The organism is Thermomonas sp. (assembly GCF_041919455.1).
Lineage (GTDB): Bacteria > Pseudomonadota > Gammaproteobacteria > Xanthomonadales > Xanthomonadaceae > Thermomonas.
In genome coordinates this window covers 1-55,681 of sequence record NZ_JAYRTQ010000008.1, presented here as the reverse complement: position 1 = coordinate 55,681, position 55,681 = coordinate 1, and the positions used below count along the sequence as shown (strand labels likewise).

The 55,681-nt window shown below is 67.3% G+C and carries 53 protein-coding genes (1 of these 53 cut by a window edge); 24 read left to right on the top strand and 29 right to left on the bottom strand.

Annotated features, from left to right (window positions below):
- Positions 1-1,119, top strand: the 3' portion of a protein-coding gene (gene hutH, locus ACE3T8_RS07390; protein WP_374608089.1) for a histidine ammonia-lyase. 774 nt of this gene lie to the left of the window's left edge; the window shows 1,119 of its 1,893 coding nt (coding positions 775-1,893); the start codon falls outside the window, past its left edge; it ends in the stop codon at positions 1,117-1,119.
- Positions 1,120-1,126: 7 nt separating this feature from the next.
- Here hutH and ACE3T8_RS07385 read toward each other — a convergent pair whose 3' ends face one another.
- On the bottom strand, positions 1,127-2,035 hold the full coding sequence (locus ACE3T8_RS07385; protein ID WP_374608087.1) for a hypothetical protein: 909 nt from the start codon (positions 2,033-2,035) through the stop codon (positions 1,127-1,129).
- Between the two features lie 83 nt (positions 2,036-2,118).
- Here ACE3T8_RS07385 and ACE3T8_RS07380 point away from each other — a divergent pair, with 83 nt between their 5' ends.
- From ACE3T8_RS07380 to hisIE, 9 genes are read left to right on the top strand one after another with little or no spacing between them, the layout of a single operon-like run.
- Complete coding sequence (locus tag ACE3T8_RS07380; protein WP_374608086.1) at positions 2,119-2,442, top strand: YerC/YecD family TrpR-related protein; 324 nt, start codon at positions 2,119-2,121, stop codon at positions 2,440-2,442.
- Between the two features lie 10 nt (positions 2,443-2,452).
- Positions 2,453-3,367, top strand: coding sequence for an ATP phosphoribosyltransferase (gene hisG, locus ACE3T8_RS07375; RefSeq protein WP_374608084.1), 915 nt, complete (start codon positions 2,453-2,455; stop codon positions 3,365-3,367).
- Positions 3,364-4,662: a histidinol dehydrogenase gene (gene hisD / locus ACE3T8_RS07370; RefSeq protein ID WP_374608083.1), complete on the top strand. Its 1,299-nt coding sequence runs from the start codon at positions 3,364-3,366 to the stop codon at positions 4,660-4,662. The genes hisG and hisD overlap by 4 nt, the downstream gene beginning before the upstream one ends.
- Positions 4,659-5,750 (top strand): histidinol-phosphate transaminase, encoded by a 1,092-nt coding sequence (gene hisC / locus ACE3T8_RS07365; RefSeq protein ID WP_374608082.1) that lies wholly within the window; start codon positions 4,659-4,661, stop codon positions 5,748-5,750. The genes hisD and hisC overlap by 4 nt, the downstream gene beginning before the upstream one ends.
- The gene (gene hisB / locus ACE3T8_RS07360) at positions 5,747-6,826 is read left to right on the top strand and encodes a bifunctional histidinol-phosphatase/imidazoleglycerol-phosphate dehydratase HisB (protein WP_374608081.1); all 1,080 of its coding nucleotides are present in this window, start codon (positions 5,747-5,749) and stop codon (positions 6,824-6,826) included. Before hisC ends, hisB begins: the two co-directional genes overlap by 4 nt.
- Entirely contained in the window at positions 6,823-7,425 is a 603-nt protein-coding gene (gene hisH, locus ACE3T8_RS07355) for an imidazole glycerol phosphate synthase subunit HisH (protein WP_374608079.1), read from the top strand. The genes hisB and hisH overlap by 4 nt, the downstream gene beginning before the upstream one ends.
- The gene (gene hisA, locus ACE3T8_RS07350; RefSeq protein ID WP_374608078.1) at positions 7,422-8,156 is read left to right on the top strand and encodes a 1-(5-phosphoribosyl)-5-[(5-phosphoribosylamino)methylideneamino]imidazole-4-carboxamide isomerase; all 735 of its coding nucleotides are present in this window, start codon (positions 7,422-7,424) and stop codon (positions 8,154-8,156) included. Before hisH ends, hisA begins: the two co-directional genes overlap by 4 nt.
- Positions 8,150-8,920, top strand: coding sequence for an imidazole glycerol phosphate synthase subunit HisF (gene hisF / locus ACE3T8_RS07345; protein ID WP_374608076.1), 771 nt, complete (start codon positions 8,150-8,152; stop codon positions 8,918-8,920). Before hisA ends, hisF begins: the two co-directional genes overlap by 7 nt.
- Positions 8,917-9,534 (top strand): bifunctional phosphoribosyl-AMP cyclohydrolase/phosphoribosyl-ATP diphosphatase HisIE, encoded by a 618-nt coding sequence (gene hisIE / locus ACE3T8_RS07340; protein ID WP_374608075.1) that lies wholly within the window; start codon positions 8,917-8,919, stop codon positions 9,532-9,534. The genes hisF and hisIE overlap by 4 nt, the downstream gene beginning before the upstream one ends.
- Before the next feature lie 55 nt (positions 9,535-9,589).
- Here hisIE and ACE3T8_RS07335 read toward each other — a convergent pair whose 3' ends face one another.
- The gene (locus ACE3T8_RS07335; RefSeq protein ID WP_374608073.1) at positions 9,590-11,398 is read right to left on the bottom strand and encodes a 7TM diverse intracellular signaling domain-containing protein; all 1,809 of its coding nucleotides are present in this window, start codon (positions 11,396-11,398) and stop codon (positions 9,590-9,592) included.
- Between the two features lie 93 nt (positions 11,399-11,491).
- Here ACE3T8_RS07335 and ACE3T8_RS07330 point away from each other — a divergent pair, with 93 nt between their 5' ends.
- On the top strand, positions 11,492-12,847 hold the full coding sequence (locus ACE3T8_RS07330; RefSeq protein WP_374608072.1) for a calcineurin-like phosphoesterase C-terminal domain-containing protein: 1,356 nt from the start codon (positions 11,492-11,494) through the stop codon (positions 12,845-12,847).
- Positions 12,848-12,877: 30 nt separating this feature from the next.
- Here ACE3T8_RS07330 and ACE3T8_RS07325 read toward each other — a convergent pair whose 3' ends face one another.
- From ACE3T8_RS07325 to ACE3T8_RS07305, 5 genes are all read right to left on the bottom strand, one after another.
- Complete coding sequence (locus ACE3T8_RS07325; RefSeq protein WP_374608070.1) at positions 12,878-13,789, bottom strand: C13 family peptidase; 912 nt, start codon at positions 13,787-13,789, stop codon at positions 12,878-12,880.
- Positions 13,786-14,487 (bottom strand): acireductone synthase, encoded by a 702-nt coding sequence (gene mtnC, locus ACE3T8_RS07320; protein WP_374608068.1) that lies wholly within the window; start codon positions 14,485-14,487, stop codon positions 13,786-13,788. The genes ACE3T8_RS07325 and mtnC overlap by 4 nt, the downstream gene beginning before the upstream one ends.
- Positions 14,488-14,618: 131 nt before the next feature.
- The gene (locus ACE3T8_RS07315) at positions 14,619-15,176 is read right to left on the bottom strand and encodes an acireductone dioxygenase (RefSeq protein ID WP_374608066.1); all 558 of its coding nucleotides are present in this window, start codon (positions 15,174-15,176) and stop codon (positions 14,619-14,621) included.
- The gene (locus ACE3T8_RS07310; protein ID WP_374608064.1) at positions 15,173-15,808 is read right to left on the bottom strand and encodes a methylthioribulose 1-phosphate dehydratase; all 636 of its coding nucleotides are present in this window, start codon (positions 15,806-15,808) and stop codon (positions 15,173-15,175) included. The genes ACE3T8_RS07315 and ACE3T8_RS07310 overlap by 4 nt, the downstream gene beginning before the upstream one ends.
- A 113-nt stretch (positions 15,809-15,921) precedes the next feature.
- Complete coding sequence (locus ACE3T8_RS07305; RefSeq protein ID WP_374608217.1) at positions 15,922-17,463, bottom strand: amino acid permease; 1,542 nt, start codon at positions 17,461-17,463, stop codon at positions 15,922-15,924.
- Between the two features lie 149 nt (positions 17,464-17,612).
- Here ACE3T8_RS07305 and ACE3T8_RS07300 point away from each other — a divergent pair, with 149 nt between their 5' ends.
- Positions 17,613-18,176, top strand: coding sequence for an NUDIX hydrolase (locus ACE3T8_RS07300; protein WP_374608062.1), 564 nt, complete (start codon positions 17,613-17,615; stop codon positions 18,174-18,176).
- A gap of 101 nt (positions 18,177-18,277) precedes the next feature.
- Here the strand turns inward: ACE3T8_RS07300 and serA are convergent, their stop codons facing one another.
- Positions 18,278-19,519: a phosphoglycerate dehydrogenase gene (serA, locus tag ACE3T8_RS07295; RefSeq protein WP_374608060.1), complete on the bottom strand. Its 1,242-nt coding sequence runs from the start codon at positions 19,517-19,519 to the stop codon at positions 18,278-18,280.
- A 212-nt stretch (positions 19,520-19,731) separates the two neighbouring features.
- Between serA and ACE3T8_RS07290 the strand changes: the two genes are divergently transcribed.
- Complete coding sequence (locus ACE3T8_RS07290) at positions 19,732-21,117, top strand: FAD-binding oxidoreductase (RefSeq protein WP_374608058.1); 1,386 nt, start codon at positions 19,732-19,734, stop codon at positions 21,115-21,117.
- 109 nt (positions 21,118-21,226) lie between these two features.
- Here the strand turns inward: ACE3T8_RS07290 and ACE3T8_RS07285 are convergent, their stop codons facing one another.
- The 10 genes from ACE3T8_RS07285 to ACE3T8_RS07240 all read right to left on the bottom strand — a co-directional run bounded on the left by ACE3T8_RS07285 (position 21,227) and on the right by ACE3T8_RS07240 (position 31,123).
- On the bottom strand, positions 21,227-21,820 hold the full coding sequence (locus ACE3T8_RS07285; protein ID WP_374608056.1) for a GNAT family N-acetyltransferase: 594 nt from the start codon (positions 21,818-21,820) through the stop codon (positions 21,227-21,229).
- A 127-nt stretch (positions 21,821-21,947) separates the two neighbouring features.
- Positions 21,948-22,514 carry an elongation factor P-like protein YeiP gene (yeiP, locus tag ACE3T8_RS07280; RefSeq protein ID WP_374608054.1) on the bottom strand — a complete coding sequence of 189 codons (567 nt, stop codon included), beginning with the start codon at positions 22,512-22,514 and terminating at the stop codon, positions 21,948-21,950.
- 10 nt (positions 22,515-22,524) lie between these two features.
- Complete coding sequence (locus tag ACE3T8_RS07275; protein WP_374608053.1) at positions 22,525-22,815, bottom strand: hypothetical protein; 291 nt, start codon at positions 22,813-22,815, stop codon at positions 22,525-22,527.
- The gene (locus tag ACE3T8_RS07270; RefSeq protein ID WP_374608051.1) at positions 22,812-23,582 is read right to left on the bottom strand and encodes an SDR family NAD(P)-dependent oxidoreductase; all 771 of its coding nucleotides are present in this window, start codon (positions 23,580-23,582) and stop codon (positions 22,812-22,814) included. The genes ACE3T8_RS07275 and ACE3T8_RS07270 overlap by 4 nt, the downstream gene beginning before the upstream one ends.
- A 160-nt stretch (positions 23,583-23,742) precedes the next feature.
- On the bottom strand, positions 23,743-24,237 hold the full coding sequence (locus ACE3T8_RS07265; RefSeq protein WP_374608049.1) for a GNAT family N-acetyltransferase: 495 nt from the start codon (positions 24,235-24,237) through the stop codon (positions 23,743-23,745).
- A gap of 3 nt (positions 24,238-24,240) precedes the next feature.
- Positions 24,241-26,808, bottom strand: a complete 2,568-nt coding sequence (locus ACE3T8_RS07260; protein WP_374608047.1) for an EAL domain-containing protein — start codon at positions 26,806-26,808, stop codon at positions 24,241-24,243.
- Complete coding sequence (locus ACE3T8_RS07255; protein ID WP_374608045.1) at positions 26,808-27,704, bottom strand: hydroxymethylglutaryl-CoA lyase; 897 nt, start codon at positions 27,702-27,704, stop codon at positions 26,808-26,810. Before ACE3T8_RS07255 ends, ACE3T8_RS07260 begins: the two co-directional genes overlap by 1 nt.
- A 1-nt stretch (position 27,705) precedes the next feature.
- A complete protein-coding gene (locus ACE3T8_RS07250; protein WP_374608044.1) occupies positions 27,706-28,341 on the bottom strand; it encodes a hypothetical protein in 636 nt (211 codons plus the stop codon).
- Positions 28,342-28,343: 2 nt separating this feature from the next.
- On the bottom strand, positions 28,344-30,338 hold the full coding sequence (locus ACE3T8_RS07245; RefSeq protein WP_374608043.1) for a biotin carboxylase N-terminal domain-containing protein: 1,995 nt from the start codon (positions 30,336-30,338) through the stop codon (positions 28,344-28,346).
- Positions 30,338-31,123: an enoyl-CoA hydratase-related protein gene (locus ACE3T8_RS07240; protein WP_374608042.1), complete on the bottom strand. Its 786-nt coding sequence runs from the start codon at positions 31,121-31,123 to the stop codon at positions 30,338-30,340. The genes ACE3T8_RS07245 and ACE3T8_RS07240 overlap by 1 nt, the downstream gene beginning before the upstream one ends.
- A gap of 125 nt (positions 31,124-31,248) precedes the next feature.
- Here ACE3T8_RS07240 and ACE3T8_RS07235 point away from each other — a divergent pair, with 125 nt between their 5' ends.
- From ACE3T8_RS07235 to ACE3T8_RS07225, 3 genes are read left to right on the top strand one after another with little or no spacing between them, the layout of a single operon-like run.
- Entirely contained in the window at positions 31,249-31,497 is a 249-nt protein-coding gene (locus ACE3T8_RS07235; RefSeq protein ID WP_374608040.1) for a ferrous iron transport protein A, read from the top strand.
- Positions 31,494-33,353 (top strand): ferrous iron transporter B, encoded by a 1,860-nt coding sequence (locus tag ACE3T8_RS07230; RefSeq protein ID WP_374608038.1) that lies wholly within the window; start codon positions 31,494-31,496, stop codon positions 33,351-33,353. Before ACE3T8_RS07235 ends, ACE3T8_RS07230 begins: the two co-directional genes overlap by 4 nt.
- 3 nt (positions 33,354-33,356) lie before the next feature.
- Complete coding sequence (locus tag ACE3T8_RS07225) at positions 33,357-33,590, top strand: DUF6587 family protein (protein ID WP_374608036.1); 234 nt, start codon at positions 33,357-33,359, stop codon at positions 33,588-33,590.
- 48 nt (positions 33,591-33,638) lie between these two features.
- Here ACE3T8_RS07225 and ACE3T8_RS07220 read toward each other — a convergent pair whose 3' ends face one another.
- The 6 genes from ACE3T8_RS07220 to ACE3T8_RS07195 all read right to left on the bottom strand — a co-directional run bounded on the left by ACE3T8_RS07220 (position 33,639) and on the right by ACE3T8_RS07195 (position 38,677).
- A complete protein-coding gene (locus ACE3T8_RS07220) occupies positions 33,639-33,995 on the bottom strand; it encodes a hypothetical protein (protein ID WP_374608034.1) in 357 nt (118 codons plus the stop codon).
- A complete protein-coding gene (locus ACE3T8_RS07215; RefSeq protein ID WP_374608032.1) occupies positions 33,992-34,525 on the bottom strand; it encodes a polymer-forming cytoskeletal protein in 534 nt (177 codons plus the stop codon). Before ACE3T8_RS07215 ends, ACE3T8_RS07220 begins: the two co-directional genes overlap by 4 nt.
- A gap of 118 nt (positions 34,526-34,643) precedes the next feature.
- Positions 34,644-36,254 (bottom strand): carboxyl transferase domain-containing protein, encoded by a 1,611-nt coding sequence (locus tag ACE3T8_RS07210; protein ID WP_374608031.1) that lies wholly within the window; start codon positions 36,252-36,254, stop codon positions 34,644-34,646.
- Positions 36,255-36,426: 172 nt separating this feature from the next.
- On the bottom strand, positions 36,427-36,804 hold the full coding sequence (locus ACE3T8_RS07205; protein WP_374608029.1) for a hypothetical protein: 378 nt from the start codon (positions 36,802-36,804) through the stop codon (positions 36,427-36,429).
- 200 nt (positions 36,805-37,004) lie between these two features.
- Positions 37,005-37,361: a hypothetical protein gene (locus ACE3T8_RS07200; protein ID WP_374608027.1), complete on the bottom strand. Its 357-nt coding sequence runs from the start codon at positions 37,359-37,361 to the stop codon at positions 37,005-37,007.
- 140 nt (positions 37,362-37,501) lie between these two features.
- Positions 37,502-38,677 (bottom strand): acetyl-CoA C-acyltransferase, encoded by a 1,176-nt coding sequence (locus ACE3T8_RS07195; RefSeq protein ID WP_374608025.1) that lies wholly within the window; start codon positions 38,675-38,677, stop codon positions 37,502-37,504.
- A gap of 191 nt (positions 38,678-38,868) precedes the next feature.
- Between ACE3T8_RS07195 and ACE3T8_RS07190 the strand changes: the two genes are divergently transcribed.
- Positions 38,869-40,575, top strand: coding sequence for a S8 family serine peptidase (locus ACE3T8_RS07190; protein ID WP_374608023.1), 1,707 nt, complete (start codon positions 38,869-38,871; stop codon positions 40,573-40,575).
- A gap of 76 nt (positions 40,576-40,651) precedes the next feature.
- Positions 40,652-41,980: a S1 family peptidase gene (locus tag ACE3T8_RS07185; protein WP_374608021.1), complete on the top strand. Its 1,329-nt coding sequence runs from the start codon at positions 40,652-40,654 to the stop codon at positions 41,978-41,980.
- Positions 41,981-42,176: 196 nt separating this feature from the next.
- Here ACE3T8_RS07185 and ACE3T8_RS07180 read toward each other — a convergent pair whose 3' ends face one another.
- Positions 42,177-43,334 (bottom strand): isovaleryl-CoA dehydrogenase, encoded by a 1,158-nt coding sequence (locus ACE3T8_RS07180; protein WP_374608020.1) that lies wholly within the window; start codon positions 43,332-43,334, stop codon positions 42,177-42,179.
- 242 nt (positions 43,335-43,576) lie between these two features.
- Positions 43,577-44,677 carry a Glu/Leu/Phe/Val dehydrogenase dimerization domain-containing protein gene (locus ACE3T8_RS07175; protein ID WP_374608018.1) on the bottom strand — a complete coding sequence of 367 codons (1,101 nt, stop codon included), beginning with the start codon at positions 44,675-44,677 and terminating at the stop codon, positions 43,577-43,579.
- A 314-nt stretch (positions 44,678-44,991) separates the two neighbouring features.
- On the opposite strand from ACE3T8_RS07175, the gene ACE3T8_RS07170 reads away from it, so the two are divergent.
- From ACE3T8_RS07170 to ACE3T8_RS07150, 5 genes are read left to right on the top strand one after another with little or no spacing between them, the layout of a single operon-like run.
- Positions 44,992-45,888, top strand: coding sequence for a hypothetical protein (locus tag ACE3T8_RS07170; RefSeq protein WP_374608017.1), 897 nt, complete (start codon positions 44,992-44,994; stop codon positions 45,886-45,888).
- Positions 45,889-45,891: 3 nt separating this feature from the next.
- On the top strand, positions 45,892-46,671 hold the full coding sequence (locus ACE3T8_RS07165) for a hypothetical protein (RefSeq protein ID WP_374608016.1): 780 nt from the start codon (positions 45,892-45,894) through the stop codon (positions 46,669-46,671).
- A gap of 9 nt (positions 46,672-46,680) precedes the next feature.
- The gene (locus ACE3T8_RS07160) at positions 46,681-46,968 is read left to right on the top strand and encodes a hypothetical protein (RefSeq protein ID WP_374608015.1); all 288 of its coding nucleotides are present in this window, start codon (positions 46,681-46,683) and stop codon (positions 46,966-46,968) included.
- A 40-nt stretch (positions 46,969-47,008) separates the two neighbouring features.
- Positions 47,009-47,971, top strand: coding sequence for a DUF3034 family protein (locus ACE3T8_RS07155; RefSeq protein WP_374608014.1), 963 nt, complete (start codon positions 47,009-47,011; stop codon positions 47,969-47,971).
- Between the two features lie 14 nt (positions 47,972-47,985).
- On the top strand, positions 47,986-48,489 hold the full coding sequence (locus tag ACE3T8_RS07150; protein WP_374608013.1) for a group 1 truncated hemoglobin: 504 nt from the start codon (positions 47,986-47,988) through the stop codon (positions 48,487-48,489).
- Positions 48,490-48,528: 39 nt separating this feature from the next.
- Here the strand turns inward: ACE3T8_RS07150 and ACE3T8_RS07145 are convergent, their stop codons facing one another.
- Positions 48,529-51,543: a diguanylate cyclase gene (locus ACE3T8_RS07145; RefSeq protein ID WP_374608012.1), complete on the bottom strand. Its 3,015-nt coding sequence runs from the start codon at positions 51,541-51,543 to the stop codon at positions 48,529-48,531.
- 168 nt (positions 51,544-51,711) lie between these two features.
- Between ACE3T8_RS07145 and ACE3T8_RS07140 the strand changes: the two genes are divergently transcribed.
- Positions 51,712-53,703: a serine hydrolase domain-containing protein gene (locus ACE3T8_RS07140; RefSeq protein WP_374608010.1), complete on the top strand. Its 1,992-nt coding sequence runs from the start codon at positions 51,712-51,714 to the stop codon at positions 53,701-53,703.
- Between the two features lie 36 nt (positions 53,704-53,739).
- Here ACE3T8_RS07140 and ACE3T8_RS07135 read toward each other — a convergent pair whose 3' ends face one another.
- Positions 53,740-54,492, bottom strand: coding sequence for a ChaN family lipoprotein (locus ACE3T8_RS07135; RefSeq protein WP_374608008.1), 753 nt, complete (start codon positions 54,490-54,492; stop codon positions 53,740-53,742).
- Positions 54,493-54,542: 50 nt separating this feature from the next.
- Positions 54,543-55,681: hypothetical protein (locus ACE3T8_RS07130; RefSeq protein ID WP_374608007.1), on the bottom strand; the 1,139-nt coding region annotated here is incomplete at its 5' end.

Genomic DNA, 55,681 nt, shown 5'->3' with positions numbered 1-55,681 from the left:
CCGCACCCGGGCCAAGTGAAGACCGCCGACAACCTGCTGCGCCTGCTCGATGGCTCCACGCTGTCCGACATCGCCTATCACCTGGTGCCGCGTTTCCGGCAGTGGTTGCCGTCGAGCTGGGATACTCCCGCCGCGCAGGCGCTGAGCTTCGACATCGGCTGGGACTGGGTGCCGTTCGGCCAGCGCCATGGCCGCGAGAAGTTCTACCAGCGCTTCATGCCGTTCCGCGGCGGCAAGAAACACCAGCCGCAGGACAGCTATTCGCTGCGTTGCATCCCGCAGGTCCACGGCGCGGTGCGCGATGCGCTGGAACAGGCCAAGCGCGTGCTCGACATCGAGCTCAATGCGCTCACCGACAACCCGCTGATCTTCCCCGATAAGCAGGCGGAGCACGTGGAGGAGCAGGTGATCTCCGCCGGCCATTTCCACGGCATGCCATTGGCGCTGGCGATGAGTTACCTCAAGGCAGCGATCCCGGTGCTCGCCTCGATCAGCGAGCGCCGCCTCAACAAGCTGGTGGATCCGGCGACCAACGACGGCCTGCCGGCCTTCCTGATCGGCAACGAGGACGGCACCGAGTCCGGCCACATGATCGTGCAATACACCGCTGCGGCGATCGTCAACGATCTGGCCAGCCGCGCGATGCCGGCCTCGGTGTATTCGATCCCGACCTCGGCCAACGCCGAGGACCATGTCTCGATGGGCGCCAACGAAGCGCGCCACGTGTTGGCGATGGCGGCCGACCTGGGCAAGGTACTCGGGCTGGAGCTGTACACCGCCGCGCAGGCGCTCGACCTGCGTCGCGACATGATCAATGCAGCGCGTGACTTGGCGGATCGCGCCGATGCTGAAGCCTTTGCCACCAAGGTGCAGGGCGGGCCGTTGCCGGATGCCGTCGACCGTGGCGCGTTCCTTGTCGAGGTCGATGCCCTGCGCACGCAGCTGGCGAACTCCGCCGAATTCCGGCCGGGCCGGGCCGTCGCCGCGGCGCATGCCGCGATCCGCGCACGCATCCCGTTCATGGAACGCGACCGCGCGATGGATGGCGATGTCGCCAGCGCGGTGGCGTTGGTGGTCGAGGGCAGCGTGTTGGCCGCTGCCCGCAATGCCCGGGCGTAGCCCGGGCTTATCGCGCGCCGGCCTGCAGAAGGCCGGCGCGCTCCAGTAATGCGACCAGTTGCGCCCGGAACTCCGGGCCGTCGCTGCTCCAGCCCCGGGTGCTGTCGATCACCTTTCCGTCCTTGACGACGGCGAATGTCGGCATCGCCCAATGCGGAATCAGCGCCCACTCACTGCGACCATGGATCGCCAGCATGGGCGCCTGCGGATACAGGCGGTTCCATTCCGCCAACGCGTCGAGATTCTCGCCGCCCGGCTGGAGTGAAACCCAGCGGGCATGGCGGGCGAACACCGGGCCCAGCATCGGATCGCCGGTGATCTCGCGAGCCGCATCTTCGGAAAAATGGCAGCCGGCGACGACGATGATCTGCAGCGGCGCCAGGTCGATCCCGATGCGCTTCGCCTTGCTGCCATCGGCACTGAATTGCCAGGCGCTGGGCATGTCGCCAGTGTAGCTGTCGATGAACTGCGGGACGGCGGGCAGCTCCGCGTCGGTGTGTCGTGCCGCGAAGTCGCGCGCAGCATCGAAGCGGCCGGCTTTCAGCAGGACGTTGAAAACGCGCTCGGTCGCCTTGGCATCCGCCACGCCGCGACGTTCCAGTTCCGCATGCACGCGGACAGCCGCATCGGCCACCTCGCCGTCGTCGGAGTAGAAGGCAGTACTCGATACGGCCTGCCAATACAGGGCCAGGTTGGCGTCGCTGGCCGCGCTCAAATCATCGGCGCCGTTGATCTGGCTGAAGTTCGCTTCGTACTCGCGCCGGATGTTGATGGCGTATGCCAGGTCGTCGGGTCGAGGCCGCATGTCGGCCAGCTGCTTCACGCGCTGCGCGCGCTGGGCGATGTCGCCGTCCTGGGCCAGTGCTGGCTGGGCGAGCAGGAGTAACGACAGGAGCAGGATTTTCGGATTGGTCATGAGCCGCAGGATAGGTCGGTGAGAAGGGGTTGCCTATATCCCATGCATGGATTAATGTATTAACGCGCTAATACATTAATCCGATGAAGCAACGCCCCGAGCCCCTGCCGAAGTACGACGCCGCCATCGCCATCGACGCGCTGGCCGAAGCACTGTCCGCGCTGAAAGGAGCGAGCGAGATCCGCGCCTTCCTCGAGGACCTGTGCACGCCTGCCGAACTGGAAGCCATGGGCGACCGCTGGCGGGTGGTGCCGCAGTTGCTGCAGGGGCTGCCGTACCGCGAGATCCACGAGCGCACCCTGGTCAGCGTGACCACCATCGGCCGCGTTGCCCGTACGCTCGAGCGCGGCACCGGCGGGTACGGCACCGCCGCCCGCCGCCTGCGCCTGCCCACCGCTTCCCATTGAGCCAATCCCCATGAGCCCCACCGCCAACAGCGCGGTGCGCGACCGACTGCGCATCGCCATCCAGAAATCCGGACGCCTCAGCGAACCGGCGCGCGCCCTGCTGGCCTCATCGGGCCTCAGCTGGCGCGAGAGCCGCGACAAGCTGTTCTGCTACGGCGAATCCTTGCCGGTCGATCTGTTGCTGGTCCGCGACGACGACATCCCGGGATTGATCGCGGACGGCGTCTGCGACCTCGGCATCGTCGGCCGCAATGTGCTGGCGGAGCAGGCCGGCGAACGCACCGAAGCCGGCAAGCCGGAAGTCTTCCGCGAGTGGCGTGCGCTCGGATTCGGTGGCTGCAAGCTGTCGCTGGCGGTGCCGGACGACTGGGATTGGCAGGGGCCGCAGCAACTCTCGGGCAAGCGCATTGCGACCACTTATCCGAACCAGTTGCGCGCCTGGCTGCGCGCGCAGGGGGTCGATGCCGAAGCGGTGGTGCTCAATGGCTCGGTGGAGATCGCCCCGCGCCTGGGCCAGGCCGATGCCGTCTGCGACCTGGTCTCCAGCGGCGCCACGCTCGCCGCCAACCAGCTCAAGCCTGTGCTCGACATCATGCGCAGTGAAGCGGTGCTCGCCGGGCCGGCGCAGCCGTTCGGCGACGTGCGCGCGGAACTGGCCGACCTGCTGCTGCGGCGCATGGACGGCGTGTTGCGCATCCGCGACAGCAAGCTGTTGATGTTCCAGGCGCCACGCGATGCGGTGGATCAACTCCTGCAACTGCTGCCCGATGCCGAACCGCCCACCGTCTGCGCGGTCGACGGTGCGGACACCCTCGCGTTGCAGGCGCTCTGCCACGGCGCGATGACCTGGCAGCGGCTGGAAGACCTCAAGCGTGCCGGAGCGCGCGGGCTGATGGTGCTGCCGGTGGAGCGGATGCTGGCATGAAGCGGATCGACTGGAACGCGCTGGACGAACGCGCGCGCGCCGCAGTGTTGCAGCGCCCGGTGCAGTCGGTGTCCGACGCCGTGCGCAGCGGCGTGGCGACGATCTTCGACGATGTCGCATCGCATGGCGATGCCGCGTTGCGCGACTGCACGGCGAAATTCGACGGCGTGACGCTGGCGGATTTCGAAGTCGGCGCGGAAGAATTCGCAGCCGCGCGGGAATCGGTGCCGGCCGACGTGCTATCGGCGATTGCCGAGGCAGCATCGCGAATCGAAGCCTTCCATCGCGCCGGCATCGCCGCACCGTATGCGCTGGAAACCGCACCGGGGTTGTTGTGCCAGCGCGTGCAGCGGCCGATCGCGCGCGTGGGCCTGTACGTGCCCGCGGGTAGTGCGCCGCTGCCGTCGACGGCACTGATGCTCACGATCCCGGCGCGCCTGGCCGGCTGCCACGAGATCATCCTGTGCACGCCGCCGCGCAAGGACGGCAGCGCCGATCCCGCCGTGTTGCTGGCCGCGCAACAGGCACCCGGCGTGCGCGTGTTCAAGCTCGGTGGCGCGCAGGCCATCGCCGCGATGGCGATCGGCACCGACCGCATTCCACGCTGCGACAAGCTGTTCGGGCCGGGCAATGGCTGGGTGGATGAGGCCAAGCGGCAAGCGTTGCAGCGGCCGGGCGGGGTCGCGATCGACATGCCCGCCGGTCCGTCGGAAGTCCTGGTGATCGCCGATGCCGGCGCGGATCCGGCGTTCGTGGCTTCCGATCTCCTGTCGCAGGCCGAACACGGCCCGGATTCGCAGGTGTTGCTGGTGTCCGACAGCGATGCGCTGCTCGATGCGGTTGCGGTCGAAGTCGATGCGCAACTCGGGCGTTTGCCGCGCGCCGGCATCGCCACGCAGGCGTTGTCGGCGTCGCGGCTGGTGCGGGTGCGCGACATCGCCCAGGCGATCGCGGTCAGCGATGCCTATGCACCCGAGCACCTGATCCTGGCCGTGCGCGAACCGCGCCGATGGCTGGAGCGCGTGCACAACGCCGGCAGCATTTTCCTCGGCGACTGGACGCCGGAAGCGCTGGGCGATTACTGCAGCGGCAGCAACCACGTGCTGCCGACCGGTGGCGCGGCGCGCGCGTGGAGCGGGCTGTCGGTGGCGAGCTTCCAGAAGGCGATCACCGTGCAGGATGCGAGTCGCATCGGCATCGCCAGCGCCGGTCCTTGCGCAGCCACGCTGGCGCACGCGGAAGGCCTGCAGGCGCATGCGCGCGCGGTCGAACTGCGCCTGGAGCGCGCGGCATGAACGCGACCGTCAACGCATTGCTGCGCGACGACCTGCGCGATTTCGGCGGTTACAAGTCCGCGCGCAGCGACCTGGTCGAAGGCAATGTCTGGCTCAACGCCAACGAATCCGCATGGGCCAATCCGGCCGATGCCGATGCGACCCTGCGTCGCTATCCGGATCCGCAGCCGCGTGCGCTGCGTTCGCGCCTGGCTGCGCTGTACGACGTCGAGCCCGCGCAATTGCTGGTCGGCCGCGGCAGCGATGAAGCCATCGACCTGCTGGTGCGCGCATTCTGCGCGCCGGGGCAGGGTGCCATCGCGATCGCGCCGCCGGTGTTCGGCATGTATGCGGTGTCCGCGCGCCTGCACGGCGTGCGCACCGTCGAGGTGCCGCTGGTCGATGGCGAGCAGGGTTTGCGCGTCGACCTGCAGGCATTGGGCGATGCCGCGCTGGCGAGCGGCGCCAGCCTGGTGTTCCTGTGCACGCCCGGCAATCCGTCCGGCGAAGCCTTGCCCTTGATCGAGATCGCATCGCTCGCGGTTCGCCTGCGCGGCAAGGCGCTGGTGGTGGTCGACGAGGCCTATGCCGAATATTCCGACGTGCCATCGGCGACCGCGCTGTTCCCCGCGCACGAGAACATCGCGGTGCTGCGCACGCTGTCGAAGGCGCACGCGCTTGCGGCGGCGCGGGTCGGTTGCGTGCTGGGCGCGCCTGAACTGATCGACGCATTGCGCTGCTGCCAGGCCCCGTATCCGATGCCGCAACCGGTGACCGACGCCGCGCTGAAGGCACTGACCCCGCAGGCACTGGCGAGCACTGCGGCGCGCGTGGCGGAAGCGCGGGGCTGGCGCGAGCGCCTGGCGGAAGGCCTGCGCAGCCTGCCGCAGGTGCTGCGGGTGTATCCATCGGCGGGGAATTTCCTGCTGGTGCGTTTCATCGATGCCGATGCCGCGTTCGCGCAACTGCTGGAGGCCGGCGTGGTGGTGCGCGACATGCGGGCGATGCCGCAACTCGGCGATGCGCTGCGGATCAGCGTCGGTACGCCGGACGAGTGCAGGCGCGTGCTGGCTGCGCTGGATGCGGATGCCGTGGAGGTGGCGGCATGAGCGGCACGCCGATCCTGTTCGTCGATCGCGACGGCACTCTGATCGAGGAGCCGGAGGATTTCCAGATCGATGCCTATCCGAAGCTGCGCTTCGTCAAGGACGTGATCCCGGCGATGCTGAAACTCCGCGATGCCGGCTACCAGTTCGTCATCGTCAGCAACCAGGACGGGCTGGGCACCGAAGGCTATCCGCGCGAGAGTTTCCAGGGCCCGCACGATTTGATGATGCAGGTGTTCGAGAGCCAGGGCCTGCGCTTCCGCGACGTGCTGATCGACGAGAGTTTCCCCCACGACAACAGGCCGACCCGCAAGCCGGGGCTCGGCATGATGGTGGGTTACCTGCAGGATCGCGGCATCGACTGGGCGCGTTCGGGGATGGTCGGCGACCGTCCGACCGACATCGAGTTCGCGGACAACATGAAGATCCGCGGCTTCCAGTTGAAGACCGCGCAGTTCGGCGGCGACTGGGACTGGAACGGCATTGCGCACGAACTCGCGGATGCGCCGCGCCGCGCGGTGGTCCGGCGCAACACGAAGGAAACCAAGATCCGCGTCGAGGTCGACCTCGACCGTATGGCCGAGCCGCAGATCCACACCGGCCTGCCGTTCTTCGACCACATGCTGGAACAGATCGGCAAGCACGGCGGCTTCGCGCTGGACGTGCGTACCGATGGCGACCTGCACATCGACGAGCACCACACGGTGGAAGACACCGGGCTCGCGCTTGGCCAGGCATTGAAGGACGCCCTGGGCGACAAGCGCGGCATCGGCCGCTACGGCTTCACCCTGCCGATGGACGAAACCCTGGCCAGTGCCGCGCTGGATTTCAGCGGGCGGCCGTACTTCGTATTCGATGGCGCCTTCAAGCGCGAGCGCGTCGGCGACCTGCCCACCGAGCTTGTACCGCATTTCTTCCGTTCGCTCTGCGATGCCTCGGGCCTGAACCTCAATCTGCAGGTGCGCGGCGACAACGACCATCACAAGGTGGAAGCGTGCTTCAAGGCGCTGGCGCGCGCGCTGCGCCAGGCGATCAAGCGCGAAGGCGCGGAACTGCCATCGACCAAGGGCACGTTGTGACCACGCTGGCCCTCGTCGATGCCGGTGGCGCCAACCTCGGTTCGGTGCGTTATGCGCTGGAGCGGTTGGGCGTGGAGGCGCGCATCGTCCGCGATGGCGATGGCCTGCGCGATGCCGGGCGCATCATCCTGCCCGGCGTGGGCGCAGCCGCGCCGGCAATGGCCCTGTTGCTTGAGCGCGGCCTGGTCGCGCCGCTGCGAGCGGCGAAGGTCCCGTTGCTCGGCATCTGCCTCGGCATGCAATTGCTGTTCGAGTCGTCCGAAGAGGGTGACGCGGATTGTCTGGGTCTGTTGCCCGGTCGTGTGCGGAAGATGGTCGGTGCGCCGGGACTGCGGGTGCCGCACATGGGCTGGAACGAGCTGGAACGCGTGCGTGATTCCGCCTTGCTCGATGGCGTCGCAGACGATGCGAGCACCTACTTCGTGCACGGCTATGCCGCGCCGGTGACGGCGGACTGCATCGCTGCCTGCACGCATGGCGAGCGCTTCGCCGCGATGGTGCAGCGTGGCGTTGTTGCCGGTGCGCAATTCCATCCCGAGCGTTCGGCCGCGGTCGGCGCGCGGCTGCTTTCGAATTTCCTGCTGTGGAAGGGCGCATGAGGTTCACCGTCTATCCCGCGATCGACGTGCGCGAGGGCCGCGTGGTGCGCCTGCGCCAGGGCGACTATGCCGAGGAAACCCGCTACGGCGACGATCCGCTGGCCTTCGCCAGGCGCTATGCCGATGCCGGCGCCACGTGGCTGCACCTGGTCGACCTGGACGCCGCCAAGGCCGGCGGCTACACCTTGCGGCCATTGCTGCGCGACATCGCCGCGGCGACGTCCTTGCAGGTGCAGACCGGCGGTGGAGTACGAACACGCGATGACGTGGCGGCATTGCTCGATGCCGGCGCAACCCGCGTCGTGATCGGTTCGCTGGCAGTGCGCGACCCCGCCAGCGTGCTCGCATGGATCGGCGAATTCGGCAGCGAGTCGATCACCGTCGCGCTCGATACGCGCCGCGATACCGATGGCGTATGGCGCCTGCCGGTGCACGGCTGGACCGAGACCGCATCGGAAACCCTCGACGACCTGCTGCGGCGTTATGCCGTTGGCGGCTTGCGCCACCTGCTGTGTACCGACATCGACCGCGACGGCATGCTGACCGGCCCCAACATCGCGTTGTATCGCGACATCCGTGCCGCGCATCCCGTCCTGGAATTGCAGGCCAGCGGTGGTATGCGCGATGTCGCCGACGTGATCGACGCGCGCAATGCCGGGTGCGCCGGCGCGGTGCTCGGCAAGGCGCTGCTGGAAGGGCGGCTGTCGCTGCCGGAGGCGCTGCAATGCTGAGCCGCCGCATCATCCCGTGCCTGGACGTGCGCGAGGGCCGCGTGGTCAAGGGCGTCAAGTTTCGCGACCACGTCGACATGGGCGACATCGTCGAACTGGCGATGCGCTATCGCGACCAGGGCGCGGACGAACTGGTGTTCTACGACATCACCGCCAGCCCGCAGGGCCGCAGCGTGGACCGCGGCTGGGTGGAGCGGGTGGCGCGGGTCATCGACATCCCCTTCTGCGTGGCCGGCGGCATCCGCAGCGTCGAGGATGCGCGCGCGGTGTTGCTGGCCGGTGCGGACAAGGTGTCGATCAACACGCCTGCGCTGGAACGTCCAGCGCTGATTTCCGAACTGGCCGAGGCGTTCGGTGTGCAATGTGTGGTCGTCGGCATCGATTCGGTGCGCGACGCCGATGACGAATGGCGCGTGCGCAGCCACACCGGCGATCCGGATGCGATGCGCGCGCCCGGCAAGCGCACCCTGGATTGGGTCGTCGAGGCGCAGGCACTCGGTGCCGGCGAGCTCGTGCTCAATTGCATGGGCAGCGACGGCGTGCGCGGCGGCTACGACATCGAACAGCTGCGTGCGGTGCGCGCGCGCTGCAACGTGCCGCTGGTGGCGTCCGGTGGTGCCGGCGAGGCCGTGCATTTCACCGAGGTCTTCCGCAAGGCCGATGTCGACGCCGCGCTGGCCGCCAGCATCTTCCATTCCGGCGCGGTGGCGATCCCCGCGCTCAAGCAGGCCCTGCGCGCGCAGGGCATCGAGGTGCGGTTGTGACGCAAGCCATCGTCATCGATATCGATACCGACGCATTGGCGTGGCAGAAACAGGAGGGCCTGTTGCCGGCGATCGTGCAGGATGCCGACAGCCTGCGCGTGCTGATGCTCGGTTACATGGATCGCGAGGCGCTGCAGGCCACGCTGGACAGTGGCAAGGTCACGTTCTACAGCCGCAGCAAGCAGCGCCTGTGGATGAAGGGCGAAACCTCCGGCGACGTGCTGGACCTTGTCCGCATCGAGACCGATTGCGATGCCGACACCCTGCTGGTGCAGGCGCGACCGCACGGCCCGACCTGCCACCTGCAGCGCGCAAGCTGTTTTCCGTCCGCGCCATGTGATGGCCTGGCCGAACTGGATGCGCTGATTGCCGCGCGCGAACGCGAACGTCCCGTCGGCAGTTACACCACCCGCCTGTTCGAGGGCGGCGTGCGCGGGATCGCGCAGAAGGTGGGCGAGGAGGGCGTGGAGACCGCGCTGGCCGGGGTGGTGCAGGACGACCGCGCGCTGCTCGGCGAAGCCGCCGACTTGCTGTTCCACCTGCTCGTGCTGTTGCGCGCGCGCGGGCTGTCGCTCGAGGACGCGAAGCGCGTGCTGGAATCGCGGCGCGGCTGATCCGAAGATAGAGCCCCGGATGCGCTGCGCTTATCCGGGCTACGCAAAGCGAGAATCAGACCAGGCTGACGGAATGCCGCACGCAGTTGCGGCCATCGTCCTTGGCCCGGTACAGGGCTTCATCGGCCAGGCGGATCACGTCCTCCGGCGTCGCCCGTTCTCCGCTCGCGGTATGCACGCCGATGCTGGCGCTGAGGTGGATGTTGCGGCCGTCGTTGTCCACCGGGGTCTGGTGGATGCGCAGGCGCACCGCCTCGGCGACCTGCAGCGCCTGCTGCGCATCGAACCCTGGCAGCACCGCCACGAATTCCTCGCCGCCGAAGCGCGCCACCAGCCCGCCGCGCGGCTGCACCACGTCCTCGATGCACCGTGCGGCCACGTTCAGGCAGTCGTCGCCAACCAGGTGGCCGTGGGTATCGTTGATCCGCTTGAAATGATCCAGGTCGAGCAGCAGCAGGGCGACCGGCTGGCCGTTGGTGCCACGCAACTCGAGCGCCTGCGACAGCGCCTCGCGGAAGTGCCGGCGGTTGTAGACGCCGGTGAGCGGATCGCGCTGGCTGTATTCGCGCAACTGCACGTTGGCCTCGCCGAGCTGCGCCATCGCCGTGCGCAACTGGCGGGTGCGGTCGATCACGCTGCGTTCCAGCCGCTCGTTGTTCTCCTGGACGATGCGGATGTTCTCGTTGCGCAGCCCGGCATAGCGCGAACCCAGCGCCAGCGACAGCAGCAGCATCTCCAGTGCCGAGCCGATCTGCACGCCGTTGAGCGTCCAGAAGTTGGGCGGCACCACGCCGAAGGCGAGCAGGGTGAATGCAGTCGTGCCTGCCAGGAACAGCGACCACGCCAGCAACAGCAGCCGCGCGGGCTTGTAGCCGCGGCGCAGCATCACCACCGTCGCGATCATGATCCAGACCACGCCCACCAGCACCGCCCGCGAGGCGACCGGCGTCGCCGTGCTGTACGGCAGCCAGAACGAGGCGACGCCCAGCACCACGAAGAACCCGGTCACGCCCAGGCTGACCAGGTTGCCGCGCGGCCAGCGTTCCTGCAGTTCCAGGAAACTGCGGGTGAACAGTTGCATGCCGACCAGCGCCAGGCAGATCGACAGCGGCACCGAGGCATCGGCCAGCCATGGCGAGTTCGGCCAGAAATATTCGAAGCCGTAGCCGTTGAGGGTGAACAGCACCAGCCCGAACGCACCGGTATGCAGCAGGTACCAGAAGTAGCCGGAGTCGCGCAGCATGATCCACAACACCAGGTTGTAGAACAGCAGCGCGAGCACGATCCCGTAGTACAGGCCGGTGGAGAATTGCGCGTCGCGCATGACCTCGGCGAAGGCGCGTGGCGTGTACAGCACCAGCGGCACCTGCATCGAACTGTGGCTTTGCACGCGCACCAGCAGTTCCACCTGTTCGCCGACTGGCAGGTCCAGGCGGAAATTGGGATGCCGATAGCGGATGTAGCGGCTGTTGAACGGCACGTGGTCGCCGCTGGCATGGTGCTCGACGCGACCGTCCGGGTAGCGCAGGTACAGGTCGAGCTGGTCGCTGAGTGCGTACTGCTGCACCAGCAGCCAGCGCGATTCGTCGCGCTGGGTGTTCACCAGCGGCAGGTAGAACCAGTACGCGCCTTTCTGGAAGCCGAAGTTGGGACTGCCGTCGGGCAAGGGCGAGAACCTGCCGGCACGGGCCTGCGCGAACGCATCGGTGGCGCCATCGCTGGCGTACACGTCGTGGCGGTAGGCGATGACGTCGTTGAGCGGGATGGCGCGCTCGCCGGCCAGCCGCAGCGGTTCCACCGCGCACGCCGGCCAGGCCGTGGCCAGCAGCGCAAGCGCCACCACCAGCAACCATGCCTGCAACATGCCCCGCGATGCGCGCAAACGACCCCCGTCGCTCTGTCCCGTGCCGCGATTCTAGTCCAGCCGTCTCGTCCTTGCGGCACGCCATAATGGGGCATGCCCGCACTCCTGATCGCCGCCATGCTCGCCCTCGCGGGGCCTGCCGATGTCGCCGCCACCGCCTGTGTGCCGGTGCACGTGGAGGCGCCGCTTGCGCTGCCGCACGCGCAGGGCGACGGTGCTGGCTGCATCGACTATCGGCGCGCGCCGCGTTCGGGCCAGGGGGACGTGGCCCGCGTGCTGGTCTTCGGCGACCCGCAGGTAAAGTCGGCGGACGATGTCGATCATTTCCGGCGCGACATCGTGGAACCGATTTCAGGCACGCATGGCGCCTCGCTCGGCATCACCCTGGGCGACCTGGTCGACGATGTCCCGGCGCTGTTGCCCGAGGTGAAGGCAGCCACCGCCTCGCTGGGCATCCCCTGGCTGCATGCGCCGGGCAATCACGATGTCGATCCCGGCGCCGCCAGCGATGCCGCTTCGCTCGCCGGCTTCCATCGCGCGATCGGGCCGGACACCTTCGCCCGGCAGACCGCGCTGGCCAACATCGCGATCCTCGACGACGTGATCCTGTTGCCGGGCCAGAAGCCGGGTTACATCGGCGGCCTGCGCGAGGACCAGTTCGCCTTCCTCGAACGCTGGTTGCCCACGCTGGCGAAGGATCGCCTGCTGGTGCTGGCGATGCACATCCATCTGTTCGACGAAGCCGGCAAGGACAGCTTCCGCGATGCCGACCGCGAGCGCCTGTTCGCGCTGTTGAAACCGTTCCCGCACGTGCTGGTGCTGACCGCGCACAGCCATACCCAGCGCCATGTCTTCCACGATGCCGCGACCGGTTGGCACGGCGCGAACCCCTTGCACGAATACAACGTGGGCGCCGCCTGCGGCGCGTACTGGTCGGGCGCTGCCGACGCGCAGGGCATCCCCGCCGCAACGATGGCCGACGGCACCCCGAACGGGTACGCCATGCTCACGGTGAAGGCAGGTGGCGAGTACGCAGTGGCCTGGCACAACGCGCGCGACCCGGACGATCGCCAGATCGGCCTGCATGCGCCGAAGCTGTTGCGCCGCGGGGCGTATCCGGCTTGGGGCGTGTTCGCCAACGTGTACATGGGCACGGACGACACCCGCGTGGAATTCCGAGTGGACGGCGGCGACTGGATGCCGATGAAGAAAGTGCTGCAGCCGGATCCCGCGCTGCTCGCCGAGAACGCCATCGACGATGCCAGCGAGGTGCTGCGCGGCCACGATCGTTCGCCGGAAGCGGAGGCATCGACGCACCTGTGGCGCGGCTCGTTGCCGACGAAACTGGATGCCGGCGAGCACCTGGTCGAGGTGCGCGCGTTCGATCGCTGGCGTGGCGAGCAGCGGGCGACCACGACCTATCGACTCGAAGAAGCACCGCCGCGCTGAGGCCTCCGCGCCGGCGCGTCGAACCCTGTCTTACGGCGATGCACGCTCCGTCGCGGCGGCCGGTTCCGCGAGCGGCCAGGGATACGCGAGCGGAGCGCCCGCATCGAGCCCCGAGCGCCAGTCGGCGAGCGTCGTCCTGATCGCGTTGCCCTCGGAGACCTGCGGATGCGAGGGCTCGAAGCCTGCGGCGTCCTCCCAGCCGGCGATGCGCTTTTCCGCATGCCGGAACGCAGCGGTGAAGTCGGTCTCGCGATTCAGTCCTTCCACCAGCCAGGCGCGGCCGAAGAAGGTCGCGGTGGAATCGCTGTCGCAGCCGAACGAAGGCCGGTCGCTGCGTGCCGCCGTCATCAACAGGGTATTGTCGCCGTGCAGGCGCGCGATGAAGCCGCCGGAATAGCAGGCGGAAATCACGATCACCCGATTGCGGATGCGTGCCTTGTCGAGGATGAAGGCGATGTCGTCCGGGACCAGCGCATCGTCGATGTACGGCGGGAAATGCAGGACCAATTCATGCTCCGGCGTGCCATGCATGGTCAGGTACAGCAGCAGGATGTCCTCGCGGCGATCCATCCGTTTCGCGACGCCCTTCACGGCGTCGTAGAGATTGTCGTAGCTGGCCAGCGGCCGCGGCGTTGCACCCACGCTGTCGGGATGGCTGACCAGGCTCAGCGTGCCGCGCGCATGCAAGCGCTGGCGCATCAGGTTGTCGAGGTAGATCGCTTCGTTGCGGAACACGTCCTGGGTGCCGTCGCCGGCGACCCCGATCACGTACAGGTCTGGGATGCCGGGCCGCTGGCGCGGCAGGGCCGCGACCTGCTTCGCGACCAGGCCGATGTCGCGCTTGGCGATGATGTCGGCGAGATCCCGATGGCGCGATGCCGAAGCCGTCGCCATCGACGCCAGCAATGCGCAGGCGCAGGCGAACGCCGCGGACCGGCTCATGTGCCGGCGTCGATCTCGTCGAAACGCTCGACCCGCAGGTGGCCACGCGCGGCATCGCCGGTGCGGGGCGTCGGATAGTCCTCGCGGCGATCCAGCAACACGGTGCGCATGCCTGCTTCGCGCGCGGCATCGAGTTCCTCGACGACATCGGACAGGAACAGCACGTCGTGCGGCGCGCGATCCAGGCGATCGGCAATCAATCGATAGGCGTCGGCATCGCGCTTGTGGCCGATCTCGGTATCGAAGAAGCCGCGGAACAGCGGGACCAGGTCGCCGGCGTCGGTGTGCGAGAACAGCAGCTTCTGCGCCGGCACCGAGCCGCTGGAATACACCGCCAGTGCATGGCCTGCGTCATGCCACTTGCGCAGCGCGGGCACCACGTCGTCGTAGAGTGGTGCGGTGAAGTCGCCCTCGCGATAGCCGGCTTCCCAGATCAGGCCCTGCAGGGCCTTGAGGGCGGTGTGCTTGCGGTCCTGGTCGATCCAGCCCTGCAATGTCTCGACGATCATCTCGTCCTGGCACAGGCCGCCGCTTTCCACGGCGACGATGTCCAGCCAGTGGCGCACCTTCGGATCGTGGCCATGTTCGCGGACGAAATCGGGCAGGGCGGCGCGTGCGTACGGGAACAGCACGTCGCGGACGAAGGAGATCGAACTGGTCGTGCCTTCGATGTCGGTGAGGATCGCGGTTTTCTGCATTTGCTCGTCATTCCCGCGAAGGCAGGTAGTGCTCCGTCTCGGCGAAGGCCGAATATCCAGCATCTTGAGGGCAAGTATCGGGTTCGAAGATCAAAGTCGCTGGATCCCCGCCTGCGCGGGGATGACAGCGATCAGATCGCCTGCCCGACTTCGTAGCGCGGGAATTGTCGGGCGATGTCGGTGCCGGTGAAGTGCCCGACCCAGCCGTCCGGCTCGGTGAAGAAGCGGATCGCGACGAAGCTCGGCTCCGGCCCCATGTCGAACCAGTGGGTCATGCTGTCCGGCACCGCGATCAGGTCGCCGGCCTCGCACAACACCTCGTAGACCTTGCCCTCGACGTGCAGGGTGAACAGGCCGGAGCCCGCCACGAAGAAGCGCACCTCGTCTTCCTTGTGGAAATGCTCGTCGAGGAACTTGCCGCGCATCGCCTCGCGGTTGGGGTTGTCCGGCGCGATGCTGACCACGTCGACTGACTTGAAGCCGTTGGCTTCGACCAGGCGGTCGATGTCGACCTTGTAGGCGGCCATGATCGTCTCGGGTGCGTCGCCGGGCTGCACGCCATGCGCAGGCTCCCACTGCTCGAGGTGCACGCCGATCTTCGCCAGCTCGGCGCCCATTTCGGTGCGGTCGGTGGTCGCCAGCAGCGGCGTGCCCGGGGCGTGATCGTCGAAAATGCGCAAACGGCTCATTGCTTCAGTGTCCTCAGTTCCAATTCGCAGCCCAGCAGGAATTCGAAGGCTTCCAGGTGGCGGCGCGCCTCGGCCATGTCGCGGCCCCAGGCATACAGGCCGTGGCCGTCGATCAGGTAGCCCCACAGGCATTGCGCGTCGAGCGCGGCTTCGACCCAAGCCGCGAGCTCGTGCATGTCCTGGGTGTTCGGGAACACCGGCACGTCCATCGCGCCCTCGTGGGTGGTGTTGCCGAAGAACGCCTTCTGCAATTCGTACCCCTCGAAGCGCACATGGCCGGCGGGTGCGTACAGGCGCGAGGCCACCGTCTGCGTGCGCGAATGCGTGTGCAGCACGCAGCCGATCTCCGGGAAGCGCCGGTAGAGCTGGGTGTGCAACAGGGTCTCCGCCGACGGCTTCTTGCCGTTGCCGACCGCCTTGCCGTCGAAGTCGACCACCATGATGTCGGCTTCGGTCAACCGGCCCTTGTCGCGGCCGGAGACGGTGATCGCGGCATGGCGATCGTCGAGGCGGCGCGAGAAATTGCTGCTGGTCGCGGGCGTCCAGCCGGCATGCGCGAGTTCGCGCACGTTGGTGATGATCTCGCCGGCGAGGTGGCGCAGGTGCTGGGCGTCGTAGGGGAGCGTGTCCATCCCCGAAGTGTAGCGAATCGATGTCGCCGGTTCGTCGAATCGCGGGCAAACAAAAACCCGGCCGAAGCCGGGTTTTCGTGAACGCGTCATGCCGATGCGGCGCGACGCTCTTCTCAGGCCTGCGGGCCTTCGTGGAACGGCGGTTCCGGATCGATCTTCGGGCCGCCATGCGGGCCCTTCAGGCCGCGCGCCAGTTCGCTGTTGCGGTAGCCATACAGCGCGTAGACGATGAAGCCCAGGATCGCCCAGCCGAAGAACATCGCCAGGGTGTAAAGCGAGAGGTTCAGGAACAGCAGCAGGCAGCCGGCGATCGCCAGCGGGCAGACCACCCAAGCCATCGGCGTGCGGAACGGACGCGGGCGGTTGGGCTCGCGCTTGCGCAGAATCAGCACGCCAGCGGACACCGCCATGAAGGCGAACAGGGTGCCGGAGTTGGAGATGTCGGCCAGGATGCCGACCGGGAACATCGCGGCGAACAGGGCCACGAACACGCCGGTGATCATGGTGACCACGTGCGGGGTGTGGAACTTCGGATGCACCTTCGACAGGGCTTCCGGCAGCAGGCCGTCGCGCGACATCGTGAAGAAAATGCGGGTCTGGCCGTAGATCATCATCAGCACCACCGAGGGCAGGGCCAGCGCCGCGGCCAGGCCGATGGCATTGCCCCAGCCGGCGAAGCCCAGCACCTTCAGCACGTGGGCCAGCGGTTCCTTGCTGCACACCAGGGCCTCGGAGCCGGCGCAGGCCGCCGCCATCTCCGGAGTGCCGGGATGGATCGCCAGGCCATTGGCATCCAGCATCGGCTGCGAACCGATCGCGCCGACCGCACCGTAGCCGACCAGCATGTAGAAGATGGTGCAGACCAGCAGCGAGCCGATCAGGCCGATCGGGATGTTGCGGTTCGGATTCTTGGTTTCTTCGGCCGCGGTCGACACCGCATCGAAGCCGACGTAAGCGAAGAAGATCGAGGCCGCCGCGCCCAGCACGCCGATGCCGCCCAGCGGGCTGCCCCAGCCGGTCGGGAAGAACGGCTCGAAGTTGACGTCCTTGGCCGCGGGTACGGCGATGGCGATGAAGGCGGTGAGGGCGACGACCTTGACCAGGACCAGGATCGCATTGACCTTGGCCGACTTCGACGTGCCAAGCACCAGCAGGCCGGTCACCACGAGGGCGATGGAGAAGGCGAGGATGTTGAACGCGCCGCCATCCATCGGGCCGGTCTTGAGTGCCGTCGGCAACTCCATCCCGGCACTCGCCAGGAGGCCGTTCATGTAACCGGACCAACCCACCGAGACCGCTCCGGCAGCGACGGCGTATTCCAGCACCAGTGCCCAACCCACCGTCCAGGCCAAGGCTTCGCCCATCACGCCGTAGGTGTAGGTGTAGGCCGAGCCGGACACCGGAATCATCGAGGCGAGTTCGGAGTACGCCAACGCCGCTAGCGCGCACACCACCGCCGCGATCACGAAGGCAATCATCATCGCCGGGCCTGCCTTCTGGCCGGCTTCGGCAGTCAGCACGAAGATGCCGGTGCCGATGATCGCGCCGATGCCGAGCATGGTCAGCTGGAAGGCACCGAGCTGGCGCTTGAGCGCCTTCTTTTCGGCGGTTTCGAGGATCTTGTCGAGTGGCTTGACTCGCTGGAACAGCATCAGGTGGTCCCCCGGGTTCTTGTTCGTGGACGAACCTGCCCAGGGGCAGGCCGCAAGCCCGCGACCATAAACGGTCACATGCGCCGCGCACAAGCGCCGCGGGTCATCCTGCGGCGATAATCGCGCCCTCCCTCGGGCTTCCGCGACGCAACATGGCCGACTTCGATGATCCAGTCCTTGCCTCCGCGCTGGCTGAATACGCAACGCAGTGGCCAGCGGAGCGTGCAACGGTCGGACGCTTCGAAGAATTGCTGGGCGACGAGGCCGATCCCTTCGTGCGCGAGCGCCTGGCTGGGCACTTCACCGCATCCTGCTGGCTTGTCGATCGCAGCGGCGAACGCACGCTGCTGACCCATCACCGCAAGCTGGGCCTGTGGCTGCAACTCGGTGGCCATGCCGACGGCGAGCGCGACCTGCGCATCGCCGCCCTGAAGGAGGCCGAGGAGGAATCCGGCCTGCACGACCTGCGCATCGAACCGGCGATCTTCGACCTCGATCGGCACTGGATCCCCGAGCACAAGGGCGTTGCCGCGCATTGGCACTACGATGTGCGCTTCGTCGTCCACGCCGGCGAGGACGAGGCCTACACCGTCAGCGACGAATCCCATGACCTGGCATGGCGGCAGGTCGCCGAGCTCGCGGTCGAGGCCGGCACCGATCCGTCCGTGCAGCGCATGGCGCGCAAATGGCTGGCGCGTTCCGATCCCGATTTGTAGGAACGGCTTCAGCCGCGAGCTCTTGTGGGAGGGGCTTCAGCCCCGAGCTCTCGCGCTGCGGTGGTTCGAATCGGGCCTGAAGGCCCTCCCACAAACGCACTTCAATACAGCACGCGCGTCCGCAAGGTGCCCGGGATCGCCGACAGCGCCGCGCGCAATTCGCTGGCCTGCGCATCGTCCGCAGCGACGTCGATCACCACGTAGCCCACGTTCGGATCGGTGCGCAGGAACTGGCCATCGATGTTGATGCCACGCTCGCCGAAGATGTCGTTGATCTTCGAAAGCACGCCCGGGACATTGCGGTGGATGTGCAGGATGCGGTGGCTGCCGGCGTGTTCGGGCAAGGTGACCTCGGGGAAGTTCACCGCGCTCAGGGTGCTGCCGTTGTCGCTGTAGCGGACCAGCTTGGCCGCGACCTCGATGCCGATGTTGTCCTGCGCTTCCAGCGTGCTGCCGCCGACGTGCGGGGTCAGGATCACGTTGTCGATGCCGAGCAGGGGGGAGACCAGCGGGTCGTCGTTGCCCTTCGGTTCCTCGGGATAGACGTCGACCGCGGCGCCGCCGATGTGGCCGGATTGCAGCGCGGCCGCGAGCGCATCGATGTCGACCACGGTGCCGCGCGCGGCGTTGATGAGATGCGCGCCGGGCTTCATCTTCGCCAGTTGCGCGGCGCCGATCATCCATTGCGTCGCCGGGGTTTCCGGCACGTGCAGGGTGACCACGTCGGACTTCGCCAGCAGCTCGTCCAGGTCGATCGAGGCGCGTGCATTGCCGAGCGAGAGCTTGGTCTCGATGTCATGGAAGAGGACCTGCATGCCCAGCGCTTCGGCGAGCACGCCGACCTGGGTGCCGATGTGGCCATAGCCGACGATGCCCAAGGTCTTGCCGCGGGCTTCGTGGCTGCCGGCGGCGGACTTGCTCCAGCCGCCGCGGTGGCATTGCGCGGATTTCTGCGGGATCCCGCGCAACAGCATGATCGCCTCGGCCAGGACCAGTTCGGCCACGCTGCGGGTATTCGAGTACGGCGCGTTGAACACCGGGATGCCGGCGAGTTCCGCCGCGTGCAGGTCGACCTGGTTGGTGCCGATGCAGAAGCAGCCGATCGCCAGCAGTCGCTTCGCATCGGACAACACCTCGGCGCTCAGGTGGGTGCGCGAGCGGATGCCGATGAAGTGGGCGTCGGCGATCGCCTTGCGCAACTCGTCCTCTGGCAGCGACTTGGCGTGGGTGACGATATTGCTGTAGCCGGCCGCCCGGAAGGTCTCCACCGCATTCGGGCTGATGCCCTCGAGCAATAGCACCTTGATGTCCTGCTTCGGGTAGGAAGTCTTCTTCGGGGCCATGGCAAGGCAACGGGCGAGGGGAGCCGCACTATGCCAGATGCAGGCGTTGTTTTGCCGCACTGCGTCATGCCATTTGGACGCGCCGCCATGCCGTGGCCGTCGCCCTGGAAAGTTGCGGCTGAAACCGCGCCGCCATGCGCTTCGCGGGCGCTGGACGCATCGGCGCGCGGCTGGCACGCTGCGGCATCCCACGCGTCGCCATCGACCCGCCCATGACCGATCCCCGCATCGCCGACCTGCACGCGTCGGTGCCCGGCCTGCGCCTGCAGACCGACCCCGCCGACCTGGAACACTATGGCCGCGACTGGACCCGGCGCTGGACGCCGGCACCACTCGCCATCGCCCTGCCGGGCAGCATCGACGAGGTCCAGTCCGTCGTGCGTTGGGCGAAAGCGAACGCCGTCGCCATCGTCCCATCGGGTGGCCGCACCGGACTCTCCGGTGGCGCGGTGGCAGCGAACGGCGAACTGGTGGTGAGCCTGGAACGGATGAATCAGGTGATCGGCTTCGACGCGATCGACCGCACCCTGACCGTGCAGGCCGGCATCCCGTTGCAACTGGCGCAGGAGGCCGCCCGCGAACGAGGCCTGCAGTACCCCGTGGACTTCGCCGCGCGCGGCTCCTGCAGCATCGGCGGCAACATCGCCACCAATGCCGGCGGCATCCGCGTGGTGCGTTACGGCAACACCCGCGAGTGGATCGCCGGCTTGAAGCTGGTGACCGGCGCCGGCGAGCTGCTCGACCTCGGCCGCAGCCTGGTCAAGAACTCCAGCGGCTACGACCTGCGCCACCTCGCCATCGCGTCCGAAGGCACGCTCGGCATCGTGGTCGAGGCGACGTTGAAGCTCACCGATCCACCGCCGCCGACCAACGTGATGCTGCTGGCATTGCCGTCGTTCGACGCACTGATGCAAGTGTTCGATGCGTTCCGTGCGCGATTGCAACTGCAGGCCTTCGAATTCTTCACCGACCGCGCGCTGCACCACGTGCTGGCGCATGGCGCGCAGGCACCCTTCGCGGAAACGCATCCGTTCTACGTGGTCACCGAATTCGCCAGCGACGAAGCCAGCGAGACCGAAGCGCTCGCCGCATTCGAACAGTGCATGGAGGCCGGGCTGGTCAGCGATGGCGTGATCAGCCAGAGCGACGCCCAGGCCGCGCAGCTCTGGCGCTTGCGCGAAGGCATCACCGAAAGCCTGGCGAAACACGTGCCGTACAAGAACGACGTGTCGGTGCGGTTGTCGGCGATGCCGGGCTTCCTCGCCGAAACGCAGGCCTTGCTGGGCGATGCCTATCCGCACTTCGACGTGGTGTGGTTCGGCCACATCGGCGACGGCAACCTGCACATCAACGTGCTCAAGCCCGACGGCATGGCGCAGGCGGACTTCGTAGCCGATTGCGACCGCGTCACCAAATTGCTTGCCGAACGCCTGCACGCGCATGGCGGCAGCATCTCCGCCGAGCACGGCATCGGCCTGGTCAAGAAACCCTATCTGTCGAGTACGCGCAGCAGCGCGGAGATCGCGACGATGCGCGGGATCAAGGCGGTGCTGGACCCTGCCGGGATCATGAATCCCGGCAAGCTGTTCGATCCGTAGGAGCACGTCGCCCGCACGAGGCGTCCGGATTCTTGTAGCCCGGATAAGCGCAGCGCATCCGGGGATTTCCGCGGTTCGTTCCCGGATGCGGCCTTCGGCCTTATCCGGGCTACATCAATCCTTGTGCGAGGCGCGCGTCCAGCCGCGCGCGGATCGCCGGCCATTCCGGCGCGGTGATCGAATAGGTGTACGTATCGCGCAGGCTGCCGTCCTTGTGGCGCTTCCAGGCACGCAGGACGCCGTCGAGCTTTGCACCGAGGCGTTCGATCGCCGCCTGCGAGCGCAGGTTCAGGTGGCTGGTGTGGAAGAACACCGACTCCGCGCCCAGCGTGTCGAAGGCGTGGCCGAGCATCAGCCGCTTGTTGGCGGTGTTGACGTGGCTGCGCCACACGGATGCTGCGTGGAAGGTGTAGCCGATCGCCAGCGTGGGCACCGACAGGTCGATGTCGTAGAAGCGCGTGCTGCCGACGACGCGATCGCCCGAGACGATGGCGAAGGGCAGCACGCGACCGGCCTCCGCGGCGAGCAGGGCTTCCTCGACCCAGTGCGGGATGCCGTCGCGGCCCGGCACGTTGACGTAGTTGATCGCGCCGATGTCGCCATCGTCCACCGCGTCCTGCAGCGCGGGAATGTGCTCGCGCGCAAGCGGCTCCAGGCGGATGCCGTGGCTGGCGAGGGTGACGGGATGAAGCGTGGCGATCATTGAATATTGGCTGCCGTACTGCTCTTGCTCGTCATCCCGGCGAACGCCGGGATCCAGCTTTTGCGATGAAGAGCTGGATCCCGGCGTTCGCCGGGATGACGGCTCATGAAGCGATGACAGCGAAGACTCAGTCCGCGCGCCCGGCGAATTCGCCTGTCACCGTGTTGACCAGCACCTTCTCGCCGTTGCCGATGTACTCCGGCACCATGATCTCGATGCCGGTGCTCAGGCGCGCCGGCTTCGGGCGCTTGGTCGCGGTGCCGCCCTTGAGTTCCGGTGGGGTCTCGACCACGTCGATGGCGACGCTGGCCGGCAACTGTATGGCTACCGGCAGGTCGTCGATGATCTGCACGTAGCAGCCGGTCAGGTCGTCGACGATGTAGCCGGCGGCATCGCCGACCACCTCGGCGTCGAGCGTGTAGGGCGTGTAGTCCTCGTCGTCGAGGAACACGAAGGCATCGCCGTCCTTGTACGAGTACGTCACCTGCCGGCGCGAGAGTTCGACTTCCTTCAACTCGTCGTCGCCGCCCACGCTGATGTCCAGCTTGCTGCCGCCGGGCACGCTGTACATGGTGAAGCGGAACTTGACGTTGCCGCCGCGGCCCTGCGGGCTGCTGCGTTCGATGTCGCGGATCTGGTAGACGCTGCCGTTGTGTTCGACGACGTTGCCCTTCTTGATGTCGTAAGCCTTCATGGGATGTCTTCTATCGGGAGGTGTGGAGGGCGCGGAAGATGCGCTCGTTGAAGTACCAGGTGAGCAGGCCCCAGCCCAGGCCGCCGATCGCGCACAGGGGCAGGGCGACGGCGAGCAGCAGCGGGAATTTCGGATGCGCGGCACCGAACTGGAGCAGCATCATGATGGCGAGGAAGGCGAACATCAGCCCGCCCCAGAACACGATGCCTTTCAGCAGCGCGAAATGCCACATCCCGCGTGCACGGATCGCCGGCCACTTCTGCGCGACCCAGCGCTCGGCGCGGGAACCGTATTGGGTCACTTCGGCGCCAGCCGGGTCGCGCCGTCGAGGCGGATGGTCTCGCCGTTGAGATAGGGATTGCCGAGGATGTAGCCGACCAGGTCGGCGAATTCCTCCGGCTTGCCGAGGCGCGACGGGAACGGGATCGACGCAGCCAGCGATTGCTGCACCTCGTCCGGCATGCCATCGACCATCGGCGTCCAGAAGATGCCCGGCGCGACGGTCATCACGCGGATGCCGAAGCGGGCCAGTTCGCGCGCCATCGGCAGGGTCATGCCGACCACGCCACCCTTCGACGCCGAATACGCGGCCTGGCCGATCTGGCCCTCGTAGGCGGCGACCGAAGCGGTGTTGACGATCACGCCGCGCTCGCCGTCGGCGCCGGCCTCGTTGCCCTGCATGCGTTCGGCGCAGGCCTTGGCGACGTTGAAGCTGCCGACCAGGTTCACCATCACCGTGGTCTGGAACTGCGAGAGCTTCATCGCCCCGTCGCGGCCCAGCACGCGGCCCGCGCCGAGGATGCCGGCGCAGTTGATCGCGGCGTTGAGGCCGCCCAGGAACTCCCTGGCGGCGTCGACGTTGGCAATGACGCCCGCTTCGTCGGTGACGTCGGTGCGGAAGTAGCGCGCGTTCGCTTCGCCCAATTCGGCGACGGCCGCTGCACCCTTGTCGTCGTTGACGTCGAACAGCGCGACCTTGCCGCCATTGGCGACCAGGTGCTGCGCCACCGCGAAGCCCAGGCCGGACACGCCACCGGTGATGACGGCACGGGCGTTGGAGAGTTGCATGCGGGGATCCTGCGTGCGGGAAAACGCGATTTTACCCCGATGCTGCTTTTTCCTTCTCCCTCCGGGAGAAGGTGGCGCGAAGCGCCGGATGAGGGTGCGGCGCGCCACGCTGCCGGGCAAACCAACCCTCACCCCAACCCCTCTCCCGGAGGGAGAGGGGCTAAAGATCCAGCAGATAGAACGTGTTGCAGCCGCCATGCCCGGTCGCGCCCATCGGCCCGTCGATCCGGCGGAAGCCGCTGCGTTCGTACAGCCGCATCGCGGCGTCCATGCCGGTCAGTGTTTCCAGGTAGCACTGGCGGAAACCGGCGTCGCGTGCGGCCTGCAGGCAGCGCGCCATCATCGCCGCGCCGGCGCCGCTGCCGCGTGCTTCCGGCAGGAAATACATCTTGCGCAACTCGCAGGTGTCGCCATCGGCGCCAGCGAGCGGGGCGATGCCGCCGCCGCCCAGTACCACGCCGTCGCGTTCGACCACGAAGTACGCGTGCCGCGGCTCGGCATACGCGCGGCTCATCCAGTCCACTTCCGGGTCGCTGATCGCGAAGCCGCAGCCGGTCGCACCGAACTCGGGCATCACCGTGCGGATGATCGTGGCCATCGCCACATCGTCGTCGGCGTGGATCGGGCGGATCGAGGTGTTGTCCGGCAGTGCCATCGTTCAATCCTGTTGCGCGATCACGCGCTTGGCGAATTCGCCCGGCAGCAGGCCGGGCGCGAACAGGAAGCCCTGGCCAACCTTCACCCCGAGCCGGATCATGAAGTCGCGCTGCGCTTCGGTCTCGATCCCCTCGGCCACCAGGCCCAGGCTCAGGCTGCTGGCGATGCCGGCGACCGCTTGGCAGATCGCCACGTCGGAGGGTTTGCCCGGCACTCCCTTGATGAAGGTCTGGCTGAGCTTGAGTGCGTGGATCGGCAAGCGGCGGAGGTAGTTGAGCGCGCTGTAGCCCTCGCCGAAATCGTCGATCGACAATTGCACGCCGAGCCGGCGCACGCGGTCGAAGACCTCGAGCGAATCCGCCGCGTCGTCGACCAGCACGCGCTCGGTCAGTTCCAGTTCCAGTGCATGCCCGGGCAGGCCGGCCTCCTGCAGCACGCGCTGCACGCCCAGGCCGAAGTCCTCGCCCAGGAACTGCCGGTACGACACGTTCACCGCCACCCGCTGGATCGGCAGGCCATGTTCGTGCCAGCGGCGCATCTGCGCGCAGGCTTCCTGCAGCACCCACTGGCCGATGCGGACGATGTCGCCGGTGGTCTCGGCCAGGTCGATGAAGCGGTCCGGGCGCATCTCGCCCAGTTGCGGATTGCGCCAGCGCACCAGCGCCTCGGCGTAGAGGATGCGGCCGGTGCGCAGGTCGACCTGCGGCTGGTAGACCAGGTGGAACTCGCCCTTGTCGAGCGCGCGGCGCAACTGGGTCTCGGTCTGTAGCCGCTCGTGCTGGCGGCTGGCCAGCTCCGGCGAGAACGACTGGAAGCCGTTGCGCTGCCGGCGCTTGCTGTCGTACATCGCCACGTCGGCGCTCTGGATCAGCTGGTTCGGGGTGTCGCCGTCGTCCGGCGCGTGGGCGATGCCGATGCTGGTGGTGACGTTGAACTCGTCCTTGCCCAGCCGGAACGGCTCGCTGAAGGCGTGCTGGATCTGCTTCGCCAGTCGCTGCGGGCGTTCGTGGTCGTCGTCCGCGCGGCAGGCCACCAGGAATTCGTCGCCGCCGAAGCGCGCGCACAGGCCCTCGGTGCCGACCGCCGTGGCGATGCGGTGCGCGGCATCGACCAGCAACGCGTCGCCGGCGTTGTGGCCGAGCACGTCGTTGACGATCTTGAAGCGGTCCAGGTCGATGTACAGCAGGCACAGCCCGGAATGACCGGGGTTGCGCATGCGCAATGCGATCTGCTCGAGGATCGCGTCGCGGTTCATCAGGCCGGTCAGTGCGTCGGTCTGCGCCTGCAGGCGCAGCGCCTGTTCGGCGTGCTTGCGCTCGGTGATGTCCTGCAGGGTGCCGCTGAGGCGGTCGCTGCCGGGATCGTGCGGGTCGGGTTCGCCGATCATGCGTACCCAGAACGGGCTGCCGTCGGCCTGCGCGCCCTGCAGCTCCAGTTCGAAGCCGGTGCCGTCGCAGATCGATTCCAGGGTACGGCGCAGGCGCTCGCGGTCGTCCTCGCGCAGGCAGGCCAGCACCTGCTGCATCGAGGCGAGCGCATGCCCGGCGCCGAGGATGCGGCTGGCCTCGCGGGTCAGGTACAGCGCGCCGCTGGCGCGATCCCACTGCCAGCCGCCGATCTGCGCCAGTTCCTGCACGCGGTCGAACAGCGCCTTGTCGCGTTGCAGTTCGGTGATGTCGCTGCTCAGGGTCAGCACCATGTCCGCCTGGTCGGCGCCAGGCGCGAACTGCGGCACCGCGGTCACCGACAGCCACAGCAGGCGTTGCGTGCTGCGCCGGAACAGGCCGAGTACCTGGCTGCTCACCGCCTGCCCGGTCGCCAGCGCGCGCGAGGCCGGATGCGCCTCGAACGGCAGGAAACGGCCGTCCTCGTCAACCACCAGCCAGTCGTTCCAGTCCGGTTCGACGTGGATGGGCTCGTCGCCGCCGATGCCGTAGATCCGGCTGGCGGCGGGATTCATGTAGTGCACGCGGCCCTGCCGGTCCTGCAGGGTGATCGCCTTGTCGATGCCCTCGATCAGGGTGTGGTAACGCACCTCGGCGTCGTGCCGCGCGCTGAGGTCGCGCGCCACCGCGACCATCGCGTTCTCGCCGTCGTAGACCAGGTTGGCCGAATGCACTTCCACCGGGAAGCGGGTGCCGTCGGCGCGCATGTTGGTGACCTCGATGACGTAGGTCTCACCGCGGTCCAGCGTCTCCAGCACCGGCACCAGGTGGTCGCGCGGAAAATCCGGGTTGAGCACTTCGATCGGCTTGCCGATGATGTCCTGGCGCGGCCGGTTGTAGGCGCGCATGCCGGCCTTGTTGAGGTCCAGGACGGTGCCGTCGCGGGCGAGCACGCTGACCGGGTCGGGCACCGCATCGAACAGCGCGCGGTAGCGCAGGTTGCCGGCCTCGATCGCCACTTCCGCCCCGGCCAGCGCATCGCCGGCCTGCAGAAGCAGGGCCTGCAGCGCGGGCGACAGGCCGGGCTTGGCGGCTGCGTCCCGCAAGGCCTGCGCCAGCGCCTGCGCATCGGTCGATGCCGGGTCCGGCGCGGCGGGAAGCGGCGGCACGGACGGGGCGTTCATCAGGCGCCCAGCGCCTTGCCGGCCTTGCTGCCGGTGTCGCGCCCCAGCAGGCCGGCCAGCCAGTGGCCGGTCTGGGCCAGCAGCGGCAGGTCGATGCCGGTGCGGATGCCCAGCCCGTGCAGCATGTAGACCACGTCCTCGCTGGCCACGTTGCCACTGGCACCCTTCGCATACGGACAGCCGCCGGCGCCGGACACTGCGCTGTCCAGCACCGACACGCCTTCTTCCAGGCAGGCCAGCACGTTCGCCAGCGCCTGTCCGTAGGTGTCGTGGAAATGGATCGCCAGTGCGTCCATCGGCACCTCGGCGGCAACCGCCCGCAGCATCGCCCGTGCCTTCGACGGGGTGCCAATGCCGATCGTGTCGCCCAGCGAGACCTCGTAGCAGCCCATCGCGTGCAGGTCGCGGGCGACGCGCACCACGTCGGCCAGCGGCACTTCGCCCTGGTAGGGGCAGCCCAGCACGGTGGAGACGTAGCCGCGCACGCGCACGCCATCGGCGTTCGCGCGTTCCAGCACCGGGCGAAAGCGCTCCAGCGACTGCGCCACGGTGGCGTTGGTGTTCTTCAGGTTGAACGCTTCGGAGGCCGCCGTGAACACCGCGACTTCCGCCGCGCCGGCGGCGCGCGCGCGTTCGTAACCCTGTTCGTTCGGCACCAGCACCGGATAGGAGATCCCGGGTGCGCGGGTGATGCCGGCCAGCACCTCGGCGGCATCCGCCATCTGCGGCACCCATTTCGGGCTGACGAAGGCGGTGGCCTCGATGCTGCGCAGGCCGGTGCGGGAGAGCCGGTCGATCAGTTCGATCTTGTTGGCGGTGCCGATGTCGACCTGCTCGTTCTGCAGGCCATCGCGCGGACCGACCTCGACGATGCGCACCTCGGCGGGGAAGGGCATGTCAGTTGCCCTCGCTTGCCGGTGCTGCGGGTTCGGCCGATGCCGCATCGACAGGGACGCGGCGCAGCACCATCAGCGGTTCGCGCACGAACAATTCCGGATACTTGCGCAGCAACCTGGCGATGCGCTTGCCATCGCCGGCGATGAAGTTGTTGTACGTCGGTTCCTTCGTCTTCAGGCCCTTGGTATCGGGTCGCACGGTGTACCCGTCGATCTTCTTCGCCTTGATGGCTGCCGCGATCCACGCATGGTCGGGGTCGTACAGGCGCATCGTGTCGCCGTCGCGTTCGTAGCGCAGCAGCGCAGCGCCGCAGCGCGTGTTGCCCGGGCCGATGCAGTCCGGCTTGCCGGAGTCGTTGTGCAGTTGCAGGTACTGGCCCGCGCGGGTGTCGACCAGGGTCAGGCGGATCGGCTTGCGTTCGCCCTTGGTGGTCGCGCTCCGGCAGTCGGCGGCGATCTCCACGATGCCTTGCGGTTTCATGTCGTCGTCGGCGCTGGCGACCGGCTCCCAGCGGCCGGGCCAGGCCGGGTCGCAGTCGGTCGTGGTGCCGGTGGGCAGGGACTGGAACACCGTCGTCGAACAGCCGCCGAGGCACAGCGACAGCAGCAGCAAGGCCAGGCAGGCGGTTCGATGCATCGTCATTGCTCCAGCGTGGCCAGTACCGCATCGCCCTCGACGAAGTCGCCGGCCTGCGCGCGCAGCTCGGCCAGCACGCCATCGCGCGGTGCCTTGAGCGCCAGTTCCATCTTCATCGCCTCGATCACCAGCACCACGTCCCCCGCGGCTACCGCGTCGCCCGGCTGTTTCTGCACCACCACCACGCGGCCCGGCATCGGTGCACGGATGCGGTGTTCGGCGCTGCCGGCGTCGCCGCCTTCGCGACGATACACCGCCTCGGCGCGCAGGCGCAGGCGTTGCCGGCCATCGTGGACCAGTACGTCATCGCCCTCGGACAGCGCATGGAAGCGATGCATGCCGCCGTCGATGCGTGCGCTCAGTGCGTCGCCTTCGATCCGAGCGCCGGAGATCGCGTGCGACGTGCCGTCCAGGTCGATCGCGTAGTCGCCACCGTGCCCACGCGCGACCAGTTCGATCCGCGCCGCACCGTCCGCGAACGCCAGCCGCCGGCTGCCGCCATGACCCAGCCGCCAGCCATCGGCGATCGCCCACGGCGAACCCGGATCGCTGCTGCTCGCGGCTGCAGATCGCGCATCCGCTTCCTGCGCCAGCAGGCGGGTGGTCGCCGCGGCGAGCAGCAACACGCGATCCGTCTCTGCAGGCGTGAGGAATTCGTCGAGGTGGCGATCCAGGTAGCCGGTGTCGATGCTGCCGCCGACGACGGCCGGATGCCGCGCGAGCCGCTCGAGGAACGCGATGTTGGATTTCGGGCCGGCGATTTCGCAGGCCGCCAGCGCCTCACGCAGGCGTGCCAGGGCGCGCGGACGATCCACGTCCCAAGTGATCAGCTTGGCGATCATCGGGTCGTAGAAGATCGTCACCGTGTCGCCTTCGACCACGCCGGAATCGATGCGCACGTTGCGCGAGGCCGCCGGCAGTCGCAGCGTCTGCAACGTGCCGGAGCCGGGCAGGAAGCCGGCATCCGGATCTTCCGCATAAAGTCGGACTTCGATGGCGTGGCCGTGCTGCCGGATCTGTTCCTGCGCCAGCGGGAGCCTTTCGCCAGCGGCGATGCGCAACTGCCATTCGACCAGGTCCAGTCCGGTGACTTCCTCGGTGACCGGATGCTCGACCTGCAGGCGGGTGTTGATTTCCATGAAGTAGAAGCCGCCATCGGCCCCCACGATGAATTCCACCGTCCCGGCATTCGCATAGTCGATCGCATGCGCAGCCTGCACCGCGGCCGCACCCATCCGCGCACGCAACTCCGGTGTGAGGAACACCGAGGGCGATTCCTCCAGGACCTTCTGGTAGCGACGCTGCGCCGAGCATTCGCGTTCGTTGAGGTGGATCGCGCCGCCGTGCGCATCGCCGAACACCTGGATCTCGATGTGGCGCGGATGTTCGATGTAGCGTTCCAGCAGCACCCGGTCGCGGCCAAAGGCGTTGCGTGCCTCGCGCTGGCAGCTTTCGAGATTCGCGAGGAACTCGTCATGTGCGCGAACGATGCGCATGCCCTTGCCGCCGCCGCCATGCGCGGCCTTGATCATCAGCGGGTAGCCGATTGCATCGGCCTCGCGCAGCAGCAGGTCGGGCGACTGTTCTTCGCCGGTGTAACCCGGCACCACCGGCACGCCGGCTGCGGCCATCAGGTCCTTGGCGCCGGCCTTGCTGCCCATCTTGCGCATCGACGTGCCGGACGGACCGATGAAGGCGATCCCGGCGGCCAGCACCGCATCGGCGAAATCCGCGTTCTCGGACAGGAAGCCGTAGCCGGGATGGATCGCCTGCGCGCCGCTCTTCTTCGCCACCTCGATGATCGCGTCGCCGCGCAGGTAGCTGTCCTGCGGGCGCGCGCCGCCGATGTGGTGCGCTTCGTCGGCCAGGCGCACGTGCTGGGCGTCGGCATCGGCGTCGGAGAACACCGCGACGGTGCGGATGCCGAGCTTGCGCGCGGTGCGGATCACCCGGCAGGCGATCTCGCCGCGGTTGGCGATGAGGATGGTGTGGAACATCAGTCTTGCACCCAGCGCGGCTTGCGCTTGTCGAGGAAGGCGGACAGGCCTTCCTGGCCCTCCGGCGAAACCCGCAGGCGGGCGATCAGGCTGGCGTTGTCGGCGTCATGCTTCGCACCATCCGCATGCGCGCAAACATCGCGAATCAGGCCCTTCGCGCTGGCGCTGGCGATCGGGCCGGCCTTCAGCAGCAGGTCGATCTGTCGCTGCACGGCGGTGTCGAGTGCGGTCGGGTTGACCACGTCGTGCAGAAGGCCGATGCGCAGGGCTTCCTCCGTGTCGAAGAGTTCTGCAGTCGCGAAGTAGCGCCGTGCATTGCGCGCGCCGATCGCGGCGATCACGTAGGGCGAAATCACCGCAGGCAATAGCCCGAGCCTGCTTTCGGTCAGGCCGAACTTCGCGCCGCGCGCGGCGATGGCGATGTCGCAACACGCGACCAGGCCCACGCCGCCGCCGAAGGCGGAGCCCTGTACCGCAGCGATGGTCGGTTTGGGCAACTCGTCCAGCGTGCGCATCAGGCGGGCGAGGGCGAGCGAATCGGTGCGGTTCTCGGCCTCGCTGGCGGCGGCCATGCCGCGCATCCAGTGGAGGTCCGCACCGGCGGAGAAGGAGGCGCCCTCGGCCTCCAGCACCAGCACGCGCACGTCGGCGTCGGCGGCGACCTCGTCCAATGCCGCGGTCAGGCCGGCGATCAGTGCGGCATCGAAGGCGTTGTGCACCTCCGCGCGGGTCATCCGCAGGCGGGCGACTGGCCCGTCGCGGTGCAGTTGCAAGGGTTCGCTCATGCGGGTTCCGGCAGGCCTGGCGCGGGTGAATGCGCATGATAACCGGCGCCGCGGGCCAGTCCGGCGGGCAGGGCGCGATGCTACAATCGAGAACAATTCCCATTTGAATCAAGCCGGCGCCACCGATGACCCTGACCGAACTCACCAGGCGCACGCCCGCCATCGTCGACACCGTCGAAGAGCGCACCCCGAACGACCCGATTGCCCGCCGCCTGCGCGAACTCGGCTTCGTCTCAGGGGAAGAAGTGGAGGTGGTCGCCGCCGGCCCGATCGGTGCCGAGCCGTTGCTGGTGCAGGTCGGCTTCACCCGCTTCGCGCTGCGTCGCGCCGAAGCCGGGCGCGTGCGCCTGCGCGCGAGTGGAGCCTTGGCATGAACGCTGCCGCCGCGACCCCGCGCATCGCCCTGGTCGGCAATCCGAACTGCGGCAAGACCGCGCTGTTCAACCTGCTCACCGGCAGCCGGCAGAAAGTCGCCAACTACGCCGGCGTCACCGTCGAGCGCAAGGAAGGCCGCCTGCATGCCCCGTCCGGCAAGCACTACGCCGTGCTCGACCTGCCGGGCGCATACAGCCTCAACGCGGCGAGTCTGGATGAAGCCGTCACCCGCGACCTGATCCGCGGCTTCTACCCCGGCGAGGCCGCGCCGGACGTGCTGGTCTGCGTGGTCGATGCCACCAACCTGCGCCTGCACCTGCGCTTCGTGCTGGAGTTGCGCGCGCTGGGCAAGCCGATGCTGGTCGCGCTGAACATGGCCGATGCGGCGAAGAAGCGCGGCATCGACATCGACGTGGCCGCATTGCAGCGCGAACTGGGCGTGCCGGTGGTCGAAACCGTGGCCGTGCGTCGGGGTGGCGCCGACACCCTTCTCGCGAGACTCGATGCCTTGGTCGCGCATCCGCACGCGGTCGTGGACGCGTTGCCCGAAGGCACCGACCTGCACGCCGAAACCCGTCGCCTGCTCGTGGCCGCCGTGCGCATGCCGGAACGCACCGCGAAGATCGACGATGCGCTCGACCGCTGGCTGCTGCATCCGCTGTTCGGGTTGCTGACCCTGGCGGTGGTGATGTTCCTGATCTTCCAGGCGGTGTATGCCTGGGCCACGCCGCTGATGGACCTGATCGAAGCCGGCACCGCGGCGCTGGGTGCGTGGGCGGGCGGCGTGCTGCCGGAAGGCCCGCTCAATAGCCTGGTCGTGGACGGCATCATCGCGGGACTTGGCGGGGTGATCGTCTTCCTGCCGCAGATCCTGGTCTTGTTCGCCTTCATCCTGGCGCTTGAGGAATCCGGTTACCTGCCGCGCGCCGCCTTCCTGCTGGACCGGATGATGGCCGGTGCCGGCTTGTCCGGGCGCAGTTTCATCCCGCTGCTGTCCAGTTTCGCCTGCGCGATCCCCGGGATCATGGCCACCCGCAGTATCCAGGATCCGCGCGATCGACTTGCCACAATCCTGGTTGCGCCGCTGATGACCTGTTCGGCCCGCCTGCCGGTGTATGCCTTGCTGATCGGTGCCTTCATTCCGTCACGCGAGGTCTGGGGCGGCATCAACCTGCAGGGCCTGGTGCTGTTCGCGCTGTACATGGCTGGCATCTTCAGCGCGCTGGCGGTGTCGTGGGTGATGAAGAAGTGGCGCCGCGACAAGGGCGAGCATCCCCTGATGCTGGAATTGCCTTCGTATCGCCTGCCGAACCCGCGCGACGTGCTGATCGGCCTGTGGGAACGCGCGCTCATCTTCCTCAAGCGCGTGGGCGGGATCATCTTCGCGCTGACCGTGTTGCTGTGGGTCCTGTTGACCTTCCCGGCCGCGCCGGTGGACGCCACGATGCCGGCGATCGACTACAGCTTCGCCGGGCGCATCGGCCATGCGATGACCGCAGTGTTCGCGCCACTGGGCTTCAACTGGCAGATCTGCATCGCGCTGATCCCGGGGCTGGCGGCGCGCGAGGTCGCGGTGTCCTCATTGGCCACGGTCTACGCGCTGTCCGCGGTCGACGACGAGGCCGCCGCGCAGGCCTTGACCCCGCTGATCACCAATGGCTGGTCGCTGGCCACCGGCCTCTCGTTGCTGGTGTGGTTCATCTACGCACCGCAATGCCTGGCCACATGGGCCGCGATCAAGCGCGAAACCGGCTCGTGGAAGACAATGGCGATGGCCGCCGGCTACCTGTTCGTGCTGGCCTATCTCGCCTCGTTCGTGACCTACCGGGTCGCGGTGGCGCTGGGCGGCGGTTGAGCGATGGACGCCGGCCTGCTCGCGCAATACGCGGTCATCGCAGTGGCGGTGATCGCCAGCCTGGCGATCGTGATGCGCTCGCAGTTCCCGACGGCCACCCGCAAACTGCGCATCGCGATGGCATTGCCGATGCTGCGCGAGGGCATGCCTGGCTGGATGAAGGGACTGGGTCGGCGCATCGCGCCGCTGCCGCGCGGAGGCGGCAACGGCTGCGGTGGTTGCGACAGCTGCGACTGATTTCGCGCCTTCATTCCGGCTTTCGCGGGAACCACGGGCAGGATCCGCTCAGTGCTTCAGCCGGCGCTTGCCCGGCGCTGCCGGCACCGCTTCCACGCTGACTTCGAAGCTGCGCGATTCACCGGGGAAGACCGCGCCCACGCCGGCAACATGGCGGCCGATTTCCTCGCCGCGTTCGTTGCGGATGACGACCACCATCGAGTACTCGAATGCGCCGTCATCCGGCGCACTCACCGTGCCTTCCACTTTCAGGGGCACGAAACGCTGGGCGGCGTCGCTGGCCGGGGCATCGAATTTCAGATGCCCGCGGCAGGCCGGACAGACCGACGAGCTTTCCAGGATCGTGGCCTTGCAGTGGGGGCAGGTGCGGGTCGCACCTGCCGTGCCCGGGCGAACGGCGCTCATGCGGCGCCGGCGCTCTCCGTCTTCTCGGGCTTGGCAGCGACCGACTTGCCGTCCTTGTCCCAGCCGCACTCGACATGGCCGCGGATCCGCGAGCCCGCCGCGACGGTCAGGGTGCCGGCCTTGAGGTCGCCGTTGATCACGCCGCTCTGCTGCAATTCGACCTGCTGGGCGGAATGGATGTTGCCGTCGAGTTCGCCGGCCAGGGTGACCTTGTTCGCCGCCACGCCGCCCGACACCTTGGCGCCCGGTTCGATGGTGAGGTTGCCCTGCACCTTGACGTCGCCCTTGAACTTGCCGGCGATGCGGACGTGGCCGCTGCCTTCGATCTTGCCTTCGATGGTGAGGTCGGCGGCGATCACAGATTCGCGGGCCGCGGCACCATTGTCGACCGCACGGATCGGCGCGGGCGCTGCGGGTGCCGGCGCCATCGGCTCGGGCGTCGCGGCGGGTGCCGGTGCCGGCGAGGCCAGGTCGAAACGGGAGGGTTCATTGGCCTTGGCGGCCGGGGTCGGGTCTTTCCAGATAGCCATCGAACGTGACTCCACGGGGGTGGCCGTCGAGGCTATCACCGATTTGCGGCGATTTCCTGCATGAATACGGGAGGAAGCTGGCGCAAGTCCCTGAGCGCGATGGAAGTCACAGCTTCGGCTACATCCGGAACACGCCGAAGCGCGTGCGTTCTTCAATGGGGGCGTTGAGCGATGCCGACAGGCCCAGTCCCAGCACCCGGCGGGTGTCGGCGGGGTCGATGATGCCGTCGTCCCACAGTCGCGCACTGGCGTAGTACGGATTGCCCTGGGTTTCGTACTGCTCTCGGATCGGCGCCTTGAAGGTGTCTTCGTCCTCGGCGCTCCAGGTGCCGCCCTTGAGTTCGATGCCGTCGCGCTTCACCGTGGCCAGCACCGATGCCGCCTGTTCGCCGCCCATCACGCTGATGCGCGCGTTTGGCCACATCCACAGGAAGCGCGCGCCGTACGCGCGGCCACACATCGCATAGTTGCCCGCGCCGAAGCTGCCGCCGATCACCACGGTGAACTTCGGCACGTGCGAACACGCCACCGCGGTCACCATCTTGGCGCCGTCCTTGGCGATGCCGGCCTGCTCGTATTTCCTGCCGACCATGAAGCCGGTGATGTTCTGCAGGAACACCAGCGGGATGCCGCGCTGGTTGCACAGTTCGATGAAGTGCGCGCCCTTCAGCGCGGACTCGGCGAACAGGATCCCGTTGTTGGCGACGATCCCGACAGGGTAGCCGTGCAGGTGGGCGAAGCCGGTCACCAGGGTCTTGCCGTAGCGCGCCTTGAATTCCTGGAAGTCGCTGCCATCGACCACGCGCGCGATGACCTCGCGGATGTCGAACGGCCGGCGCGCGTCCTTCGGCACGATGCCGTACAGCTCCTCGGCGGCGAACAGCGGTTCGCGCGATGGCTGGATGGCGACCGGCAACACCTTGCGGCGATTCAGCGTGCCGACGATGCCACGGGCGATCTCCAGCGCGTGGCGGTCGTCCTCGGCGAAATGGTCGGCCACGCCGGACATGCTGGTGTGGACGTCGGCGCCGCCGAGGGTTTCGGCATCCACCACTTCGCCGGTGGCGGCCTTCACCAGCGGCGGACCGCCGAGGAAGATCGTGCCCTGTTCCTTGACGATGATCGACTCGTCGCACATCGCAGGCACGTAGGCGCCGCCGGCCGTGCAGGAGCCCATCACCACTGCGATCTGCGGGATGTTCTCCGCGCTCAGCCGTGCCTGGTTGTAGAAGATCCGGCCAAAGTGCTCGCGATCCGGGAACACCTCGTCCTGCAGCGGCAAGAACGCGCCGCCGGAATCGACCAGGTAGATGCAGGGCAAGCGGTTCTCGCGGGCGATTTCCTGCGCGCGCAGGTGCTTCTTCACCGTCATCGGGAAGTAGGTGCCGCCCTTGACCGTGGCGTCGTTGGCCACGATCACCACGTCCTGTCCCATCACCCGGCCGATGCCGCAGACCATGCCGGCGGCGGGTGCGGCATCGTCGTACATGCCTTCCGCGGCCAGTGGGGCGATTTCCAGGAACGGTGCACCGGGATCGAGCAGGGCGTCAATGCGTTCGCGCGGCAGCAGCTTGCCGCGCTCGGTGTGCTTCGCGCGGGCCTTCTCGCCACCGCCGTCCGCGGCGCGAGCGAGTCGACGATCGAGTTCATCGACCAGTTCGCGATGGAAGGCGACGTTGTCGGTGAAATCCTGCGAGCGGGTGTCGATCTGCGAAGTCAGCGCGGGCATTCGTGGACGGTCGGTGCGGTCAGCGTGCAAGGATACCTGCTCGCGACGATACGCTTCGGCCATGCCGGACCACACCGTGCGTGCTCTCACGACAACGCATCGCCGAAGTCAGCCGCCGAACAAAGAAAAAGCCCGCCGAAGCGGGCTCCTTCTGGAACAAACCGAAAAGAACTCAGTCCTTCTTTTCGGCAGTCGCCGTGGCCTTGGCCTCGGCTTCTTCCTTCTTCATGCTTTCAGCGACGTTTTGGGCGGCGTCGCCGACGGCGTCGGCCGCATTGGCCTTGCCTTCTTCGTACGCAGCCTGCACCGGATCGACGGCGGCATCGACCGTCGCAGCGGCGGCGCCGGCGGCGGCAGCGGTGGCGGCACCGGCAGCTTCAGCACCAGCGACGGCGGCATCGCCAGCGGCCTCGGCGGCGGCGGCAGCCTGATCGCCGGCCACTTCGGCCTGCGCGGCGGCTTCATCGGCCTTCTGGTCGGCGGTCGGCGAGTTGCAGGCGGTCAGGGCGAGCGCGCCGGCGGCGAGGAGCACATAGAGCTTGGTGTTCATGGTTCTCTCCTAGGGAGTTGTCTGAAAGTTGCGGTGTCACGGATCAGGCAACGCCAGTGTGCCGAAGCATCCGGCCCCAGCCAGCGGGTATTGCGATAGTGACGTGTCGCCCTGTGTAGGGCACATGAAAAAGCCGTCGGCGTACCGACGGCTTCTCCGATACTACAGTAACGTTCCGGCGAGTTGCCTCGCCAGCCCGATTACTTCTTCTCTTCAGCCGAAGCAGCCGCGTTCTCAGCGGCGGCAGCAGCCTGCTCGGCCGAATCCGCGGCGTCCATCGCAGCGTCGGCAGCGTCGCCCGAACCCGCGGTGGTGCTGGCTTCAGCCGAAGCGGCGGTCGCAGCGGCGTCGGCGGCGGCGGCGGCGGTATCGGCAGCGGCCTGGGCAGCGTCGGCAGCAGCGGCGTCGCCGGTGGCGGCAGCAGCGTCGGCCGAGGCCTGCGCGTCCACGGCGGCTTCATTGGCTTCGGCAGTCGCCTCGGCAGCCTGGTCCTTGTTGGTGCAGGCGGTCAGGGCCAGGCCCAGAGCCATCGCCAGCAGCAGCTTGTTGATCGACATGATGCGTATTCCTCGTCTATGAATAGGGTGTTTGGAGAACGCGCACACTGCGCGCCGGTAACATGATGACAAGCCGATGTCGCGTGTCAAGCGGTTGGCCGGTTTTTTTTGAATCGACCGTTCACCGCCTAACGGGACTTTCACATCAGCTCGACCGCCAAGGCCACGGCTTCGCCACCGCCGATGCACAGCGAGGCCACGCCACGCTTGCCGCCACGCGCCTGCAGCGCATTCAGCAAAGTGACCAGCAGGCGCGCGCCGGATGCACCGATCGGATGGCCCAGGGCGAGCGCCCCGCCATTGACGTTCAGCTTGTCGTGCGCGATGCCGAGGTCGCTCATCGGTGCCATCGCCACGCAGGCGAAGGCTTCGTTGACTTCGAAGAGGTCCACGTCGGCGACCGACCAGCCAGCCTTGGCCAGCACGTTCTGCAGCGCGGTCACCGGTGCGGTGGTGAACCATTCGGGGGCCTGCGCGTGGGTGGCATGGGCGACGATGCGGGCCAATGGCTTCGCGCCAGCGGCCGAAGCGGCCTCCGCCGACATCACCACCAGCGCGGCGGCACCATCGGAAATCTTGGAGGATGACGCCGCGGTCAGCACGCCGTCCTTGCCGAAGGCCGCGCGCAGGTCCGGGATCTTCGACGGGTCGATCTTGCCCGGCTCCTCGTCCTTGTCGACCACCACCTCGCCCTTGCGGGTCTTGACGGTGACCGCGGCGATCTCGCCGGCGAACGCGCCGCTCGCCTGTGCGGCTTGGGCCCGCCTCACGCTCTCGGCGGCGTAGGCGTCGACCGCAGCGCGGTCGTAGCCGTACTTGGCGCAGGCGGCATCGCCGAACACGCCCATCGCCTTGCCGTCATCGGGATTGGTCAGGCCGTCCCACGCCATGTGGTCGACCAGCTCGCCATTGCCGAAGCGGATGCCGGTGCGCGATCCATTGAGCAGGTGCGGGGCATTGGTCATCGATTCCATGCCGCCTGCGATGACGGCCTGCGCGGAGCCGGCCTTGATGAGGTCGTGGGCCAGCATCACCGCCTTCATGCCGGAGCCGCAGACCTTGTTGATGGTGGTGCAGCCGGCGGCGTCGGGGATGCCGGCGGCGCGCGAGGCCTGCCGCGCCGGGGCCTGGCCCAGGCCGGCGGGCAGCACGCAGCCCATGATGACTTCGTCGATGGTGTCGGCGGCGATGCCGGCCTGCGCCAGCGCGCCCTGGATCGCGGCCGTGCCAAGCGTCGGCGTAGGCACGCCGGTGAACTGGCCGAGGAAGGAACCGATGGCGGTGCGCTTGGCACCGACGATGACGACGTCGCTCATGGGGGGGCTCCGGGCCGGATGGCCGCTTGGGTCGAATGCCCGATTATGGCGCGAAATCGCGGGTCATGCTGCGCTGCCGCATCCGTGGCCGATTCAGATTTCCGGCGTTGCGCAATTGGCGTGTCGGGCATACAACCCCCGCAGGGCGCATGGCGTCGGCGAGGGGCCGGCGGCGCACCTCGGGAACGACCATGAATTCCGAACACGACACCATTCTCCGCGGGCGCCAGCTGGCGCCCGCCTTCCTGCCGTGCGCAATCGCGCTGGCCCTGGCGGCCTGCGGTGGCGGCGGCAACGTGCGGCCCAGCACGCCCACGCCGCCGACCACGCCAGGCGGCAACGGGCTGGACTTCACGCCGACGGTGGCGAACGACAGCGGGATCGTGGTGAATCCGCCAGCCCTCACGACATTGCCGGCACCTCTTGGTTTCGATGCGCAGTTGGGCGTGCAGATGCGGGTGATCAATGCCGGTGCATCCCTAGCTGCGGGCGCAAGAGGTGCCGGCGTCGGTATCGGGATCCTAGACACGGGCGTGCGTCGGAATCATCCGCAGCTCAGCCCGCGTGTCACCTACAACGAGTTCTACCTGAACTCCCCGCCGAACAACCCCAATGTGGATTATGTGAAGGAGCACGGCACGTGGGTGGCGCTGACTGCGGCTGGATCGGCGGTGGGGCGATGGCCGGGCGGTGTAGCGCCGGCAGCCACCATCGTGTCCGGGCGCTTTCTCTCCGATGTGTCGCCGCCAGATGACGGGTCGGGCCAAGGCAATGAGGTCAGTACGGCGGACGCGAGCGGGTTCGCGGCGTTCCTCGATGACGTTCATGCAGATCTGCATGCGCATGGCGCGCGGGTCATCAACAACTCCTGGGGCGGTGTTTATTTTGAAGACGATGCGTCAGGTGCTGCGGCGATGGCGGCTGGCTACACCGATTTCATCCTCAATAGAAACGGCTTGATCGTCTTCGCCAATGGCAACTATGGACGTGACGATCGTTATCGCGCCGATCCGTCCGATACCTCATCGTTGCCCACACTTGCACCGTCATTCGGTCTGGAACGTGGCTGGCTGACGGTCGCGGCACTCGACCCGGACAACCCGACGCAACTGCTGCCGTTCTCGCAGTATTGCGGTCGTTCGATGAATTACTGCTTGTCCGCACCGGGATCTGTGTATGTCGTCGGTGCTTCGCCCCCGGATGGCAACGACCAGACCACCGATGACGACAAGGTCTATCGGGTGCAGGGCACTTCCTTTGCCGCACCACTGGTGTCGGGTGCCGCCGCCGCCGTGTGGTCGATGTTCCCGTACTTCAACAATGACCTGGTGCGACAGACGATCCTCGGGACCGCAAAAGACATCGGCACTCCCGGTGTAGACCAAGTATTTGGCTGGGGTTTGCTGGACGTGGGCAAGGCGGTCAACGGCCCCGCCAATTTCGCCTGGGGCGACGTCAGCGTGTCGTTCACCGGCAACTCGGTGTGGCGCAACCCGATCATCGGCAGCGGCGGCCTCGTCAAGGGCGGCAGCGGCACCTTGACCCTGGCCGAGGCCGGCAACTTCACCGGTGCAACCCGCGTCGATGCCGGCGGCCTGGACGTGCGCAAGGGCTTGCGCTCCAACCTCAGCATCGCCAACGGTGCCACCGTCTGGGGCAGCGGGGTGTTCGGCGGCAACGTCTCCAACAGCGGGCGCTTCTACAGTGGTGCCAGCAGCCCGGCCAGCATCAGCGGGAATTTCCTGCAGTCCTCGACCGGCAATTTCGGTGTGTGGCTGGGCAGCAGCCTGCGGGTGACCGGTACTGCGACCCTTGATGAGCAGATGTCCATACTTGGCGTGAGTCTGGTATACACAATCACGTCGAAGGAAATTCTGCTCAACGCTAAGGGGGCGTGACCGGCACGTCAAACTTATAAGGAATGCAATTCTGTAGTTTGATTTGAATCAGGGATCTAACTCTAAACAGGGGAAGATGGATTTGGGCGATAGTCAAAAAGAGGAGACTATTATGAATAGGATAGGGTATCTATTAGCATGCGCTTTCTTGCTTTGTTCGAATTCAACATTCTCTCAGGTTAGGCAAATTACAAAAAATAGCAGTCCGAAAGAAATCACGGACACTGAAATTTTAATGCGAAGTACATTGAAGGAAGATTTCGGCGGTGTCTGGATTGATCGAGAGACGGGAAGTTTAGTCGTTGGCGTGACTGACGCTCGTTTATCTCGTCTCGCTTTAGCAAATGGAGTTGTCCCAGTTAAGGTAGATGTTAATGAGGCTCGCTTGAAGTCAGCCATTGATCAGCTGAATAGGTCTGCAAATAAAAGACCGGCGGGTTTGGTAAGTTGGCATATAGATATAGAGGAAAATCAGGTCGTTCTTGGAGTGTTGGACGGTAAATATCGCTCCAATGCAGTTTCTGCATGGGCGGCGCGAGCGGGGGCTCCGTTTCGTATCGAAATAAATAGAATCGCACCCGCATTACTTCCCCCAGATGACCCTGTAGATGATGGTCCAGGTGGGGGTGGAGTAGGTGGCCCTGTGATAGGCGGCCCAGTAGTCGGAGGGCCTATTGCGAGTAGCCCTGCTGGGAGCGGCGGTGGGTTTGGCGGGCAAGACACGGTCCCACACCTTTATTTTCCAATTATTGGTGGCGCGCCGTTGTATGGGGTAGGGAGATGCTCGATTGCTTTCAGTGGTTGGAACACTACAACTGGCAAAAAATATGTTCTAACTGCTGGGCATTGCGGAGATGGCGGGTTGCCATACAAATATGAGCATATGTTTCTAATGAACAATGTTTACTACACCTCTGGGCTTCAAACCATAGGTTCGACATTCTATTCTAAATTCCCGGGCTCCGATTACAGGTTGATAGAAGTTCAGAATATGTGGGCGGCTACAAGTAGATTGGTTGATATGTGGCGATATGATTATGTAAAGGCATATGGATTTTCAACCACGGCTCCATTGCCAGCCGGAGCTCAAGTTTGCAGTTCTGGCTCCACAACTGGATGGCGGTGTGGAGCAATTATTTCCTACAATTATAATGTATGTGTGCCACAAGGCTGCGTGAATAACATGGTTTTAGCTAATTTTTGCAGCTATCCGGGCGATTCTGGCGGCAGTGTTGTGGCTGCGGGTGTTGCCAATTCGAGTGTTGCGGCGCAAGGGATAGTTTCAGGTCGGGTTGGGTTTAGCTGCGGTGCTGATCTAAAAACGTTTTATCAGCCTATTGCGCCAGTGCTACAACAACATAACTTAATGCTGCATTACATTATGCCCCCCGTTATACCTTTATAATCCAAAGAGATAGAAAGCGAAAACGCCGCCCTCGGGCTAATGCCAGTCAGTTAAGCCTTGAGCGGCAGTGATTGCAGTTGGCAAGAAGGCAAAAGGAGCGCATTTCGCGCTCCTTTTTTTCATGGTTTGCCGGGATGCAAGTCCTTAACTGACCGGCATTAGCCCGAGGGCGGCGTTTTCGTTCGTGGTGGCTGCGTCAGCTGTTGCCGGCGAACAACTCGCGGCCGATCAGCATGCGGCGGATCTCGTTGGTGCCGGCGCCGATCGCATAGAGCTTGGCGTCGCGGAGGATGCGGCCGGCCGAGAACTCGTTGATGTAGCCATTGCCGCCGAGCGCCTGGATGCCTTCCAGCGCGACCTGCACGGCCGCTTCCGATGCATGCAGCAGGCAGCTGGCGGCATCGATGCGGCTCTTGTGGCCGGCGTCGTAGTCGCGCGCGACCTGGTAGGCGAAGGCGCGGCTGGACTGCAGCGCGGTATACATGTCGGCGATCTTCGCCTGCATGATCCCGAAGGTGCCGATCGCCTGGCCGAACTGGCGACGCTCGCGCACGTAGGGCAGGGCGAGGTCCATTGCCGCCTGCATCAGCCCGATCGGGCCGCCGCTCAGCACCAGGCGTTCGGTGTTCAGGCCGCTCATCAGCACGCGCACGCCGTTGTTGAGGTCGCCCAGCACGTTCTCCGCCGGGATCTCGCAGTCCTCGAACACCAGTTCGCAGGTATTGCTGCCGCGCATGCCCAGCTTGTCCAGCTTCTGCGCGGTGGAAAAACCCTTCATGCCCTTCTCGATGATGAAGGCGGTCATGCACTTGCTGCCCAGCTCGCGGCTGGCGGTGCGCATGTAGACGATCAGCACGTCGGCCTCGGGGCCGTTGGTGATCCACATCTTGTTGCCGTTGGCCACCCACACGCCGTTCTTCAGTTCGGCGCGGCAGGACATCGAGCCGACCACGTCGGAACCGGCACCGGGTTCGCTCATCGCCAGCGCACCCTTCCATTCGCCGCTGCAGAGTTTCGGCAGGTATTTCGCGCGCTGTCCGGCGTTGCCGTTGGCGTACAGATTGTTGACGCAGAGATTGGAATGCGCGCCGTAGCTCAGGCCGACCGACCCCGAGGCGCGGCTGATTTCCTCCATCGCCACCAGGTGGGCGAGGTAGCCCATCTCGCTGCCGCCGAACTCGCCCGGCACGGTGATGCCGAGCAGGCCCATCTCGCCCAGCTTCGGCCACAGGTCCTGCGGGAACGCATTGTCTTCGTCGATCTGCGCGGCGCGCGGCGCGATCTCGGTATCGGCGAAACGGCGGACCGCCTCGCGCAGGGCATCGATGTCTTCGCCGAGGGGAAAGGGACGCATGGAGGCCTCTGGGGGATAGTAGCCCTGACGCGCGGGCCGAAGGTTGCAATTGTAACCAGCCACCGTTGCCCATCGCCCCGCCAACGGGAAACGCCCGGCAAGCCGGGCGTTCGACGAACTCTCCCCTTGGCCAAGCCCCCCTTGAGTCAAGGGGGGCGCCGCGAAGCGGCGGGGGTTCTGGAGGCACATAGCGGGACCCGAGTTCGCGCAGCGAACTTGGGCTGACCAAGGCGCAGCCTTGGTCAGTGCCCGCGGATTCGCCCCTGGAAGCGCGGCTGCGAGCGGCCCAGCGGCAGCTTCAGCTTGCCGATGGTGGTGATGCGCTCCTCGGCCAGGCGGTCGGCGGCCTGGTAGGTCGGCACGCCTTCGCGATCGCTGATTTCGTAGATGCGGGTGAGGTTGTGGTAGATCGTGCGCATCATCCGCATGGCGCGCTCGCGGTTGTAGCCGTCGAGTTCCAGCGCCACGTTCATCACGCCGCCCGCGTTCACCGCGTAGTCCGGCGCGTACAGGATGCCGCGACGCGCGACTTCGTCGCCGATCGCGTTGTTGGCCAACTGGTTGTTGGCCGCGCCGCAGATGACCCTGGCCTTGAGCCGGGGCAGGGTCTGCTCGTTGACGGTGCCGCCCAGTGCGCACGGCGAATACACATCGGCCGGCACGTCGTAGATCTCGTCCAGGCCCACCGCTTCGGCGCCGTATTCGTTGACGGCCTTGTCGACCAGCTTCGCGTTGATGTCGGTGACGAAGATCTTGGCGCCGCGTTCCTTCAGCAGCTTCACGTACTCCATGCCGACGTGGCCCAGGCCCTGCACGGCGTAGGAATACTTGCCGACGTCCTCGTCGCCGTACTTCTTGTTCAACGTGGCCATCAGGCCTTGCAGGGTGCCGTAGGCGGTGAACGGCGAGGGATCGCCGGAGCCGCCGTGGACCTGGTGCACGCCGGTCACGTACTCGGTCTCGCGGTAGACGTACTCCATGTCGTTGACGTCGATGCCGACGTCCTCGGCGGTGATGTAGCGGCCGCCCAGCGATTCCACGAACTGGCCGAACGCGCGGAACAGCGCCTCGGACTTGTCGGTGGCGGGGTCGCCGATGATCACCGCCTTGCCGCCGCCGATGTTCAGGCCGGCGACCGCGTTCTTGTAGGTCATGCCGCGGCTCAGGCGCAGCACGTCGTTGAGGGCTTCCGCCTCGCTCTTGTACGGCCACATGCGGGTGCCGCCCAGGGCCGGGCCCAGCACGGTGTTGTGGATGGCGATGATCGCCTTCAGGCCTGCGTCCTTGTTGTGGCAGAACACGACCTGCTCATGGCCGTAGGTGTCGAGGGTTTCGAAGATCATTGCGGGAACTCCGGCCGGAGCCGCTCGCGTGTCGCGATGGCGCCGACGGTCTGGAAGGGACGGGAACGGATAGGAGGTGATGGCCTGCACCGGATGCGGCGAGGCCGGCGGTGCAGGGCGCGCATTCTAAGCCATCGGTCTTGCCGGGGCTTGAATACGGGCGGGTATGGGCCAGTGGCGTGGCTTGCCGGCTCCCCATCGAAAATAAATCCCGCCGGGCTGCATCCGTGGCGCGTGCGCGCCCGTATCCACCTGCATCGGGTCGGATGCCGGGCAAGCGGGGGGCGCTTGCGGTTCGGTCCAGGGGGAACACCATGAGTCGATTCCGAGCCGTCGCCGGGGCTTTTGCCTTGTGCGGCATGGTCGCGTGCGCAACCGCGCCCGCGCCCGATCAACCGCAGCCGATGGCGGGCGATGTCGCGCCTGCACCCGTCGAGATGGCGCATGAGCACGCGCCTGAACCTGTCTCGATGCCCGCGCCGGCATCCGAGCCGGCGATGCCCGAACCGGTGCCGCCACCACCGCCACCGGTCGTGAAGGCGCCAGCACCGGTGGCCGCGAAACCCGTGCCGCCGCGAAAGCCGGTACAGCCTAAGCCTGAGACCAAGCCCACGCCTGCCGCCGAGCCCGCCAAGCCGGTGGCCAGCGGCAGCACCGTCACCGGTCGCCTGGAGCTGGTCGCGGGATCCGCCGGCGCGATCCAGGCGGGCGAGCTTGCCGACGGCCTGGTGTATTTCCTGCCCAAGGCCGGCGCACCGAAGCCCAAGCCCGGCACGTTCACCATCGACACCCGCAGCAAGGGCTTTTCCCCATCGCTGCTGGTGGTGCCGCAGGGCAGCACGGTGCGCTTCCCGAACCGCGACACGATCCTGCACAACGTGTTCTCGCGCACGCCGGGCAGCAGCTTCGACTTCGGTCACTACGGGCCCGGCGAGAGCAAGCAGGTCGTGTTCAACAAGCCCGGCCTGGTGATCGTCAACTGCAATGTCCACCACAACATGCGCGCCGACGTGGTGGTGCTGGCCACGCCGTATTACACGCGGCCGGATCGCAACGGGCGTTACAGCCTGACTGGCCTGCCGGCGGGGCCGGACACCCTCGTGTTCTGGCATCCACGGGCGCAGGCGCAGTCGGTGGCGGTGACCCTGCCGACTGCCGCGCCGGTGACGCGGCGCATGACCGCGACCCGTCCCGCGCGGCAGGAGCATTGAGTCATGGGTGGCTTCCACGGAACCCGCATCCGCATCCTCCTGGCACTGGCGGTCGTGCTGCCAGCGCTGCTCGCGCTACTGGCCCTGCAATTCGCCCGCGACGATGCGCGCGAGGCATCGCGCACGCTGTCGACCCTGGCCATGACCCAACAGTTGGTGGAGGACCAGTCCAACCGCAACCTCACCATCCGTGGCGAGCTGATCGCCGGCAACCAGGCCGTGGTGGCCTACATGACCCAGGCGCTGGGCAGCTTGCTGCCGGGCGAGGCGGTGGATTACTCCTCGATCGTCGACCTGCTGGAAGAGCGCCGCTCGCAACTCGACCTCGACCTGGCCGCTGTCGTCGCCGCCGATGGCCGCGCGCTGGCGGTGACCGACGCCTACGCCGAAGGCCACGACTTCGCCCGCGATCCGGTCTTCCTGGAGGCGCGCAAGACCCAGTCGGTGGGCACCGGCCTGTGGCGCGACGGCGAGCGCCTGCTGCACGTGGCGATGCTGCCGCTGGCCCGCTACAACGCCGGCGATGCCTACCTGCTGGTCGCCGAGGAGATCGACCAGGACTACGTGAAGACGATTGCCGGGATCGCGGCGGCGGATGTCGCGCTGGTCGCGTCGTCCGCGTCCGCTCCGGTCGTGTTGGCCTCGACCCTGCCGGCGACGGATGCAGAAGCCTTGTCGCAGTCGATCGCGCAATGGGCTGCGCACGATGCCTCATCGGCAGGTCATCTGCGCCTGGCCGCGGGATCGTCGCAGGCGCGGTTTGTGCCATTGTTCGGCAACTAGGAGGTGCGCGTGGTGCAGATCGCACGGCGCATGCCGTTGTCGGCCACGCTGGCGGCGCATGTTCCCAGCGTGCTGCTTGCGGCGCTGTCGCTGGCGGGATTGCTCGCGGCGATCGTCTGGTACGGCCGCCGCGTGGCAAGCCCGTTGCAGGCGCTCGAACGCCTGCTGGAGCGGGCCGCGACCACGGCGGATCGCAACCTGCACATGAACGAAGCCGGCAGCGCGGAGGTGACCCGCGTGGCCGCGGCGTTCAACCGGCTCATGGCCAAGGGCCAGCGGGCGGATCGCCATGACTGACCTGAAATTCGTCACCCAACCCATTCATTTGGAGATCCCGATGACCCCTGCCTGCCAAGCCGCGCGACCGCACCGTCGCCGGACCGCGGTTCCGCTCGCCTGCGCCACGTTCCTGCTGCTTGGCAGCGGCATTGCCTCGGCACAGGATGCCGCCGCGCTGGATGCTCCCGCCGAAGAACCTTCCTTGCAGGATCCACCGCCCGCGTCCAGCGGCAAGCTGCTGTTGACCGGCGGCGTGACCCAAGTCGAAGGTGCCGCCGGTGGCGGCCTGGCGCCCTGGGCCGTGATCGGCGGCAATGGCACGCGCGACCAGATCGGCGGCAGTGCGTACTACACCCGGGTCGACGTAGGCGACTACGCGCTGGACAGCTATGGGGCGCTGCTCGGCATCCGCGACCGGGTCGAACTGAGCGTGGCGCGGCAGGACTTCGACACGCGCGCGGTCGGCGCCGCGCTGGGCCTTGGGCAGGGCTACGTGATCCGCCAGGACATCATCGGCTTGAAGGTGAAACTGGCGGGCGATGCGGTGCTGGAACAGGACCGATGGATGCCACAACTGGCGATCGGCCTGCAGCACAAGCGCAACAACCGCGGTGCGTTGTTGTCGGCGATCGGCGCGAAGGACGACAGCGGCACCGATGTCTACCTCAGCGCGACCAAGCTCTACCTCGACCAGAGCCTGTTGCTCAACACCACCGTGCGTTTCACCAAGGCCAACCAGTTCGGCATCCTTGGTTTCGGCGGCGACCGCAACAGCAGCTACAAGCCGCAGTTCGAAGGCTCCGCCGCATTCCTGCTCAACCGCCACGTGGCAGTGGGCGCGGAGTTCCGCAGCAAGCCCGACAACCTCGGCATCGCCAGGGAAGACAACGTGTGGGACGCCTTCGTGGCATGGGCACCGAACAAGCACGTCTCGCTGACCGTGGCCTACGTGGACCTCGGCAATATCGTCATCCGTGACCACCAGCGCGGCTGGTACGCCTCGCTGCAAGTCGGCTTCTGAACATGGAGAACCTCATGCGCATCCGGTCCATCCACGTCGTGCTTGCCGGCCTGCTGGGCGCGGCCCAGTTCGCCACGCCCGCCTTCGCCCAGTCGACGGCTGGAACACCGCCGCAAGCCGCGGCGAGCACCGCCCCCAACCCTGCGCCCGTGCATCCGGAGCTTGCAGGCGTGTTCGAACAATTCGGCGGGATCGCCGGGCTGACCGCGCTCAACGAAGAGTTCATGGCCCTGATGCTGGCCGACCCGCGTCTGGAACCGTATTTCCGCAACGTCGACCGCCCGCGCGTGACCCGCCAGTTGACCGAGCAGTTCTGTGCGGTGCTCGGTGGTGGCTGTGCTTACAGCGGGCGCGACATGGTGGAGGCGCACGCGGCGTTCAAGATCGAGCGCGCGCACTTCAATGCCCTGGTAGAAGTGCTGCAGGTGGCGATGGACAAGCGCGGCATCCCGTTCCGCGCGCAGAACAAGCTGCTTGCCGTGCTGGCACCGATGCATCGCGAAATCGTCAACGATTGATTCGGTGCGGCGCGCCAATGCCGCGCCGCGACGGGTGGATCAGGGCGTGGCCGGCTCCACCCGGTTGCGCCCGTTGGCCTTGGCCCGGTACAGCGCGCCATCGGCCAGGGTGAGCAGCAGGTCGGCGCAGGCCGTGCCGTTGGGCACGCGGGACACCGCGCCGACGCTCGCCGTCACCGCCGGGCCATCGGGCTGGCCGTCCAGCGGCGGGATCGCCTGCACGGCCAGGCGCAGGTCCTCGGCCACGGCCATCGTCGCGGCCAGGTCCAGCCCCGGCAGGACCACGCAGAATTCCTCGCCGCCGTAGCGCGCGGCGATCGAGCCGCCGGGCAGGGTGGCCAGCATCGCGCGGGCGACCGACTGCAGGCAGAGGTCGCCGGCGATATGGCCATGCAGATCGTTGATCGCCTTGAAATGATCCAGGTCCATCAGCAGCAGGCCCAGTGGGCGCTGCTGCTCGTGGCCGTGGCGGCAGTGCTGTTCCAGCGCCTCGAACAGGCGCCGGCGGTTGCCCAGCCCGGTCAACGGGTCGGTGTAGGACAACCTGCGCAGTTCGTCGTTGGCGCGGCGCAGTTCGGTGTCGCTGGCCTCCAACTGGTTGGTGCGGTCGCGGACCATCTCGCGCAGTTGCAGTTCGCGCAGGCGCAACTGGCGCTCGCGCAGCTTCAGCACGCACCAGAACAGGGCGAGTGCGGCCAGCACCTGCAGGGCGCGCGCCAGCGGCGTCTGCCACCAGACCTGCGGGACATCGACCACCAGTTCCAGCGGCTCCGCCGGTACCCCCGCGAAATCCCGTGCCTCGATCCGCACCCGCTGGCGGCCTGCGGGCAGGCGCGCGAAGGCATGGTTTTCCAGGTGCTCCCAAGTGCCTTCCGCACCGTCGCCGCCGAGCAGGCTGACCCGATAGCGCGAGGCCGCCTCCTTCTCGCCGGTGAGCAGGTCGTAATGCAATTCCAGCGCACTGTCGGCGCGCGGCAGGACCAGCACGCCATCCACCGGGCGCGCCGGCTTGCCGTCCACGCGCAGGCCGGTCAATTCCAGTGGCGATGGCCGCCGCGGGGTGGCCTCGGGCGGGGTGTACACCGCCGCGCCGCCGACGGTGCCGATCCACACCCGGCCGCGCGCATCGACCTGCAGCGCCTTGCCGTTGCACTCGTCGTGCGGCACGCCGTCTTCGCGGTGGTAGGCGGTGGCGATGTAGCGTTCGCCGGCCGGTCGCCAACTGAACACGCCGTAGTCCGTGCAGACCATGATGTCGCCGCGACCGTCGCGCACTGCGCCGTAGGCTTTCGGGATCGGCAGGATGGGTAGCGCGGGTTCGCTGACGATGCGCGGCCTCTCGGGATTGCCAACGTCCACGCGGACCAGGCCGTGGCCACTGCTGCCCATCCACAACACCGGCCGGCCGTCGGCATCGGGGATCAGGCGCAGGTCGTAGAAGCGGTCGACCGGCAGGCCGATGTCCCTGCCGAAGAAGCGCCACTGGCCGCCGCGGCGACGCACCAGGCCCTTGCCGGCGCTGCTGAACCACAGGGTGTCGCCTACCCGCACCGCGGCGTAGACCCAGCCGGGCATGTCGCGACCGGGCGGGAACCAGTCCCAGCGCTGGCCATCCCAGTGCGCCATGCCCTGTTCGCGGGTGCCGACCCAGACCCCGTCGTCGTCGGCCAGCAGCAGGCTGACCGCATCGCCGGGCAGTTTCTTCCAGGGCGTGGGCAATTCGACGAAGCGGTCGCCCTGCAGGCGGGCGATATGCCCGCCCCAGGTGCCGATCCACAAGCTGCCCTCGCGGCTGCCGTCGGGCACGCGGCGGATGCTGCGCGCGCTGTCGCTGGGCATGCCATCGGCGCGGCCGTAGCGCCGCCAGTGGCCGTGTTCGTAACGCCCCAATCCTTCGCCATCGCTGGCCAGCCAGACCCGGTCGCCACCATCGGCAGCGGGTTCCACCCAGACGTCCCAGATCCCGTTGCCGCTGCTGCCCATCCGGCTCACCAACCGCCAGGGGCCATCCAGCGGGGTACGCACCGCACCCGTATCGGAGCCTGCCCACATCACCGGCACGCCCTGGCTGTTCTTCGTCAATGCCAGCGTGCGCACGCGCTCGCGCAATTGCGGGACGCGCGGATCGGCACCGACCCACTCGCGGCCGTCGCGCAGGATCGCCAGCCCGCTACGGGTGCCGGCCCAGACATCCAGGCCCGCGCCCGGCACCTCGACCAGGACCAGGTCGGAGACGAAATCGCTGGGCAGGGCGCTGTTGCCGACGTGCCAGCGCGTCCAGCCGCCATCGGCCAAGCGGGCCACGCCGCCGCCCTGCAGGGCCAGCCACAACACCGGCGACTGGCCGGTGCGCGGTTGCAGTTGCAGGGTGCGGATCTCGTCCGTGCGCGGGCCGCTGCCCTCGATCGCCACGCGCACGCACGCCGCCTTGCCGACGCAGCGATGCAGGCCACCGCCGAAGCTGGCGACCCACAGCGTTTCGGCGATGCCGTCGCTGGTCGGTTGCAGGGCGACATCGAAGACCTCGCGGCCGGCGAGGGTGGCGGGCAGGATCCGCGGCTCCCAGCGCGTGCCGGTCCATTCGGCGATGCCGCTGCCGGTGGCGAACACCCGGGTGTCGCCGGCCGTGCCGAACACCCGCAGGCGTTGGGTGCGATTGGCGCCGAAGGGCGAACCGAGCGAGCGCCACTCGCCATCGTGGCGGCGATAGACGCCGGCTCCGTCGACCGAGGCCAGCAGGTCGCCATCGCGGGTGCTGGCCAGGCTCAGGATCGGTTTGCCCAGCACCCCGCCGGGACCCGGTTCGGCGACCACGCGCGCGCCGTTCAGGCGGGCAAGCCCGCGCATCGTCCCCAGCCAGGCGTGGCCGCTGCGCAGCGTGGCGATCGCATTGACGGTGGGGTCGGGCAGGCCTTCGCCGGTGTCGTAGACATCGGATGGCAGCCAGCCCATCCCGTGCAGGTCTGCGTTCGCCGCCGATGACGTCGCCGGCGCGCCTGCCGACGCAGGCGCCAGGCAGGTCAGCAGGAACGCAGCGGCAAGGGTGCGGCGCATGGGCCTCCGGATTCTCCAAGAATCCATAAGCAAACTCCATGCCATACGGTGTGCAGGACGACAGGCGGCGGTTTGCAGCGGTCGAACGCTGGCCGTTGCCGGCGGTGGTTCGCGTGGACGCAGGAATGGGCAAACCCGCCCGAATGCATTGCCCGCATGGAGACCCCAATGCCGATCCCGTTCAAGCCCACTGTCCTCGCCCTCGCCCTCGCGCTTGCTTGCCTGATCCCGCCGGGGACAGCCTTCGCTGCCGAGCCACAGACGGCGCCGGCCGCGGCCGAAACCACCATCACCACGCCCGGCGGCCGCGCCACCTTCCTGCTGCCGCAAGGCTGGGCATCGCGGGTGGAAGGCAATGCGGTGATCGTCACGCCCCCGGAAGCGGATGGCTCGCGCTCCGCCTTCGTGGACGTGGTCGCGACCGACGTGGACGCCGCCGTCGCCGAAGCGTGGAAGGTGCTCGGCCTGTCGCCCAAGTTCCTGCTGGCCACTGATGCCGCGCCGCGCGATGGCTGGGACCAGCGCCGCTTCTACGACTACGACATCCCGGCCAATGCCAAGCGGGTGATCAACGCCAGCGCCTTCCGCAAGGGCAAGGCCTGGACGGTGGTGGTGGCGGACGTGGACCAGGCCATCGCCGAGAAGCGCGGCTCGCAGTACGGCAAGATCGCCCAGCGCTTCCAGCCGGCCGGGTACTCGCGGGAGACCTTCGCCGGCCGCGCCGCGCACAAGCTCGACGCCGCCCGCCTGCAGCAGGTCAGCGATTTCATCGAGCAGATGCGCAAGGAATACGACGTGCCCGGCGTGGCCGTCGGCATCGTCCAGGATGGCAAGGTGGTGATGTCGAAGGGCTTCGGCGTGCGCGAGCTGGGCAAGCCGGCACCGGTCGATGGCGACACCCGCTTCATGATTGCCTCCAACACCAAGGCGCTCACCACCCTGATGCTGGCCAAGCTGGTGGATGCCGGCAAGCTGGACTGGAATGCGCGCGCGGAGGACGTCTATCCCGCCTTCAAGCTGGGCGATGCCGCGACCACCGACAAGGTGCTGGTGAAGCACCTGATCTGCGCCTGCACCGGCCTGCCACGGCAGGACATGGAATGGCTGTTCGAGGGCGAGAAGCAGACCCCCGAAACCGTGATGACCACCCTGGGCACGATGCAACCGACCAGCGGCTTCGGCGAACTGTTCCAGTATTCCAACCCGATGGCCGCGGCTGCGGGTTACATCGGCGGACAGGTCGCGTATCCGGGCGGCGAGCTGGGTGCGAGCTACGACAACGCCATGCAGTCGCTGGTGTTCGATCCGCTCGGCATGGCCAACACCACCTTCGACTACGCCAAGGCGCAGACCGGCAACTACGCCACGCCGCATGGCTACGACATGGACCACAAGGTCGTGATCATGGACATGGGCCTGAACGACACCATCGTGGCCTCGCGTCCGGCGGGCGCCGCGTGGGGCACGGTCAACGACCTGCTCAAGTACGTGCAGATGGAACTCGATCGCGGCGTGCTGCCGAACGGTGAGCGCTACATCGGCGAGGCGGCGCTCCTGCAACGCCGTGAGCCGCAGATCTCGCTGGGCGTGGACCGCCATTACGCGATGGCGCTGATGGTCGACAAGAGCGATGGCACGACGGTGATCGACCACGGCGGCGACATGGGCGGCTTCCACTCCAACATGATGTGGTGGCCGGAGCAGAAGGTCGGCGCGGTGATCCTGACCAATGCCGACGAAGGCGTGATGCTGCGCGGGCCGCTGAAGCGCCGGCTGATGGAGCTGATGTTCGATGGCGAAGCACAGGCGCAGGCCACCGCTGCCGCCAATGCCAAGGCGAACCGCGCAGGGTTCGATGCGTTCCGCAAGCTGCTGCAGATCCCGGGCGATGCGGCCGCGCTCGCGGGCCTGGCCCCGCGCTACCGCAACGACGCGCTGGGCGACATCGTGGTCACGCGCAAGGACGGCACCACGCGTTTCGACGTCGGCGCGTTCTCGTCCGACGTGGTCACCCAGCTGCAACCCGACGGCACCCTGGTATTCGTCATGATCGACCCGCAGTCGGCGGGCTTCCCGCTCATTCGCGCCGACAAGGATGGCGTGCGCAGGCTCATCGCCCGCGATGGCCAGCACGAATACGTCTTCGACGAAGTGAAGTGACTTTGGGTCGCCTCGCCGCTTCGGCGGCGGGGTGGCTCAGCCGGCGTTCGGCGCCTTGAAGCCTTCGCACGGATCCGGGCGCTCGGTGACCGGGATGCGTCGCGTCTCATCGAAGGCGGATGCGTCCGATGCCGGTTCCAGGAACCCGACCGTATGCGGCGCCAGGCCGTCGCGGCGCAGCCAGAACGGTACCGCGATGTCCTTGCGCACGTGCCCGTTGCCGGCAATCAACACCACGCCGGTCGACGCATGCGTGCGCATCGTTTGCGCCATCACCACGTCACGGGCGATCTGCGCGTTCGCCATCGGGGGGACCATCGCCTCCGGCAGCGCCCCGCAATGGCTGTCGCGCACTTCGGTTTCCTGTGCGGCCAGCAGCGAGGCGGGCACGGCATCCAGTTGATAGCGCGCGATCAGGTCGGGCGACAACGCCGCGGCGAACCCGCCCTTGATCACCTTCGATGCCTCGCTGCGCGACAGGTTGGCGGCGCGGATCGGCAGCCCGTACTGCAGGGCCAATGTGATCAGCGGCTTGTAGTACTCCCAGGTCCAGCCGGTCCTCGCGGGCACCACCCTGGCGACCACGCAGTCGGCATCCGCGCAGTCACGCATGGCAGCGTCCAGCGCAGCCTGCTGGTCGGTATCGAACTGCTCCATCGCGATGACCGGGCGCCAGCCAGCGGCCACGTCGTCGGCCAGCCATGCCGCGCGTTTCGCGTGCCCGGCGGCGCTGTCGTGGACCTCGCCGAGCAACAGCACGCGTGGGGCGGAGGCGGGGATGGCATGCATGCAGCCCGCGGTTGCGCCTGCCAGAATGACCAAAAGCAGTGTTTTCGACATCACGGTGTCCCCGGGCGTGGTGATTGGTTGCCGCCCGACCGCTCCAGCAACGATTTGACCAGCCCGATCCTGTCGGCTTCTCCCGCAACGCGCGTGTCGGCCATCGCAAGATAACGTTGCGCGGCTTCCTGCCAGCCTGGAATTCCTCGATGCTGCAGGATCCGGGTCCGCACGAACCAGGCGCCGGGGTCATCCGGCCATTCCGCGACAAGACGATCGCTGCAGGTCTCCATCACCGTGTCCAGCTTCCTGTCGCTGATGCCGAAGTTCAAGCATTCCGACATGAGGATGGCCTTGTACTGGTGGTCGCCCTTGTACCTGACGCCGCCGCTTTTTGCGTAAGCGAGTCCTGTTCCATCGCGCACATTCTGCTCGGCCTGCGACAGATAGCCCTCGAGGGCCGGATTGCCCTTGTAGCGATCTTTGAGGATCCGATAGTCAATGACAGCCCAATCGGGCCGGGTCACGATGTTGAAGTCCGCACGCATGAAGCGGTAGCGGTCGCCCGGGTCGAAATCGAAGCGGACGGCAGACGACAGGTAGGCCATCCACAACTCGTGCTGCCCCAGTTTGTTCCATGCATCGGAAATGACGTTCAACATGTAGGAGCTGGGGCCGTAAGACGCGAACTGTTCAAGCTGCCTGACGTCTTCCCGTGTCAGGTCCGATGCGACGAGCAGGTCGTACGCCTTGATCTTGCCCACGACGGTGCCGTGCAGTGGATTCTTGGCGCTACTGGCATCGAGGAAGCGCAACACCTCATCAAGCTCCGCCTGGCTGCCGCCCCAGCGTGGCTCGGCGGCGCCGCTCCATGCCGAGGACGCGAAATACGATTCCGGATGCGCACGTGCACATTCGCGTCCCTGGTCGAACGCGGAAGCGCTTCCACCTGACAGCATCAACGCTGTCGTGCGCAATGCGCATGCGGCGGACAGGCGAGGCTCCAGCTCGTAGGCCTGGCGCAATTCATCGGCGGCCGCCTGCGCTTGTTCCGCGGCGGTATCCAGGTCTGCCGGTTCGGTCTCGCGCGCATACGCGCCCCCGCGCGTGCTGCTCGCTTTCGCCAGCAGGCTGGCCCCCCGTGCCGCGTGGGCGAATGCACTTCGTGGGCTGTGCTGCACCCATCGATCTGCGTAGG

Excerpts from the sequence above, each read along its gene's own strand:
- ACE3T8_RS07385 (WP_374608087.1), bottom strand. The coding sequence starts at position 2,035 with ATGACCAATCCGAAAATCCTGCTCCTGTCGTTACTCCTGCTCGCCCAG.
- ACE3T8_RS07380 (WP_374608086.1), top strand. The coding sequence starts at position 2,119 with ATGAAGCAACGCCCCGAGCCCCTGCCGAAGTACGACGCCGCCATCGCC.
- hisG (WP_374608084.1), top strand. The coding sequence starts at position 2,453 with ATGAGCCCCACCGCCAACAGCGCGGTGCGCGACCGACTGCGCATCGCC.
- hisD (WP_374608083.1), top strand. The coding sequence starts at position 3,364 with ATGAAGCGGATCGACTGGAACGCGCTGGACGAACGCGCGCGCGCCGCA.
- hisC (WP_374608082.1), top strand. The coding sequence starts at position 4,659 with ATGAACGCGACCGTCAACGCATTGCTGCGCGACGACCTGCGCGATTTC.
- hisB (WP_374608081.1), top strand. The coding sequence starts at position 5,747 with ATGAGCGGCACGCCGATCCTGTTCGTCGATCGCGACGGCACTCTGATC.
- hisA (WP_374608078.1), top strand. The coding sequence starts at position 7,422 with ATGAGGTTCACCGTCTATCCCGCGATCGACGTGCGCGAGGGCCGCGTG.
- hisF (WP_374608076.1), top strand. The coding sequence starts at position 8,150 with ATGCTGAGCCGCCGCATCATCCCGTGCCTGGACGTGCGCGAGGGCCGC.
- ACE3T8_RS07335 (WP_374608073.1), bottom strand. The coding sequence starts at position 11,398 with ATGTTGCAGGCATGGTTGCTGGTGGTGGCGCTTGCGCTGCTGGCCACG.
- ACE3T8_RS07330 (WP_374608072.1), top strand. The coding sequence starts at position 11,492 with ATGCCCGCACTCCTGATCGCCGCCATGCTCGCCCTCGCGGGGCCTGCC.
- ACE3T8_RS07325 (WP_374608070.1), bottom strand. The coding sequence starts at position 13,789 with ATGAGCCGGTCCGCGGCGTTCGCCTGCGCCTGCGCATTGCTGGCGTCG.
- mtnC (WP_374608068.1), bottom strand. The coding sequence starts at position 14,487 with ATGCAGAAAACCGCGATCCTCACCGACATCGAAGGCACGACCAGTTCG.
- ACE3T8_RS07315 (WP_374608066.1), bottom strand. The coding sequence starts at position 15,176 with ATGAGCCGTTTGCGCATTTTCGACGATCACGCCCCGGGCACGCCGCTG.
- ACE3T8_RS07310 (WP_374608064.1), bottom strand. The coding sequence starts at position 15,808 with ATGGACACGCTCCCCTACGACGCCCAGCACCTGCGCCACCTCGCCGGC.
- ACE3T8_RS07300 (WP_374608062.1), top strand. The coding sequence starts at position 17,613 with ATGGCCGACTTCGATGATCCAGTCCTTGCCTCCGCGCTGGCTGAATAC.
- serA (WP_374608060.1), bottom strand. The coding sequence starts at position 19,519 with ATGGCCCCGAAGAAGACTTCCTACCCGAAGCAGGACATCAAGGTGCTA.
- ACE3T8_RS07290 (WP_374608058.1), top strand. The coding sequence starts at position 19,732 with ATGACCGATCCCCGCATCGCCGACCTGCACGCGTCGGTGCCCGGCCTG.
- ACE3T8_RS07285 (WP_374608056.1), bottom strand. The coding sequence starts at position 21,820 with ATGATCGCCACGCTTCATCCCGTCACCCTCGCCAGCCACGGCATCCGC.
- yeiP (WP_374608054.1), bottom strand. The coding sequence starts at position 22,514 with ATGAAGGCTTACGACATCAAGAAGGGCAACGTCGTCGAACACAACGGC.
- ACE3T8_RS07270 (WP_374608051.1), bottom strand. The coding sequence starts at position 23,582 with ATGCAACTCTCCAACGCCCGTGCCGTCATCACCGGTGGCGTGTCCGGC.
- ACE3T8_RS07265 (WP_374608049.1), bottom strand. The coding sequence starts at position 24,237 with ATGGCACTGCCGGACAACACCTCGATCCGCCCGATCCACGCCGACGAC.
- ACE3T8_RS07260 (WP_374608047.1), bottom strand. The coding sequence starts at position 26,808 with ATGAACGCCCCGTCCGTGCCGCCGCTTCCCGCCGCGCCGGACCCGGCA.
- ACE3T8_RS07255 (WP_374608045.1), bottom strand. The coding sequence starts at position 27,704 with ATGCCCTTCCCCGCCGAGGTGCGCATCGTCGAGGTCGGTCCGCGCGAT.
- ACE3T8_RS07250 (WP_374608044.1), bottom strand. The coding sequence starts at position 28,341 with ATGCATCGAACCGCCTGCCTGGCCTTGCTGCTGCTGTCGCTGTGCCTC.
- ACE3T8_RS07245 (WP_374608043.1), bottom strand. The coding sequence starts at position 30,338 with ATGTTCCACACCATCCTCATCGCCAACCGCGGCGAGATCGCCTGCCGG.
- ACE3T8_RS07240 (WP_374608042.1), bottom strand. The coding sequence starts at position 31,123 with ATGAGCGAACCCTTGCAACTGCACCGCGACGGGCCAGTCGCCCGCCTG.
- ACE3T8_RS07235 (WP_374608040.1), top strand. The coding sequence starts at position 31,249 with ATGACCCTGACCGAACTCACCAGGCGCACGCCCGCCATCGTCGACACC.
- ACE3T8_RS07230 (WP_374608038.1), top strand. The coding sequence starts at position 31,494 with ATGAACGCTGCCGCCGCGACCCCGCGCATCGCCCTGGTCGGCAATCCG.
- ACE3T8_RS07225 (WP_374608036.1), top strand. The coding sequence starts at position 33,357 with ATGGACGCCGGCCTGCTCGCGCAATACGCGGTCATCGCAGTGGCGGTG.
- ACE3T8_RS07220 (WP_374608034.1), bottom strand. The coding sequence starts at position 33,995 with ATGAGCGCCGTTCGCCCGGGCACGGCAGGTGCGACCCGCACCTGCCCC.
- ACE3T8_RS07215 (WP_374608032.1), bottom strand. The coding sequence starts at position 34,525 with ATGGCTATCTGGAAAGACCCGACCCCGGCCGCCAAGGCCAATGAACCC.
- ACE3T8_RS07210 (WP_374608031.1), bottom strand. The coding sequence starts at position 36,254 with ATGCCCGCGCTGACTTCGCAGATCGACACCCGCTCGCAGGATTTCACC.
- ACE3T8_RS07205 (WP_374608029.1), bottom strand. The coding sequence starts at position 36,804 with ATGAACACCAAGCTCTATGTGCTCCTCGCCGCCGGCGCGCTCGCCCTG.
- ACE3T8_RS07200 (WP_374608027.1), bottom strand. The coding sequence starts at position 37,361 with ATGTCGATCAACAAGCTGCTGCTGGCGATGGCTCTGGGCCTGGCCCTG.
- ACE3T8_RS07195 (WP_374608025.1), bottom strand. The coding sequence starts at position 38,677 with ATGAGCGACGTCGTCATCGTCGGTGCCAAGCGCACCGCCATCGGTTCC.
- ACE3T8_RS07190 (WP_374608023.1), top strand. The coding sequence starts at position 38,869 with ATGAATTCCGAACACGACACCATTCTCCGCGGGCGCCAGCTGGCGCCC.
- ACE3T8_RS07185 (WP_374608021.1), top strand. The coding sequence starts at position 40,652 with ATGGATTTGGGCGATAGTCAAAAAGAGGAGACTATTATGAATAGGATA.
- ACE3T8_RS07180 (WP_374608020.1), bottom strand. The coding sequence starts at position 43,334 with ATGCGTCCCTTTCCCCTCGGCGAAGACATCGATGCCCTGCGCGAGGCG.
- ACE3T8_RS07175 (WP_374608018.1), bottom strand. The coding sequence starts at position 44,677 with ATGATCTTCGAAACCCTCGACACCTACGGCCATGAGCAGGTCGTGTTC.
- ACE3T8_RS07170 (WP_374608017.1), top strand. The coding sequence starts at position 44,992 with ATGAGTCGATTCCGAGCCGTCGCCGGGGCTTTTGCCTTGTGCGGCATG.
- ACE3T8_RS07165 (WP_374608016.1), top strand. The coding sequence starts at position 45,892 with ATGGGTGGCTTCCACGGAACCCGCATCCGCATCCTCCTGGCACTGGCG.
- ACE3T8_RS07155 (WP_374608014.1), top strand. The coding sequence starts at position 47,009 with ATGACCCCTGCCTGCCAAGCCGCGCGACCGCACCGTCGCCGGACCGCG.
- ACE3T8_RS07150 (WP_374608013.1), top strand. The coding sequence starts at position 47,986 with ATGCGCATCCGGTCCATCCACGTCGTGCTTGCCGGCCTGCTGGGCGCG.
- ACE3T8_RS07145 (WP_374608012.1), bottom strand. The coding sequence starts at position 51,543 with ATGCGCCGCACCCTTGCCGCTGCGTTCCTGCTGACCTGCCTGGCGCCT.
- ACE3T8_RS07140 (WP_374608010.1), top strand. The coding sequence starts at position 51,712 with ATGCCGATCCCGTTCAAGCCCACTGTCCTCGCCCTCGCCCTCGCGCTT.
- ACE3T8_RS07135 (WP_374608008.1), bottom strand. The coding sequence starts at position 54,492 with ATGCATGCCATCCCCGCCTCCGCCCCACGCGTGCTGTTGCTCGGCGAG.